Raw genomic sequence first — 52084 nt, 5'->3', positions numbered from 1 at the left:
CGCCGCGGATGCCAGTGCGGCGATCACGCCCTTGGCCCAGCTGGGGAGTGCGAGGGTGGCGCGGCCCTTGTGCGGGGTGACTTTGGCGATGGAGCAGTGTCCGGCGGGGATGCCCCAGTAGGACTCGCGCAGGACGTGGTAGGTGTAGAACTCGAGTTGTGCTCCGGTGGTGCGGACGAAGTCGTAGCGCAGGCCGGGGACTCCGTTGCGGGGGTTGAGCATCGCTTTTTTGAACCGGTCGAGTTGTGCGGTGCTGTTGGCGTTGAGCCGGTAGCGCTTGCCGACGTGGCAGAAGCCGCCGCCGGAGTAGAAGTGGTCGCCCAGGTTGACCAGGCCGGCGGCCGCGGCGGACAGCTCGGTGCTGGTTTCGGTGGTGTCGTTGGTGATTGCGGTGGTGGCGAACTGCTCGGCGGTGGTGGCGGCCTGCTGCGTGGTGGTGGAGCTGGGTGCGGGTGCGGCGGGTGCGGCCTGGGCTTGGACGGTGCCGGCCATGAGGGCCATCGCGATCGCGGTGGTGAGCATCGTGCGGCCGATGAGTCCGGCGCGTGGCCGGGTGCTGATCGACGGATCGTCTGAGTTCTTCACAAGAGTCCTCCTGGGAAAGCGGTGCCAATCCTGAACTTGTGCGCGAATTGGCTTGCTGATCATCCAGGTCGGCATGACTCGGCCGTGAGAATTCGGAGGAAGCCGGATGCCGCCGGAGGAGCGGAGGAACATTGCTCTCGGATTTCCCATCATCTGGTGCTGTTCGACAAGAGCGGAGCCCGCATCCACAGATTGTCGGGTCCTTCTTCTGTTCGGCTGAACAGGACCCGCATCCTCGACCCGGATGAGTGGAGAAACGGCGATCTCCCACGACGGTGTCAAGTCGTCGTGGGAGATCGCCGTTCGTGCGCCGGGTCGTTCACAGGCTGTGGAGCGTTTACCCCCGGATCATCTGGAGTGCGGCGGCGGTCCGCGCGACACCCACGTTGATCGCTTCCGCGTTTGCGCCGGGAGCGGTGGCGGCGATCTGCCCGGCGGCCCTAGTCCTCACCCAGTTCAGCGCGACGTTCCTGACCTGGCCGAGTCCGAGGCCGAGCGCGGCGCCGGTGAAGCAGTTCACGACCGCGGTGGCGATCAGCGCATTCTTGTCGGTGACACCGACGATGAAGTTGTAGACGAAGTTCTGCACGCTACCGGCGACACATCCCGCGACGGCCGTGGCGGCGAATGCCCCTGCCGGGAACGCGGCGATGATCGCCGCTTCGATCCCGATCACGATTGCCACGAAGATCGCCGCGGATGCCAGTGCGGCGATCACGCCCTTGGCCCAGCTGGGGAGTGCGAGGGTGGCGCGGCCCTTGTGCGGGGTGACTTTGGCGATGGAGCAGTGTCCGGCGGGGATGCCCCAGTAGGACTCGCGCAGGACGTGGTAGGTGTAGAACTCGAGTTGTGCTCCGGTGGTGCGGACGAAGTCGTAGCGCAGGCCGGGGACTCCGTTGCGGGGGTTGAGCATCGCTTTTTTGAACCGGTCGAGTTGTGCGGTGCTGTTGGCGTTGAGCCGGTAGCGCTTGCCGACGTGGCAGAAGCCGCCGCCGGAGTAGAAGTGGTCGCCCAGGTTGACCAGGCCGGCGGCCGCGGCGGACAGCTCGGTGCTGGTTTCGGTGGTGTCGTTGGTGATTGCGGTGGTGGCGAACTGCTCGGCGGTGGTGGCGGCCTGCTGCGTGGTGGTGGAGCTGGGTGCGGGTGCGGCGGGTGCGGCCTGGGCTTGGACGGTGCCGGCCATGAGGGCCATCGCGATCGCGGTGGTGAGCATCGTGCGGCCGATGAGTCCGGCGCGTGGCCGGGTGCTGATCGACGGATCGTCTGAGTTCTTCACAAGAGTCCTCCTGGCAGGGAGCGAGGTGCGTCGAGCAGGATTTCCCGTCGACAACTCGATCCGGGATTGCTGATTCAGCATGCATATTCCGGTGTTGATTTCATACGTGTCCGGATGAGTTCGGAGGTTCTCGGATTGCGGATTTCATAATTTATCGTTCGAGTCGAAATGATGAAGCCTCCAGAGGTGGTTCTGACCTGCGTCTTGTTTTCGATGAGAAGATTCGGAAACATGGGCTTTACCTTGATCAGATGGGTGGCGGAGGTGTCCAGTCGGATTCGAGGGAATGAGATGGTGTTGTGCGAGAAGTGCGCTGCCGGCGACGGTCCGCTTGCATTGAGTCTGTGAGTAGAAGTTCATCTCAACGCAGCGAAGGCTCGCGCCGCCATGTGGGCGGTGCGAGCCTTCGCTACGAGAAACCGTTGCGGCGCAGCCGGTTTCTCTCGTTGTGTTCGCCGGAGGGTGAGTCGAGCGAGCGCTGAGTGATTCTAGGAGGTTTCTGGCGGAACCGTTCGGCAACGCTCGTCTTCATGGCGATTTCCGCTGTACGCGCACCGGCGGCGTCCTTGACGCCGAGGACGGGGTCACCGACCGTGCGCGGCTGCGCTGGGACGTTGCGAATGCGGTAGTGGCGCGCGCTTCCGCCCTGACCGTGCGCTGTTCATGAGGAAAGCGGACCCCGCCGCCTTATGGGCGATGGGGTCCGCTCTGCGGGGAACTACCGTGGCGCGGTCGATTCCCCGCACTGTGCTCACCGAACGGGAGTCGTGCGAGCACGCTGCGATCGTACGATTTCCGTGCCGACCGGTGGACTCGGCGCACCATTTTACGTGGAAGTCCGCTGAAAGCGGATTTGATCGCGATCGGTTCCCGGTGGGTGTCGACGTTCCTCATGTCCATTTGAAAGGCGCTCGTGGTGCCCGTCCTGGCTGTCCGCGATCGTCCAGTTGTCCCACCGGTGGTGGCTCCCGTTCTGGCCTTGCTCGGCGGACCGGAGGTTCCTGACACTCGCCACGTCCTGCCCCGCGCTGCCGGACCGCACGGAGTGGTTGTGGGGAGTTGTGAAAGAACATCGGAAAAGCGGGGAATCACGCCTGGTGGCTTCGGAGTTCCCGGCTCCTGTGGCTAGCGTCGCGACCGCCGGGCAAGTGCGGCAGCAGGATTCCGCGCACGTCACCCTGTCGCTGACCACACCACGGAGGACGTCATGAGGGCTGTCGCACTTGTCGGTGCCGCACTGCTACTACTGGCGACCAGCGGCACAGCGCACGCTTACCCGAAGCCCGCGGCGCTCAAGGGGAACGTCGCAGCCCACGACCCGTCCATGATCCGCAGTTCCAGCGGGTACTCCGTCTTCTCGACGCACAACTCGATCGAAATCCGCCGGTCGACCGATCGGGTGGGTTTCACACGGACAGGTGCGGCCTTGCCCTCCAAGCCTTCCTGGCACTTCTGGTACAACGTCGACGGCGATGCCTGGGCTCCGGACGTGTCCTACCACGGCGGCAGGTATCTCCTGTACTACTCGGTGTCGAGTTTCGGCAGCAACAACTCCGCCATCGGCCTGGCCGTCAGCCGGACAGCCGAGCCGGGAACCTGGGTCGACCAGGGGATCGTCTACACCTCGTCCACTTGGGACAACTACAACGCGATCGATCCTTCGCTGCTGGTCGACGCGAGCGGTCGGTGGTGGTTGTCGTTCGGTTCGTTCTGGAGCGGTATCCACATGATCCGCATCGATCCGGTGACCGGCAAGCAGTCCAGAACCGACACGGCTCGCCGCCACCTTGCTCTCCGCCCGGAAGGCACGCATGCGGTCGAGGCGCCCCACATCGTGCGTCACGGGGCCTACTACTACATGTTCGTCTCCTTCGACCGCTGTTGCGCTCGTGCGGAGAGCACCTACCGCATCATGGTCGGCCGTTCGACCGATCCGACCGGTCCCTACACCGACCGTGCAGGGGTTCCGATGCTCAACGGTGGCGGGACGCAGATTCTCGGCACCCACGGCAACATCATCGGACCGGGTGGCCAGAGCGTCATGCGCGACGGCGCGGAGGACGTTCTCGTCTACCACTACTACGACGGTGCGGCCGGTGGTCGTGAAGCGCTCGGCCTCAACCGCCTGGGTTGGGATTCCCAGGGATGGCCCTACGTCAGGTAGTCCTGCTGTCGGCCTGCCCTGCCAGCTCGAACGGTGGTGGCAGCCAGGTCGCCGCGTTCTGACCCAGCGAGCCCACGGTCTCCCGCGCGAACCAGCGGGCGTGCTCGGTGTCGGCCGTCAGCAAGGAAGGGATCACCAAGTCCGCGTAGTCGTGAAGCCAAGCCTCGTCGCGCGGCATTGCTACCCAGCGTGGAATGCACCCGATGAACCTGGTGCTGGTCGCGGCTTTCGCAGGAAGCTGGGCAGGACTTCGGGTGACCACAGGTGCGCAACCTGCCTGGCCGGACTGATCGCAGTGCTGCTGGCCACCACCGCAGTGCTGAACGCGCCCGCAGTGAGGCCGAACGGGTTCACCCCGCTCTTGCCGCACGGCTGGTGCACGATCGCATCCGCGACCGTGTTGCTGTGCTCAGCCTTCACCGGACAGGAAGCGGTCGTCCATCTACGACTCCTCGTGATGGCCGGCGTCGGCGATGCCGTCAGATCCACCCTCGCTTGGTGGCGTTGATGCCCGCTTGGAAACGGTTCTCCGCACCTAGACGCGGCAGCAGTTCGGTGATCTTGCGCTGCACCGTTCGCACGCTGACGCCGAGCCGCTCAGCGACGTGATGGTCAGTTGCGCCGTCCGCGAGCATCTCCAGCATCCGCAGGTCGGCCTCCGCAGGACTGCCGTGCACCGCGGCACCCGACGACTGCAGCGGGGATGCGAGCTTCCACAGGCCCTGGTAGACGGAGTCGACAATGCTCAGCGCCTGCGACGGCCTGACGAGCAGAGCGGTCCGTACCGCCTTTTCATCCTCCTCGACGACGACCATGGCCGCCGAGTGGTCCAGGAGGACCATCGTGAAGGGTATTCCGTCGTAGAGGCGCACTTCCCGGTGGTCGACGCGGAGGTCCTGCGGCCGGACCTGCACACCCGCCTCCCGGAGCGACACCGTGTCGTAGATCCCCTCGACGCGCACGGCCGTGCCCACGCCGGGCAGGCACCGCAGTGGCCTGCTCCTGATCCGCCCGTGCTCGTCGAGCGAAAGCCTTCCGCACACCCTCAGGTCCTGCTTGCAGTTGGACCGCAAAGTGGCGAAGCACTCGGCCACGGCCTCTTCGCCCCGGATCGTCTGGACCGCGTCGAGAGCTGGTTCGCGGTCGTTGAGGACCGCTGAGAGTTGACGGGCCAGCCTGGTCGCGGCCAGAAGTAGTTCCCGCTCGCCACGGGGTGCTGACGGCCCCTGGGAGTGCTCCGGGGAACTGCTGGGCTTCTTGTGCATCTGCTGCCGTTTCGTTTCGAACCGCTGCCGTTCCAAGGGTTGTGAGCGCTGTCAGAACCACCCGAGCCTGGTTGCTTTCACGCCAGCCTGGAAGCGCGTCTCTGCTCCCAGCGTCTCCATCAGACCGTGGATCTTGCGTCGCGTCGTACGCACGCTGAGCCCGAGTTTTTCCGCGATCTGGTCCTCGGCCAGCCCCGCTACGAGGAGGGCGATGAGGTCGTGCTCCTGCTCGCTGATGGGAGACCCGTCACCGGAACCGCTCTGCAGCTCCATACGCAGTGGAGTCGCCGCTGCCCAGAACATCTCGAAGAAGGCGACCACGACGTTGAGCACGGGTGACGGACGCACCAGGAGAGCGGTGTCCAGCTCGCTGCCGTCGCTGGAGGCGATCAGTGCGGTGGACCGATCAGCGATGGCGATCTTGAACGGCGTTCCGGACAGCAGCCTGACTTCCTGACCGCTGATCCTGGCGCCCCGCAGGCGTTGCAGGCCGTTCGGTACGGTCAGAACCGCGGTGTCGAACAGCATCCGGAACCTGATGCCCTCGCTCTTCTTGCGGAGGAAGACCGCGACCTGGTCGGACACTGCCGGCCGCCGGTCCGCGTAGGGTGGCCGGTCGCAGCCCCAGAATTCGCCGCGCGCTTCGCCCATCATTTCCTCGTAGACGTTCAGGATCCCGTCCTGGCCCCGGACGACGGAGATCCCCTCGTCTTCGGCACTGTCGCCGCCCAACATCAGGTGGAGTTCGTCGGCGAGCCTGCGCATCTCCAGCAGTTGTCGCACGTGGTCCTCGTCGTCCGACCGCTCGATCACCATTCCAAAGTAGCAACAGGCAGGGTCTTCGACCTCGAGCACCGAAGGGTGTCGTCCTGCCCGAAGGAGTGAGCGGGTGGTGGGCCGGCACCGAACCCCGCTGAGGTGCAATTTCTGTGGGTGTGTCCGCCCGCGCCATCCAGTTCCGTCGTTCAGACGCAGGTGGACGCCCTGCGCGAACTGGGCCTCGTTCCGTCCGCCGCCATCGCATTTCGCTGGTTGACTGTGCACTCTTCGGAATCCCTTGAGTACTCCATTCGGGTAGGGTGTCGTGCGAGGTCGGGTGCCAACCTTGCTCTCCTTTCTTCCACGCGTTCGGAACGCCGGTGCGAGGCACGGCGAAGGGTCGACACCCGGAGGGCTTCGATGTCCACCATCAGAAAAGTCGCGGAACTCGCCCAGGTTTCCACGGCGACCGTGTCGCGTGCCCTGCGCGGCTCGCCCTCTGTGACGTCGGAAACTCGCAGACGCGTCGAAGACGCCGCGAGGCAGCTCGACTACGTGTTGCCGTTCATCCCGTCAAGCCTCGCTTCCGGGCGCACCAACACTGTTGGTGTAGTCACCCCCTATCTGGCCCGCTGGTACTTCGGTACCGCGATCTCCGCCATCGAGGAGGTTGTGCACAGGTCGAACCTGGACACCGTGCTCTACACCTTGGGCAGTCAGGACATCAGGCAGCGCTTCTTCGAGAACATGCCCCTGCGCAGGCGTGTCGACGCCGTCATCGTGGTCAGCATCCCCTTGGCCGAAGCGGAGGTTCAGGCCCTGCGCCGCCTCGACGTGCCGCTGGGACTCGTGGGCTTGGACATCGACGGCTTCAGCTCCGTGCGCATCGACGACCACCAAGGAGGCTGGATCGCGGCGAAGCACCTGCTGGAGCGCGGGCACCGCAGAATCGGCCTCGTCTCCGGTCTGCGCGGTGAGCCGTTCCACTTCGACGCGCCCACGTCCAGGAGAGCCGGTTTCCTGGACGCACTGCGGGACAGCGGGCTGGAGTTGCTCGACGGCATGGAGGCTGACGGCGCCTTCACCGTGGAGGGCGGCCAGACAGCGATGGAGACGTTGCTGAGGTTGCCCGAGCCGCCCACCGCGGTCTTCGCGATGTCGGACGAGATGGCGTTCGGCGCCCTTCGAGCTCTGCGGCTCCGCGGTCTGTCGACTCCGCGGGACATGGCCCTGATGGGGTTCGACGACCATGAACTGGCCGCCGCGGTGGATCTGACCACTGTCGCCCAGCCGACGGCCTCGCAGGGGCAAGCCGCCGCGGAGGCGGTCATCGCCCAGCTCGACGGAGCTCCACCCCGGCGGCAGGTCTTCGGTACGACGCTGGTGGTGCGCGCGAGCACCTGCGGAGATTGATGTCCGAAAACCCAGGATTGGGTCCGTACGATCCTGTGTCGCGCATCACTCTCTGATGCACCTTGGTGGCGCTAGGTCACCGCAGTGAAGGTCGCCCTGAGGGCTCCGTACTGGCCTGTTGCCCAAGTCGGGCAGGAGCTGCACGGGTCGGAGCGTGTGCTTGTGCGCTGACTTGGAATGAGCACCGCTTTCCGAAAATGGACAAGGTGACACCGTTGTTCATTTGATCCATGTAACGCTTGCATAGCCCACGACCCAGCGAAGGGAACGACATGCTGGCTGCAGCGGACTGTGTGATCGGCACCGGTGCTACCTGGAACACGAGTGGCGGGACCGGTTCCGCCGCAGACGAAATCCTCTCGGCCCCCGCCGTCGCGCGCCTGCTCCGCGTCGTGATCGATTCCCAGATGACGAGCATCCCCCTCGACGCCAGGGCCACCGCCACGACGATCATCCACACAGCGGTCGGCGTCATGGCAAGGTGCGCGGCGGGCAAGACCGGGACCGACATGTGGCCTGCGGACCTCAGCGACCGGGTGCGCGCTACAGCGGGCGAGTGGTCCCGCACCGGGTGCCCAGTCGATCCTGTCGTCGTCGCACTGGGGCAAGTGACCCGTGTCATGGTCGATGTGGTCGCCACGCGCCACCGGGAACCGGGGACCGCGTCCTCCTGCGTCCGGGAACTCACCTTGGCCAGTCGTCGGCTGCTCAGGGAACTCCTGGACGGAGTCAAGCGCGACACCGTCCAGGGCGAGTCCGAGGACTTCAGCGGACGGCGCGCCGTCCTCAGCGCGGTCCGCGAGCGGGACTTCTCCGCTCCCTCGTACCTCGTGTCGGCGTTGCGCCTGGACGACCTGCGCGGCCTGGCGCGCATCCGGTCCCTGGTGACGTCCTGTTCCGACCCAGGCATGGTGTTCACGCCAACTGCCGCGGGCTGCGTCGTCCTCATCCCCTGTGCCGTCAGCGCCAACGCGACTCCGGCGGCCCAGGAACTCTGGAACAGACTCGGAGGTCAACTCTGGATGGGGTACTGCTGGCGGGGCGCGGCCGATCTTCCCAGCGGCAAACGGGAGGCTTCCGACCTCGCTGCGCTCGCCGTCGCGACCGGACAGGGCCCTGGTCTCTTCGACGCGAAAAGCCTTGCACTGGAGTACACGGCGCTGGTCAACCCCGACGTGTCCCACTCGGTGCTGAAGGCGGTGGCCCCCTTGCTCGGCGACGACCTCCTGCTGGAGACCGTGGTGGTTCTCCTGGCGGCCAAGGGGTCGCGCAAGCGCACGGCCAGGCAACTGCTCATCCACCGCAGCACCCTCAACCGCAGGCTGGAGAAGATCGCGGAGTTGACCGGCCACGACCCGTCCTCGCAGCGCGGCTTCATGACGTTCTCCCTGGCGATGACGGCACGTTCACTGTTGCGCGCAGGTCTGCTTTCGAGCAGGTCGCCCAGGCCTCATCCCGTGTTGGCGTGAGCCGGCCGGGGATGAGTCCGGAGGACGCTTTCTGGCACTCGAAGAAGTGATCTGAGCAGTCGAAAAGCACGCCTCGACGGACCTGAGCCAAGTGGCCGATACCAGTCTTGGCGGCATTCCCGATCATCAGCTCTTCAGTCCTGTGTGGATAGATTGCTGTTGTGTGCGTGACCGCGTCTGCAGCCTTGCGGTCGAAACTCCGTGCCGTGCAGAAACGTTCCATGTGGACTGGCTGTCGAGTGAGCTCCACGGCTGTCCTCTGTCGTCGACGGAGAAGCTGAGATCCGGGCGCCCCTCGTAAAAGTGCGCGCTCTCCTCGAATCGCCTTGACCGACTTTCCTTGCGGTACAACACTCCGGCTGGCGACCGCGTCTCACGCGGCAGGCGGGAGCAGTGCTCTCGTTCGCCATTTCCCATGTCAGAAAGCCGGCTGAACGGAAACGCGCCCGCCAACCGGGCCTTCCCTCAACCGTTTGACGGACCGGCCCGCCCGTGAATGCTTGCGGGCGGTCTCGTGGCCGCAGAGCAACCGATGAGGACCGCCACACCATGACCGACCACACTCTCCGGCGGCAAGAACCGGACACCGGCAGCGCCGATGCGGGCGACGCTGGTTACAGCAAGGCGCTGAAAGCCCGTCACATCAACATGATCGCCATCGGTGGCGCCATTGGCACCGGGCTGTTCCTCGGCGCCGGAGGACGGCTCGCCCAAGCCGGTCCGGCGCTGGCCGTCGCCTACGCGGTGTGCGGACTCTTCGCGTTCTTCGTGGTGCGCGCCTTGGGTGAGTTGATCCTGCACCGACCGTCCTCCGGCGCCTTCGTCTCCTACGCCAGGGAGTTCCTGGGGGAGAAGGGCGCCTACGTGGCGGGGTGGATGCACTTCTTGAACTGGTCCACCACCGGCATCGCCGACATCACCGCGATCGCCCTGTACGCCCACTTCTGGTCGTTCTTCACCGCGATTCCGCAGTGGGTTCTGGCCCTGATCGCTCTGGCAGTCGTCCTGGCCCTCAACATGGTGTCTGTACGGCTGTTCGGCGAGATGGAGTTCTGGTTCGCGATCGTCAAGGTCACCGCGCTCGTGGCCTTCATGGTGATCGGCATCGTCCTGGTCGTGACCCAGCAGCCGATCGGAGGGACGATGCCCGGGCCGGGGCTGATCGCCGACAACGGAGGGATGTTCCCGTCGGGTCTGCTCCCCGTTGTCATCGTGATGCAGGGTGTTGTGTTCGCCTACGCCGGCATCGAACTGGTGGGCGTCGCCGCGGGGGAGACCGCCCATCCGGAGAAGGTCATGCCCAAGGCGATCAACTCCATCATGTGGCGGATCGGGACGTTCTACGTCGGTTCGGTCGTGTTGCTGGTGATGCTCATGCCGTGGAGTTCCTACTCGAAGGCTGAAAGTCCGTTCGTCACCGTTCTGTCGAACCTCGGTGTGCCCGCCGCGGCCGACGTGATGAACCTCGTGGTGCTCACCGCGGCCATGTCGAGCCTGAACTCCGGGCTCTACTCGACCGGGCGCATCCTGCGGTCGATGGCGATCGCGGGTTCCGCGCCGAAGTTCACCGGTGTCATGAACGCCAGCCAGGTGCCCTACGGTGGCATCCTGCTCACCTCTGCGGTGTGCGTGCTCGGCGTCGGACTCAACTACGCGGTGCCGGGCGAGGCGTTCGAGATCGTGCTGAACTTCGCCGCCATCGGCATCCTGGCCACCTGGGCCATCATCATGCTCTGCCACCTGGTGTACGTCAGGCAGGCGAACGCGGGACACCACACAAGGCCTTTCTTCCGGCTGCCCGGTTCACCTGTCACCGAGATCATCACCCTCGCCTTCCTCGCTGCAGTCGTGGTGCTGATGGGCTTCGACGACATCGGCAGGCTGACCCTGCTGTCGCTGCCCGCGATCGTGCTCACTCTGGTTGCCGGCTGGTACTGCGTGCGCAAGCGCATCGACATGCGTCAGTTCGACGAAGAGGTGTCGTGAGGACCGTGTGTTGCGGTGCGGTCGCACACTCGTCAGCGGGATCCGGTGGCGCCGGACTGCGCTGACGTTCTGCCGATCCTGTTTGGACCTGTGTCCGGTCCGCCAGGTCGTGCACGCCCTCGTCCTGCTGCGACGACGCGGCCAGGAGCCGGTGTGTGCGGTGGTTCTCCAGCCGTGTCGCGTCACCATCTGCCGGACAGGAATGCGCGCCCGCGACGGCATCGCCCTGGTGGACTGCACCCGATCGGGATGCTTGCCGTTGCGCGAGGACCACGGCCTCGTGCCGAGCTGAGCGACGGTGGAGCCAAGGGTTCTCTTGGCAGGCAGGAGGTCGTGCTGAGCTCACCCGCGGAGGTGCTGCGCCTGCTCCGGGTCGGGGAGCGTGCCGAGGTGGACGCCGACGACGTACTCGTCCTGTCGGTGGTGAGCTATGAGCCGCGCTGCGCACTTCCCGTGCCGTTCCAACCGCTCAAGCCCATCGGTGCCTCGGGACGACGTCAGTGCTCTCAGGCTGGCCTCGACCGACGTTCTGACGAGCGCGCTGCGGTGAACCGGCGGTGGTTGTCCGCCTGTCGCGGACAACCACCACCGCGTTGGGCGGGCCCGGTCCTCCGCACTGCCGGGACGAAGCACTACAGAGTCCCGTCCGCGTGGTCGTCTGGCCGCAGCCGAGCCGTCAGCCAGGCAATGGCGGCGGCGGTGTCGATCTGCTGCGGCGCGGCGTCCTCGGTGACCGGGAGCCCTGCACCACTGCGAAACCACGTGAGCAACCGACGCAGCGCGGACCGCTGCTCCTCGGCGGTCTCCGAGGCCGAGCACAGCTCGGCCGCTGCCCGGCGCACCAGCACGTGCATGCGGAAGTGCGATGGGCCGTGCTGTTCGAGCAGGTTGTCCTGTATCAGCAGACGCATCTCCCGCTGCGTTTCCACGGCTGTCGCGCCCAGCAGAGCCGCGACGCTCGGCGCTGTGCATGTCGCTCCGGGGTGCAGTGTGAGCATGCGCAGCACCCGTGCCGCCGACGCGGGCAGCCGGCGGATCGCAGACAGCAGTACCGCGTGCGGCGAGTTCTTCGGGTCGTCGGCCACGACCAGGCCTGACAGAAGCAGGTACTCCGACGACAGCTCCTCCCGCAGTTGGGCCGCGGTGTCCCAGCGCAGCCGCTCCGCAGCCACCCTCAGCGCCAGTGGCAGCCCTCCGCACAGCGCCGCGATTTCGCGGGCGTGCCTGTCGTCCAATCGGATTTCGCTCGGATGGGCGCGTCGTACGACCTCGGTCAGCAGGAGCGCGGCGGGTGTGCTCGACAGGGGTGCGACCACCAGGCGATCAGCACCTTCCCGCGCGGAGAGGCCGACCAGTCCTCGGCGGCTGATCACGACGGTGGCGCAACGGGATTCGGCGGGCAGCAGCGGCCGCACCTGCTCGGGGTCTTCGGCGCCGTCGATGACGATCAGCACCTTCCGGTCCGCTGTGCACGAACGCAACAGGTGGGAGAGGTCGGTGACGCTACGGGGCAGCAAGTCGCGATCCATGCCCAGCGCGCACAGCAACGAGATCAGCGTGGCTGAGGGAGAGCCCGGTACTCGGTCCTCGTCCAGGTCGACCCACAAGACGCCGTCGGGGAAGTGGCAGGTCCTCTTGTGGGCCCAGTGGGTCACCAGGGCGGTCTTGCCCACGCCGGCCATGCCGGTGACCACCACCAAACCCCCGTCCAGCACCGAGTCCAACCGTTCCACCTCCTCGTCGCGTCCCACCAGCAGGCTTGTGCCCAGGGGGAGTTGCCGCGGCACCGGCCACTCTCGGCTGACCCGCTCCTGTGAGGCGATCACGTACTCCGACGGCGGCCGTGACGCGTCCATTCCCTGCGGAACGGGCTCGCCGACGTGGTGCAGGGCGCGCCACCGCGCCGTCCAGGTCGCGAGGTCGGAGAGTTCGGCGTCTACTTGCGCGGAGATCCGACCGGCGTGAACCGTGCAGGTCCGCACGTAGTCGATCACGAACTCCAGCGAGGGGGTGGACCTGCCCGTGAGCGCGTCGAAGATGGTTGATCGGCGCAGCCTGCCGGAAAGTCGCGCGAGGGTCTCGTAGGACGGTTTGCCGCACGCCACCCGCAGTTGGGCGAGGCCTGCGGCAAAATTTTCGCGGCTGGTGTGCCCACGTCCGCCCGGAATGGACGCGTGCTCGACACTGGTCTGCTGGTTCACGAAGGCGAAACCTCCCGCCCGGTGGTTGGAATACCCGTCGGGAGTGATCATGTCGCGATGTCGGCCGCTACCGTCGAGGTGGTCACCGGTTTCTGAAACTGTGATTCTCTTTCTTGCTGAATTCCGGATTTTCACTTCGTCAGACGGCTCTCCCGGGCCGACGCACCCGCTCGGCCTCTCCGGCGCTGGACGCGGTGACCACACAGCGGTGCGCGGCAACGCAGGCGTACTGAGGAGTACAGGTGGTCGCCCCGGTTGGACAGCCGGCTTGTGCCCGCGATGCCGATCGGTCTGCCGGCCTCTGCGCTCTGCGGTCACGATGCCGAAGTGGCCGCACCACCGACGATCGCGCTCCCGTTGTTCGCACCGGTGATCAGCGCCGATCACCAGTGCGTCAATCATCGAAGATGGTTGTGCCGAGAAAATTTGTCCGCGCGGGGACGGATGGTTCCGGAACTCCTGCGAAATGTGCAACCGTTCGAGAATTCGAAGAATCCTCTCCGTTGTCTGTTCCGGTGTCACACCGCGGTCCGGCACCCCGTCCGGGTCAACCTGCCCGCTGCGTCAGCCGCGCTTCCAGTAGGCGCAGTAGTACCAGGTCGTGCCCTCGTACTTGCGCAGGTGACCGGAGTAGAGGTGCGGCAAGCAGTACGGCAGCTGCCCCTTGTAGTGCGCGGACTTGCTCGCGATGTGGGTGATGCCGTCGTTGAACGTCACCACCTCGCCGTTGGGGACGCTGGTGATCTCTCCGATCTTGGGGCCCACGGTGCAGGACCAGAATTTGGCCCGGCTGCCGCGATCGCCCGGAACGTGGCACCAACCGTCGCGGCCGGCCTTGACCTCGCCCTCGTTGACGTAGAAGTTGATCCCCTTGTCCGCCAGCAGGGTGCCCGCCGGGTACTGCTTGTGGAAGTAGTACCCGGCGGCGGACGCCGTACCTGCCCCGAACATGACGAGCGCGGCGATGCCAAGCAACACCGCAACGAACTTCTTGCGCATGCTCCAGTCCTTTCTGAGGTTCTTTGGTGTGCGGGAATCGATCTGTGGAACCCCATGACCTTAGAAGTGAAACAATGTCGATCTCCACCCGAAATTTGCGGAGTGAGTGATCACTTCTTCTGGATGGACCCGTTTTGATGTGGTCCGGTGGCCTCGCTGCCGGGATCGGAGGATTCACTCGAAGGAGGTCAGGGGCTGAATGGTGGTTTTCTGTTCATCACCCCTCCCGGTGTGGGCTGCAGTCTGGTCGCGATCTTTTCTGGGTCGAGGTTCTTCGTGGGTTTTCCCTGGCTGAGGGCGTAGGCAATCTGGCCCATAAGGACGGGAACCATCACGGAGGTCACGATTAATCCTGCTGCGGTCACAAGTTTCCACTTCGGCGATGCCCATGTCGGGGTTGGAACTAAAATTGTGGAATCGAATTGGTGGCGTTGCGGAAGTTGGATCAGCGTCGGTTATTTTTGCGAAACATTTTCGCTGATTTCGCAGGATGGGCCATTGTCCGCAGATTTCCGTCCACTACTTCCGGATTTCCGAGGCAAGGTGATGGATCGCTCCTGCCCGGCCTGGAGGAACCGCCATGGCTTCGGTGATCGCCGAAACCCCGTCGACCGCGTCATCGGCCACACCGTCATCTCTTTGCCCGGCGGCCCCAAGCGAGACCCACTGCGGGCCGTGGTCATCGGCACCGCCCAGGCGGGCGTCACCGTCAACAGGCAAGGTCCGATCGATCCGTCGCTGCCGTAGATCAACCTGGCCTGCTTCAGTGACGCCGCCGACGAAGACGCACAGTGAGCACGACGACGCGCGTGACCCGGCGCGGCTGGCGACCGGCAACCGCCCGGCTTGGGAAGTCGGGCGGCAGGATTCGCAGTAGCACGTTGTGCACAAGAGAATCCAGGACGCCGCCCCGCATCCCGCACCGCGAGCCCCGCGGCCGCGCTCGGCTACAGCTCACGAACCGCGGACCGCGACGAGTCGTCCACCGGCGGCCTGCCGTGCCCGATTGCGGCGGCCTCGACCCGGCACACGCCCGTGGCGACTCGACCCGCTTCGCACGGCGGCGGGAACCTGGGCTGGTGCACTGAGGCACGGCGCAACAGCGATGCAGGCCGCTCCCGGCAACTGCCTGGGAAGGTAGCGGCGGCGGCCTTCCTGCGAAGGTCACCGACCGGGATCCACTGCGGCCTGTGATCATGTGCCTTCCACAAGATCGCCCTCGCGTTCGGCGACCGACAGCGACTGGCTGTGCCGCACGGCGCCGGCGCCGGGAACCAGCACGTACCGGGCGCCGTTGTCACCGTCACCGTTGCGACACTCCGGCACGTTCACGAGATCCCGCCCTGTTGCGGGCGCCAGTCGATCTGGTCGTGCCCGACCGGCCACGGTCCTGATGGGCTGCGACGGCGAGACCGATGGGAGGCGCGGCGGGAACCTGCACCGACAGCGCTGCGCGGACCTCACCTGAGATCGCCGCGTCCCCGCTCCTGACGCGAGCGATCGGTCAGATCACTTCTCGCGCAGTTCCAGATAAAGCGGGTACGCGTTTCCGGACTTATTGCAGGTGTAAGCCACGACCGTGTGCGATTTGCCGTTGTAGTTCAGGGTCTGGCCGATGTAGTAATCCCCGTTTCGGGTGCAGTTGATCTTGTCGACATAAGTGGGACCGAATGGTCCGATCCACACCAAATCGCCAGTTCTTGCATGGGCGACCGTCGCAAGAAGACCTTGAGAAACACACGCAATGGCAAGTGCGAAGACGGCCAGCTTGGCGCGGCTGAAGTTCTTCAAGATTACTCCAATGTGGTGAATCGACTGAGGCGGTAAATTACCATGTGCTGTTGGCGCGGCAATGTGGATGGCGCAAATTTATTGCTCGCAGCTAATTTGTCCTCATTTTTCGGATGACGTTGCGGTGAAGATCTGCGACAGCAACGCGAGCACGCTCATCTCCAGCCCGGAAGCTGTGCGGGACACGCGGTAGTCCAGCCGTTCCGCCACGGCCACCACGCGCAACCGGGTCGACTCCGAGACGTTGGACAGGTCACGCAGGGCCCGCGATACCGTCGCCGTGGACACTCCCGCTTCGCGTGCGACATAGGCGATGCCGGCCATCAACCCTCCTGAGGACGTGAGGGGTTCATCCTGTCATCGTGAACGCCGTTCGTCGTGAGTCGACCACCGAGCCGGGTGTGAGTGTCGCGAAAAGAAAACTTCAGTTGTCTCGAACAGCGAAAACTCTGATTCCCTCCGCATTGTTCGGGTACGCGGAAGACGGCGGCCGCAGTCATCTCGGACCACGCCTGCGGTGAGATTTACGCCTGGTTTCGCATCTGGCCGTCGTGGCGCTCTGTGGCGTCGCTCGCTACAAGCCGTGAGGTGCTGGCGAAATCTTCCATTGTTCGAAGCGCGCAGAAATTTCCTTCTTCTGCGGAATCCTTAATCCAGAATTCGGGTTGATTAGGGATTTTTCGCGTTGAGTGACGGCGTTTTTGGGAGGTATTTTTCTGGCGAGGGTGTGAGCCTCATCGCGTCTAACGAGAGGTGTTGAACTGTGATCAAACGCGCTATGTTGTTCGCTTTGGCCGTGCTTTCGCTGTCCGCTTGCTTTTCGATCGGATCTGCATCGGCCGCGGGCGACCAGTACTACCTTTGGCGCACCTACACCAAGGGCTCGATCATCGACGACAAGGCCTTGGCCCTGTACGTGAACACCAAGGAGGTCCGGGCCAACCGCGACGGCTGGTGCTTCTACCCAGGCAACAAGAACAACCGCCGCGCGAACTGGTCATGCACCGTGAAGAGCACTGTGGTCGAGATCTACGCCCCTGAGCCCGACAGTTCCCACCGGCACCCGGACGGCAGGTACTACAAGGCGCACCCACGTGCCCAGTTCAACGGGCAGTTGCCGTACTGCCTGCCGAGCGACACGTCCCCGGAGGGTCGGGAGTCGCCCGGCAACTTCTACTACTGCGCCTACTGGGTGCGCTGAACGACCACTGACTGGCCGGGCGCGATTCGCTGACGGCGCCGGGCGTCGAGGGCTCCCCGGTCGGTGACCGCGGACGCGGCTGCCGCCCTGACGAAAGCAGCGCCACCTCCGAGGTGGACAAGCAGGGACAGCGCTGCAGTGCAGGCATCCTGTTGCTGTCCGGGCGGCGAGCCTGTCGTTGTGCTGGTTTGTCCGGCGGCAATCGTCAGGTGTGCGACAGTCGCGTTCCCGCCACGCTCCAGATGTGGCTCTCGTCGGAAAGCAGGGTTTACTCAAGGAGCACGAGCGGAATCGCTGCGGTGCCAACGATTTCTGGCGGGGCGGCTGGTTCATGCGGCGGCCGTCCCGCCAGAGTCCACAAAGGACAACCTTCTTCCTCGAGTGCAAGCGCACTCGGAGTGCACTCCGCCTTTGAGACCGTCCGCGAGTGGCTCCGCTCGTGATCCACCGGCCGGAGCGGCGACATCCGGGTGCCACCGTGCCCGACCCTCCGGGCAAAACAGTGTGACCGCACTGTCCTGACAAGATCATTGTGGTCCTGCCGCTGTCAGAAGGTAGTGACCGTCCTGCGAATGGCTTTCGGCGAGCGGGCATTCACGTGCCATGGCCCAGCGCCCGGAGACCTTCCTCGAGCAACACGGCTCTGGGGAGAGCCGTGAGGGCGTGGTGGAGCTCTGAGCGGTCTGAGCACGGCGCGACCGGCGTACGCGCCCTCGGCAACCAGGAGAATCGGAACCACTGGGGATCCGGAAGTTCACCTGGGACGGGTGAGGCGAGTGGCGGCATCGCCTGGAACGCTGCCGGCCGTGCTGGCGGACCGCATCACTTCTTGTCGGCAACTCACCGATGTGGTGAGGAGGAGGTGTTCCTCCCGCCGGGATGCGGCGACAAGGCGGGTGATCCCGCCTTGTCGGTTCGCGGTGAGGTGCGTATTCCACACGGCCGGGATGGAGGGGTCCACCTCTCAATCCCGAGCACGCTCAGGATGAGTCGGAGGTCCTGCAGCGCCGCCGCTTTGGCAACCCGCGGTCCGCTTGCGCCGCGGGCGTCATGCGCTCAGACCGCGGCCATACCTGTCGCCGATGTGCGGCAGCTCGGCGGACTTGGTGGTGGCGAGGGCGTGCGCCGTCATGGCGCTGCTGAGCATCAGCAGGCCACGCGTCGACGTGGGCTGGTAGCCGGTGATCTCCTCGATCCGGGCGAGCCGGTACTCCAGGGTGCTGCGGTGGATCACGAGTTGGCGCGCAGCCCTGCCCCGGTTGCCTTCGGCTGCGATGAAGCACTTGAGGGTGTGGTGCAGGATGCTGTTGCCCGCCAGGCCTTCAACCACCTTGGCGAGCAAACTCGCCGTGGCTGGGTGGCTGAGCACAGCGAAGTCGACGATGACCTGCTCCAGGCCGAACAGGCCGGGACGTCGACCACTGGCCACCGCCAGCCGGACGATGTCGGCGGCCTGCTGCTGGCCGCTGGGGATCTCGGCGAGAGGTTTCCACGACAGGCCGATCCACAGGTCGCCACCGACTCGGTCCCACAGGCTCTGCCCGAAAGAGCGCAGCGCACGGTCGTCGGACACCGGAGCGAGGACGTAGGCCCCGTTGGGTGCCAGCACCGAGAGCTTCTCCGTCTCGCGGTCCTGACGGACGGCCTTGACGACCCTGTCCATGGTCGCTGCGTCGGGTGAGCGCAGAGCGGCGATGGCGTACGCGGGGGCGAGTGCCGACGGGTCCGCGACCTGATCGACGCGACCGGAGAGCAGCTTGACGGCCAAAGGCTTCGCAGGGACCTGCTGGGTGCGCCCGTCGCGCACACCCTCGAACAACTCGCGCAGGAGCTGGGCGCTGATCGTCGTGATCTCACGCGCCATGGCGATCATCTCGACCTCTGTGGACAACCGTGGGTCGGAGGTCACCACGTCCATGGCCGTGCTGGTCAGGCTGCTCACCATCACCGCCACGCCGTCCGCGGGCCTCGACGCTGCGCTGCACTGCCGACCGGTGTTCCTGATGAGGGACAGCACCTCCTGCGTGCAGCAGCTCAGCGCGCCGGCTCCGGCGATGCAGGTGGCTACCACCTCGGCCAGGCAGCGGGCCACGGCGGCGTGAACGCAGGGGGCCTCGTCCACACTGGCGAGCAGGTGGTCGTGGATCCTGTCGACCAGTCCGGAAGCCAAGTGGCGAACCTGCGACGAGGGGTCCGACGGGGCGAACTCAAGGGAGTCCTGACGGCTGCCGATCACCAGTTCAACATTTCGCGAAGGCATGGTTCAGCGCCTTTCCACAAGCCGTGATCCAGTGTCGAGACAGCTTGGCCAGCTGCTGTCTCGCAGGGGATGTAAGCGTTACACAAATTGTCGTTCTTCTCAACTTATTCTCAAGATGTGAAAGCTTGGCGCTCTGCAGGATTAGATCTGCGAAGGCGTGGTGAGTGTTGGTCGAGTCGCCGAAGGTAGAATCCGGCTTTCACGCCATCAGCGTGCGCACCGCCAATGACAGCGTGAGCATGTTCAAACCGCCGGTCGTCACCGGTGAGTGACCGGTCAGCTTGTCGATCTGGTTCAGCCGGTAGTCGATGGTGCTGCGGTGGATGTTCAACCGCTCCGCGGCCCTGGTGCGATTGCCCTGGCTGAACACCAGGAGCTCCAGGGTGCGTCTGAGTTCCGCCTTCGCCATGACAGGCTGGATCATGGCGAGCAGCTTCTCCCGCACCGGCGCGGTGGTCGCCACGGCGAACTCCACGGGGAAGTCCGAGATCTGGTAGAGGCCGGGGCCCAGGTCGAACATGAACGCCAGGCGCAGTAGGCCCTCCACGGTTTTGAACGACTCCAGCGGACCGCCGAACACGAGCGGCTCGACGGCCATGACCGTTGCGGCCGGCAACCTCGACAACAGGCTGCGGCACATCCGTTCCGCCGCCTGGCGGTTGTTCATGCGCTGCACCGCGAAGAACCCCTCCGTGGAGATCTCGGTGATGGCTGCCCCGGCGCCGAGGTCGACGAGCTCCCGATACAGCTGATCCCCTTCGGGCAGCGCGCCCCTGGCGGCCAGGACGTACAGGCAGTTGTCCTCGTACCCGGTCGGTGTGGCCAAGTCATCGACGTCCGCGGGGTGCAGCACCAGCGGTGACAAGTCCGTCCGATCCACGAGTTCGGCGTCCTTGATCCTGCGGTGCAGGGTGACCACCAACTCAGCTGCGCTCGACATCAACTCCACCACGCGCCTGATCGCGGAGAGCCTGCTACCTCCTGGAGCCGCGATGAGTTCGTCGACCATGGTCGAGGCGATTTCGTTGACCACGCGGCCGGCTTCCTGAGGCCCCAAATCCGCTTGGAGCATCGAGTGCACAGCGTGACGCGCGGTCACGTCGTCCGTGTGCCCCAACCTGACGGTGGTCGCCAGTACTTCCTTGATCGCGTCCGACACGGTGGACGATCGCGGGTCGGTCGTCCACCGCGCCGACTCGTCCCGCTGACGTGAAACGGCGAAGCCGTCGTCCTCATCTCCGTTCCGATCGGGTTTCGAAGAGGTCCGATCCATTGGCACAGTGTCCTCGTTGTCGATGGGCATGCGGGCTGGTTCGTCGTTGCGCCCGCGGAGAAGAGAACTTGATCGTCGTTCTCATCTTTCGTCTCCGAAATCAGTGCTATCCGGGGAAGATGATGGGATTCTCGGGCGAAGTCTGGTTCAGTGGAAGGTAGCTAAGCGTGCAGTCCGGCGGGCGTGGTGAATGCGAGCGCTTGTGCGGAATTCTTCCGCACACCTATGGTGAGCACGGCGACCTTCGGTGTCTGAAAGTGTTCAGTGCTTCAGCGTGGGAACGCGGCCTTCAAGCCGTCAGGATGTACACGGCCAGCGCGGTGCTCAACATGTTCAGGCCGGCCAGGGTGAGGGGGGAGTAGCCGGTGATCGCCTTGATCCGGTCCAGCCGGTAGTCGATCGTGCTCCGGTGGATGCGGAGGTCCTCCGCGGCGCGAGTGCGGTTGCCCCCGAATCGGACGAGCGCCAGCAGAGTGCTCCTGAGGTTGTCCTTCGACATGACCGGTTCGAGCGCCGCCACCAGGTGCTCGCGTACGACGATCGTGCGGGCAGCCGCGAACTCGATCGGGAAGTCCGCCGCCCGGTGCACCTTCGGTTCGACGTTGAGAGCCAAAGCCAGGTTCAGCACGCGGTCGGAGTCGCGGAAAGGGCGGAACCAGCCCTTGGGCGTGATCGGTTCAACGGAAATTCTGGTCAGTGGTCCCAGCGCCGCTCTCATCCGTTCGCACATGTTGACCGAGCACGTCTCGCCGTCCACGGCAACCAAGGCTCGAGGCCGGCCTTCGAACAGGTCGATCATCGCCGCTGGGTCGGCCAGCTGCTCGATCACGGATGAGAGCCGGCTGCGGTCCAGGTCAGGTCCGTCCACGCTGATGGCGTAGAAGACCACCTGGTGCACAGCAGGCGAGGTGAACGCCATCTGGCTCGCTGCGCCGCGGTGGCTCCCGTGCCGGGTTTCATACGACGTCGACTGTCGCTCTCGCGCGCACGCCTCGTGGAACGTCGCTGCGATGTCGTCCGCCAGCAGGACGTCGGCCATCCCGCGGGCCGGCCGGTCGTGCACCCCCGATCGGGAGGCGTCGATCATCCTGCGGCGGATGATCGACGATGTCGCTTTGTGCACACCGTCGAGGAGGACGTCGAGGTCGCCTCCGTTTTTTTGCCACCAGTCGCAGAAACTGCGGATCTCAGATGTCAACGGTCTGCGTGAGCCGAAGGAGCGTTCGCACATGCTCGCCATGTGCGAGGTAAGTCTTTCCCGGTGTTGCTCCCACCGGGAGACGTCTTCTTGCGCTGTGTAGACGTCTGTGCTCGTTTGAAGCATTTTACCTCCGCGAGTTCTGCGGTGTTCTGCCTTCGCAGAATTCTGAATCGCCCTTCCAGGAGGTTCAGCCTCTCGGGTGCCCCTCAGAGCGTCCACGCGCCCTGATCGCTGCTGCTGTGCAGCTCCGCCGGCCGAGTCCGTAGCAAGCAAGAGTTCTTCTGCTGACAGGTCGTCACGTCTTGGTCGCTACCAGCTCACCTCGTGTGGAGAAGTGAAACGCTTGCAGGTCCGATCGGTCCAGCTTTCGACCTGGCGGATTGATGCCTGTCGCATACCGGCCACCGCTTGCTTCTCGCGTCCTGCACGGATAGTGGCTCGCTCGCTCACCGGAACGATTGCTGTTCGATCCCCGGCTTTCGTTGGCAGAGCGCAGCGACAACTCTCCCGTCAGAGTCGTGCGACTGGAAATGAGGATTCTTCATGGTTCGCTGACGAAGATGGCAAGCGTCCAGAATCAGTGCAGCCATGTCCAGCAGGCCGATCAGGCGCCGGGCCTTGCGCCGGCGGGGGCGTCGGGCGATGTGGTGCGGCAGGTGCGTCGTCGGAGTCGCCGTGCCTTCCCCTCCAAGCCGCGCAGGCCGCGCTGCGCCAGGTGCAGCGCCAGCGCGATCACGAAGAGCAGACGGTTATGGCCGACTGGCTGCCGATGTTGCCGTGACCGTCGAACGCGGTCGTGACCGTCATGACCTCGAGTCCGGCGTTGAGCAGACCCGTCGAGTCGCGTGAGTAAATCACTCGCCACACCACCGCAGTCGCGACGCAGTCGCCCGGACCGAGAGGCTGCGTTCCGACCGGAAGGCAATCTCATTCCCATCGCTCGCACTGTTTCCAGTCGGCATCGGGCGTGGCGCTGAAACGGCCTCGACGCGGCATGCGCGGCAGTACGTCATTTGATCTGGTAGCCGCCGTTGTCGGCGAACGTCCTGTCGATCTCGCGAGCCGCCTTGCTCAGCTCTTCCTTGGCGTCCGAGCCTCGGTAGATCGCGCTGAACGCGCTGGAGAACGCCTTGCTGATCACCGGGTAGCCGGGGGTGACCGGACGCGGCACAGCGACGCACTCGGGCGTCGGGGACTGGCTCCCGCACGTCCGGTTCAACTGTTCGGCGAACAGGGCAAGCGGGCCGTCCTCGCGATAGGCGGCACTCCTGATCAGGCCGCTGCGGGTGCCGGGAGGAGCGCCGTTGGCTGCCGTCATGGCCTCTACCGACTTGTCCGACAGCAGGTCGTCCAGGAAGATGCCCGCGGCCTTGGCGTTGTCACTGCTGCTGGAGATGCCCCACGCCCACGAGCCTTGGCCGGTCTTCGCACCCTTGCCGAAGTCCGGCAGTGGCAGCACGACCAGGTTCGTGCCCAGCGCCTTGGAGTACTCGGGGTAGGACCAGTGACCGGACCAACTCAGCGGCACCCGTCCCGAGGAGAACGCCTTCGCGTCGGTGTTCGCGTCCACGAACTGCCGCCACGACGCGACCCGCCTGATGGCGGCGACGGCGGTGTCGGAGTCGAGCGTCCCGGCCGCCTTGCCGTCCGTCATCAACCCGGTGCCCGCCGAAGACAGCACGGGGGAGAAGGCGTACGAACCCCATTCGTTGTCGAAGCCCACGTTCTCCGCCACGTCCAGGACCTTCTGGTCGGCATCCGCAATCGACAGCTTCGTGAGCACGGAATCGAACTGCTTGACAGTCCACGCCTCGTCGACGTTCGTCGGGTACGAGACGCCAGCCGCGTCCAGGAGCGACTTGTTGGCGTAGAGGCCCAGACCCGAGTCGAACATCGCGAGCCCGTAGATCTGACCGTCCGCGGCCGTTCCCTGGGCGATGACCGAGTTCGTGGCGTTGTTCTCCGTCCGCGGGTTGATGAAGTCGTGCAACGAGGAGAGCTTGCCGTCGTAGACCAAGCTGCTCATCGTCGGACCGTCGAACTCCAGCACGTCGGGAAGGGCGTCGAGCGAGGCCGCGGCGATGGTTCTGGCGTAGTCCGCCTCGGGGATGAGCCTCAACGAGGCGGTCACGCTCTTGGTCGCGGAGTTGAAGTCGGAGACCGCCTGCTGAAGAGCGGTCACCTCGCCGGGCTGGCCTTGATGCGCCCACACCGTGATCTCGCCGGTTCCACTGCCGGACTTGGTGCCCTGCCCCGAATCACCTCCCGTCGAACTGGAACACCCTGCCGTGATCAGGGCCGCTGTGATCACTACGGCGGGCGCAATCCTGCGCCCTGGCCTGGACCTCATCGTTCCTCCTGCTCGACCGGCGGGCGTCGGCGTTCGAATGTGGACGTTGGCCAGGCCAACCAGGTCAGAGGCGGACCACGCATGAGGACGGGGTGTGCTCCACGATCATGGAACACACTCCGTCCCGTCCGGCGGAGTCGCGTGGTGGCGCGGTCCGGGCCGGGTTCAGGCCCCTGCAGCCCGAACTGCCTCCGACTGTAAGCGGATCGCCCTTCACTGCTGCGGTTGCGCGCGAACCTGCAGTTTTTCCCTCATTCCGAGGAATCATGGGTGCCGACGACCTGCCGCTGTGCGGTCTTTGTGTGCGAATGCCGAGCTGTCGGCGACATCTTGACCTTGAGCTCGGTGCACAGCGCGTCGGATGTGGCGGAGGTGTGCGTCGCCTCAGCTCGGGCTTTCGGTCGATCTTGTAGAGGCGGGCGTCCGACGGTGTCAGGTCGATGCCGACCGTCATGACGCCATACCTGAAGTGCACGCCCGTCTGTGGGCGTGACCGCTCGGTTCTGCTGGTGATCGCCACTCGCCAGGATGACTGATCTTCTCGCCCGCGAGCGGGCTGAAGTCGGCGGTGCAACGGCTTTCCCGGCGCGTGCCGAGGCAGAGAACTGATCCTGATTCCGTTGCCGTGCCGGCCTTGTGAACTCAGTCGTGCTCTTCGACTCAAAGCGGGCGGTGTCGTGACGTCCAGGCTTGTGCCTGTGGCGGCTGGTGGCATCGGGGATGTGCGGGCGGATGGCGTCACTGACTTCGAGGTGCTCGCCGTGGTCGCGCGAAGCTGTCGCGCACTTGATCCGGCGCAGACCGATGAGTGGAAAAATCTCGGAATCTCAACGAGTGGCAGTGTCATTGGGTTCCGCCATGCTTAACCTAATTCGAGGAAGGTTGTTGTGGGTGTGAGACAGGTGGTGCGATTTGTCGAACTTGGTGAAAAGGTCTTTCCTTCTGTTGTTCGCGGCGTTGTTCGTCATGTCGTCCAGTCAGCACGTGGCCCATGCGGACGACTACTACTTGCTCGGCCGTTTCAACGTCTTGGCTGACAAGTACGTCAATGCTTACGTCAACTTCCGAGACGCTCAGGAGCACAATGGGTGGTGTTATGTGCCGAAAAATCCTGATATGCGCAAGAACTCATGGTCCTGCACCGTGGTCGAGGACCTGTCCGGTGGACCTAGAACCTTGATCAGAAGCCCTGGCGACGGGGCTCGTGCAGACTTCGCCGGTGCCACCCACATCGCACGGGTGCGCCAGCCGTCCGCGAACTTCAAACCTTTCTGTCTTCCTCGGTACGAAGAGGTGTCCAGCCGAATCCACCTGGTCTACTACTGCGCTTACTGGGTTAGGTCGTGACAACTGCTCGCGCAAGGCCTGCGGCCGAGGACAGGTAGGCACGGCGATGTGCCAGGCGACGCAGTCTGCGGTGGGTGGGCCTCATGTGAGGTCGAGTGATCGCAGGCTGCGAAGCCTTCCGGCTTGACGACAGCCGTCTGGCTGCGGGCACTGTCCCCGGTGCGGCCCGGCCGTGAGGCACCTCGATGCTCACCGTTGTCATCGCTGCCCAGACGGCTCCAGGGTGGTGGCGGCTGACACGGAGGCCCACAGCGCGTCGAGCAGCGTGGTGAACACCTGCTCGTGATCGTCCGTGTCCAATGCTGGAAGATTGCTGGCGATCCTGGGGAACCGGCGTGGAGAGATCGCGACGCGAACGCCAGGCCAGGACCGTTCCTCAAATATCCTGACGCGGGCTGGAAGTATCGCGTAAGCCGCTCGCATGCCAGCGTAAGCAAGCAACGCGTCGGTGAGCATCCTCTGATGGCGAGCTACGGCTTCACCTCGAAGGCCAGTCTCCTCCAGGCTGCCCAGGATCAGTTCGATAACAGCGAACTCGCCAGGACCGCGCGTAATGCAGGAAGCGTTCGTTGCGATGTAGGGATGAGCCACAAACACGTCTACCAGGTGCAGTGCAAGTGTTCGCACTCGTTCCTGTGGGGACAAGCCGGCCGCTACTCGGTTGACGGCCGTTTGCAACAGTCTGTCGCCGACGGCCAGCAAGAGTTCTTGATGGTTCACGAAGTACCGCCACAGCGTCGACCTGTCGACTCCGAGCTCCTCGCCGACGTTTGCGCCGGTCAATCCCTCTGGCTGTGCCCGTGCCGCGACGGTCACTGCAGCGGTGACAATCGACTCACGAGTCAACATCGGGCGTCGGCCTCTGGGCACGATCCACCTCAATCATCCATGATGTCATACGATGTAACTTGAACACTGTCTCATTGCCGTCCTTGCGGCGAGCCTGGTTGAAGATGTTCCTCGAAGTTCGGATAGCGGACGATGAAAGTGTTCTTGCTTCGTCGCTAGTGCGGGCCAGGGGAGACTTCGGCAAGTCGACGTGGACGCTCTGATCCTCTTGAGGCCACGGGATCGGTGGCGGCGACACTTCCCGCTCGAGGAACTCGTAGAACGCCCGGCGCCGGCAGAGCTGAGATGACTTCTCAGTCTGGAAGTGCAGGCAGGACGCCGTTCCGGGATGAGGTTCAGCGTCTCAATCGAGACACCCGCTCCTTGGTCTCTCGGCAAACGGCTGAGCACTGGTCGCGTGTCAGCGATCAGGTTCACTCCAGACCGTCCACATTGCTGCATTTCCGAAATTTGCTGAAATCTCTGTAATTGTATGGATTGACGCACATGACGCATCGTTTGGCGCTAAACTTTTTCCGGATCTTTCCTTTCTGCTGAACTTGTGACTGGCGGTCGAACGCCAATTCGATCCCTTCAGCGTCTTCGCTGCGGCGGCACACCTTCGCGTGCTGTTGACACCTACCGGCGTTCGAAGATGTCACGCCGTGTGCCGGCGTCCGACGAAACGCGAAACCACCACTTCTGTTGGCGAGAAGGACAGTGGCATGATTGATGAGCAGGACGACGAGACCTACGACTACGACTACGACGTCGGCATCATCGGCGGCGGTCCGGCCGGGTCGACCCTGGCCTGCTACCTGGCCAAGGCGGGGATGTCCGTCGCCGTGTTCGAAAGCGAGTTCTTCCCGCGCGAACACGTCGGTGAGTCACTGCTGCCCACGATCATCCCGGTACTGCACGACATCGGCGCCATCGACAAGATCGAGAACTGCTCTTTCGCGCGCAAGTACGGTGCGGCGTGGATCTCGTCCCACTCCAGCCCGGCAGGCACCACGGAGTTCTGCGCCAACTCCCGCGAGTTCGGTGTCGCCGAGCTCGCCTACGGGGAGCCCAACCAACCCGGAGTGGATCGCGGTTACAGCTGGCACGTCGACCGCAGCCAGTTCGACCTGATCTTGTTGAAGCACGCCGAGGACCTGGGCGCCGAGATTTGTGAGGGTGTGAGGGTCAGCCGGGTTGATTTCGCCGAATCTGACAAGCCCCTGCTCGAGGTGAAGGTCGGTGGCCTGCGGGTCGACATCCCGGTTCGGATGGTGGTCGACGCCAGCGGGCGGCAGACGCTCCTCGGCGACCAACTCGAGCTCAAGGTCAACGAGCCGGCGTTCGACCAGTGCGCGGTGCACACTTGGTTCGAGGACCTCGACCAGGTATCGCTGGAGCGACGGCCGCTGTACGCCGACTACACCCAGGTGCACTTCCTGCCGCAAGAGGAAACTTGGGTGTGGCAGATCCCGATCACCAGAACGATCACGTCGATCGGTGCGGTCACCCAGAAAAGGCGTTTCAAGGCTGACATGGACGACTCGGAAGGATTCTTCTGGAAGGCCGTGAACGGCTGCCCCGGACTTCCTGAGGCACTTGGCAAGGCGAAACGAATCCGTAAGTTCATGTCGGAAGACGACTGTAGATACAGCATGCAAGAAATTTCCGGTGATGGCAGGCTGCTCGTCGGCGACGCGGCGTCGTTCGTCGATCCGATCTTCTCCAGCGGCGTCAGCTTCGCAATGATCAGCGCCAGGCTCGCTGCGAAGACCATCGTCGCCGCTCACCATGCAGGCGACTTCGCCAAGGCACGGTTCGACGACTACGTAAGCACTCTCCAACGAGGCATGCGCATCTCGAATGACTTCTCCTCCATGTACTACCGGCTGAACGTGCTTTTCAACGTTTTTCTCGACGATCCTCGCTATCGGGACGATGTCATCCGGATGTTGCAGGGAGACGTGTTCGACATGGGCGAATCTGTCGCTCTCACTGCCATGAAGAAGTACATCGCTGCCAGGGACCCGCAGCGCAGGTGACGAGGTGGATGTAGGACTTGCCGGAGTTCGTGTTGACACTGGTGACCTCGCCAAGCTGCAACCGGTAGATCGCCTGCGAGCGCGGGCCTCTGATCGTGGCGACCGCACAGGTCCAGTTGCGTGCCAGGTCAGCTGCTCAAAGCGTCTTCGTCCTCGCGAATCGTCTTCTGGTGCGGGCCCCGTGACCGCCGGACCTTGCCAGGCGAAGGACGCCGCGACGAGCAGTACCGCGGTCACGCACCCGTGCGCGGGTCCCCCGCGGCGTGGTGACTGCTCGGTGTGGTGAAGAGGACGAGAGCCAGGTGATGTTGAACATGCTTGAACCGCGCCAGGGCCACGACGCGCCACCTAGGCGCGAAAGCCGCAGGTCCCTCAGAAGGTCGTGAAAATCGGACGCTCGTCGTGCGGGGGCGCTGACACTGTGTTTTACGAAATTTTCCTGAATTCTCCCGTGGACGGCGCAAAAGGTGAGAAATAAGGTTCCCTGGGCTGCAGTACGTGAAGTCCGGAGTAGTTCGTGCTCCGTCACCGGGAAGGTCTTGACAATGGTCTCAATGAAACGTGTGGCGCTTCTTTCTCTCGTTCTGGCGTCCCTGTTCGTCATGAACGGTACCGCTTCGGCCGCTACCTACTACCTGGAGAAGGTGTACAACGCGAACTCCGGCGGCGGGACGCTCGGCGACAAGCACCTGCGCCTCTACGACAACGCTCAGGACGCGAAGAACCACGAAGGGTGGTGCTACGTGCCTGGGGACCGGGCGCATCGCAGCAACAGCTGGTCGTGCACCGTTATCGGGCGCAGCGGGACCTACAACGGCAGCTTCAACGGCGTCATTCTCAAGACCTATTCCAACGGTCAGTACGTGACGACGAACGGCAAGATCAACCGCGCCTACAAGAAGGCTCAGTACAACGGGCAGCGGCCGTACTGCCTTCCGCAGGGCGTTGTGCCGGTAGGCGCCGACGACAATTACCGCTCGTACCTGTGTGCCTACTGGGCTTAGCACTGCAACGGCGCTCAAGTGAGTAGAGGGCCGCTTCGTTCGTAGTGGCCGAGTCTGGCCTGGTCGTACCGGCGTCGTCTGCCCCGGCACGACCAGGCCGGACATGTTCGGTGTTGCGGTGATGTGCATGACCAGTTTGGACAGCAGCCGGCGGAACTCGGGGGACGTCAGGTCGATCATGCCCTGTTCGCCCACACTGATTCCCCTTCAGGACAACGGATCTAGTGTCCACGCGCCGAGCGCGCGAGCGTCGACTGCGCACTTGGTGGTGATCTCGTGGCTGACGGTGCAGAGGATGCTGGCTGTTCCGAGAAATCTCCATGGCGCACCTCATCTGATTCGGTGTCACCCGCGGCCAGATGACGCCGGGTCGATCCGCGGACGATCAGCCGCGTGGGCAGCTTGATGTCCGCGCTGGTGTCGGCGGTGCCCGCGATCATGTTCATGAGCAGGTCAGCAGCCACCGCTCCCTGCTCGCGAGCGGGTTGCGCAATCGTGGTCAGGTCAAGAGCCGGGGCGAGCTCGTGGTCGTCGAATCCGATCAGCGACACGTCCTCCGGCACGCGGACACCTGTACGTCGCAGTGACCGAAGTGCGCCGAAAGCCATCTCATCGGATTCTGTGAAGATCGCAGAAGGCAAGGTCGAGCGTGTCAGCAAGCGGTCCATGCCCTGGATGCCGCCCTCGGCTCCCCACCGATCTACGACGATCACGTCGGTGTCGTGTCCCAGAGCGGCCACTGCGGCTTCGAATCCGGCGCGGCGCGGCGTGACGGTGCCGACGAGAGCGTCGGTGTTGCCCGAGATCATGGCGATGTCAGTGTGGCCTAGAAGGGCCAGGTGCTTCACCGCTGCCGCCGCGCCGGCCTCGTCGTCGATCCCTACCCGAGGCAGGAGCGTTCGTATCCCGTTCACGGCGACGACGGGAACGTCCAGCTTGCGCAGCACGGCCTGCTCTTCACCTGTCAGCACAGCGGCTACCGCGAGAACCCCGTCGACCCGCCGTCGCATCGGCGAGCTGGAGAAGAAGTGGTCGCGCGCTTCTGCGTCGCCGACGTTGTACATCAGCAGGTCATATCCGGCGGCTCGAAGCGCGCTGTCGACGCCTTCGAGCACGGAGGTCAGGAACCAGCGGTAGTCGAAAGACGCCAGCACCCCGATGCTGCTGGTGCGACCCGTCGCCAGGCCGGCGGCCGCGGGAGAGGGCACGTAGGCGAGTTCGTCCACTGCGCGGCGCACTCGTTCATGCGTGGCAGCGGCGACGTTGGTCTCCCCGCGCAGTGATCTGGACACCGTCGACACCGACACGCCGGCGCGGCGCGCGACGTCGACGATGCTCACGGTGCTTCGGGTGCGTCGTCGTTCAACCATGGTGCTCCTGACCGTCCGCATTTCTATGAAAGCGTTCTCATTTTGAGCATGGCACAGGCCACATTTCCCTGACAGAGTGTCGCTCGGATCGACCGCGAACCCGATCTGCGGGAATCATAATCGCAGGTCCGACCCCTCATCGTGGAGGAAAAGTGAAGTTTCGGTTGCTTGCCAGATGTGCCACAGCCGGGCTGGTAGCGCTAGTCACCACTGGCTGTTTGTCGACTCAGGACGGAAGTGGCGGCACCAGCTCGGGCAGTGCCGGAGACCGGAAGGTCGAGATCCTGGGCGCGTTCTCCGGAGCGGAGGAGCAGGCGTTCCTGGCTTCGATCGCCGGGTTCGAGCAGTCATCCGGTATCGACATCACCTACGTGCCGTCGACCAGTCTCGGCGAGCTCATCCGCAGCAGGGTGGCGGGCAACAACCTGCCTGACATCACGATGTTCCCGTCGCCCGGCAACCTGCTGGACATCGCCGAGTTGGGTGGCATGGTGCCCCTGGACGGCATGCTGGACCTGCCTGCGTTGAAGAGCACGTTGGTGCCGGGGCTCATGGAGGCGACCGAGAACGCGGAAGGCAAGACCTTCGGCGTCCCGATCCGCATGGCCGTCAAGAGCGTTGTCTGGACTGCGAAGCCGCAATTCCAGGCGGCTGGCTACACCGTTCCGACGGACGCTGCGGGACTGCGCGCTCTCACGGAGAAGATCAAGTCCACCGGTGTAACGCCTTGGTGCCTCGGCATGGAGTCCGGCCCGGCGACCGGATGGGTCGCGACCGACTGGATCGAGGAGTACGTGCTGCGCATCGGTGGCCCCGAGGTCTACGACCAGTGGGTCACCCACAAGATCCCCTTCAACTCACCGGTGGTGAAGCAGGCCGCCGAGGCGTTCGCCGAGATCGCCTTCCCGAAGGGCAACGTCCTCGGCGGACGCGAAGCGATCACCAGCACTCCGTTCGGCACGGCAGGCAACTCGATGTTCGATTCGAAGCCTGGCTGCTACCTGATGCGTCAGGGCAACTTCATCGCCAGTGGTGACTTCTTCCCGAAGAACATCACCAGCAGCCTCGACACCAGCACCACCACCTTCCAACTCCCGCCGACCGACCCTTCCGGACCCGCCGGCGCGAATCCGGTGCTTCTCGGCGGCGACCTCGCTGCGGCGTTCAAGGGCGATGACCCGGACGTCAAGGCCGTCATGGAGTTCCTGTCCTCCGACAAGTTCGGCGCGGAGTGGGCCAAGATCGGCGGGTGGCTCTCGCCGCACAAGACCTTCGACGCGAGCAATTACCCCGACCAGACGACGCGTGACATCGCGAAGATCGCAGTCAATGCGACTTCGTCCGTGTTCGACGGATCGGACCGCATGCCGGCCGCCGTCGGATCTGGCAGCTTCTGGCGTGGCATGACTGCCTGGGTGAGCGGTCAGAAGGATCTCGACACCGTGCTGAACGAGATCGAAGCCAGCTGGCCCGAGAAGTAGCCAATTCCGGGCAGCGGCTGGCTCTCGTCCTCCGCCGTCCTGTGATCCTGACAGTGGGTTAACCGCGATGATCAAGATTCTCAACGCAGTCCTGGCCATCGCCGGCGGCGTGGCAGGTGCGATGGTCTTCTACTACGTTCTCAACAGGTTGGTGCAGCTTCTGCCCGGCAAATGGGAACAGCGCGTCAAGCCTTGGGTGTTCGCTGGACCTGCCCTGCTGTTCATCGGGCTGTTCCTGATCTACCCCGCGCTGCGGACGATCCTCGTGAGCTTCGCCAACGCGCGCACAACGGCTTACGTCGGCTTCGACAACTACATCGACCTGCTTTCTTCGGGCGAGTTCCGGGCCGCGCTGGGCAACACCCTGTTGTGGATCGTCGTCGTGCCGGCGGTGGTCATCGTGTTCGGTCTGGCCGTCGCGGTGCTGGCGGATCGGCTCGGCTCTCGTGGAGAGAAGACCGTCAAGACGCTGATCTTCATGCCGATGGCGATCAGCATGGTCGGTGCCGGGACCATCTGGGGTTTCATCTACACCTTCCGTCCCGAGGGACGGCCGCAGATCGGCGTGCTCAACGCCATCGTCACAGGACTGGGCGGCAGTCCCGTGTCGTGGCTTCAAATCGACACCGGCAAGCTCAACAGCGTCCTTCTAATGATCATCCTGGTCTGGATCCAGACCGGGTTCGCGATGGTGTTGCTGTCCGCGGCGATCAAGGGTGTTCCAGAGGAAACGATCGAAGCAGCGCGGATCGACGGTGCCACCGAGGTGCAGACTTTCCTCCGCATCGTCGTCCCGCAGATCTGGCCGACCGTCGTCACGGTGTTCGTCACCGTGCTGATCACAGTGCTGAAGATCTTCGACATCGTGTACGTCACGACGGGCGGCAACTTCGGCACCGACATCATCGCCAACGCGTTTTTCAGGGAGCTGTTCACCAATGGGAACAACGGCAGGGCTGGCGCCATCGTGGTGATGTTGATGATCGCGATCGTCCCGGTGATGGTGTACCAGGTGCGCCACTTCCGCATGCAGGAGGCCAGGTCGTGAGCACCGGGGTGAGCACCGCGCCCAGAGCCCGCACCTCGAAGTCCGAACCAGCGGTCGTGCCTGTGGTCCGCAGACTGCGGTTGAGGCCTGGCCGTGCAGGTGCTCTGGTCAAGGTCATCCTCGTCGTGCTCTGCCTGATATGGGTGGCTCCCACGTTCGGCTTGCTAGTCACGTCGTTCAGGTCGAAGGACGCGATCGACTCGTCGGGCTGGTGGACTGCCCTCGCGAACCCCTTGGACTTCACCCAATGGTCGCTCGACAACTACGGCGAGGTGTTGTTCGGACGAGGAATGGGAGAGGCGTTCGTCAACAGCCTGGTCGTCGCGGTCCCCGCCACGGTGATCCCGATCCTCATCGCGGCGTTCGCCGCGTATGCGTTCACGTTCATGCGCTTCGCAGGCAGGGAAACCCTCTTCGTGGTGGTCGTCGCGCTACTGGTCGTGCCCAACCAGGTGGCGCTGGTGCCCGTGCTGCAGCTCTACGGACAACTCGGCATCAACGGCACCTTCCTGGCCGTGTGGCTGGTCCACACCGGTTTCGGGATGCCGCTGGCGATCTTCATCCTGCGCACCTACATGCAGACGTTGCCGAAGTCGATCATCGAGTCCGCCGCTGTGGACGGGGCCAGCCACTTCACCACGTTCTGGCGTCTTGTGGTTCCGATGTCAACGCCTGCGTTGGCGTCCTTCGCGATCTTCCAGTTCCTGTGGGTGTGGAACGACCTGCTCGTCGCGTTGCTGTTCATCGGCTCCGGCCCGAACCAGGTCGTCACCGTCAAACTGGCGAGTCTGGTCAGCTCCATGGGGCAGGGCTGGCAACTGCTCACCGCCGGCGCGTTCATCAGCATCTCCGTTCCGCTACTGATTTTTGTGACGCTGCAACGCTTTTTCGTTCGCGGTCTCGCCGCGGGCGCTGTGAAGGGATGAACACGTGCTCGACTGCAGTAGTTTCGCTGTGGCAGCTCGACCAAGGCTGCATCTGAGCACTGCTCGCGGCTGGATCAACGACCCGCACGGCGTCACGTGGTACGAGGGGCGCTACCACGTGTTCTTCCAGCACGTGCCGGACACCCCCACGTGGGCGACGCACTGCCACTGGGGACACATGAGCGGTTCCGACCTCGTGAACTGGAACGACGACACCGCAATCGCACTGAAACCAGACGACGGCGAAGCCGGTTGCTGGTCGGGCACGCTGGTGCTCGACGACGACCGCCCGACGATCCTCTACACGAGTGTGGGGAGTGTCGATCGCAACGACAGCCGGATCGTCATGGCCCTGGGCGACAACGAGATGCGCAACTGGGAGAAGCTGCCAACCCCTGTACTGGAGGCACCTCCCGGAGTGACCGAATTTCGTGATCCTTCGGTACACCGCGACGGCGCAGGGTGGCGAATGGTGGTCGGCTGCCGTTACCAGGGCGCGGCTACGGCGTTGATGTTCCGCTCACTCGACCTGCGCCAGTGGTCAGAGCCCACCATCCTCTGCCAGCGGAAGTCCGATCCCGCCGACCCGCTGTTCACCGGCGACGGGTGGGAGTGCGTGCAGTTCATCGAGATCGACGGCGTGTGGGTGTTGATCGCGTGCGCTTGGACGAACAAACCGGACGACCGGATGGTGTACGCCGTCGGGGACTTCGACGGCGCTGTGTTCGAACCCCGATCCTGGCATCGCCTCGACCACGGCGGAACGCTCTACGCCACCACCACGTTCCGCGATGCCGACGGTCGGTGGTGTGCCTTGTCGTGGATCCGCGAGCTCGAACCGCCGCGGTCTGGACGAGTCAGGGCGGGAGCCTTGTCCCTGCCGCACCGTCTTTCGGTAGTGGACGACCGATTGGTGATCGCCCCTCATCCCGACGTCGACCGCCTGCTCGGGCCCGACCTGCCGCTCGACGAACCCCTCCCACCTCAGTTCGACCTGCAATTGACGCTGGTGGCACCTGTGCGGATCGGCTGTCTCGAGCTCGAGCACGACGGCGAGAACATCCTGCTCGCGGTCGGATCGGCACCGGTGCGCCGGATACCGGCCCCTGCGGGATCTGTTGTCCGCGTCGTGGTGGACGAGGACATCGCAGAGGTCTTCGCCGGCGGTGAGGTCGCTGTGGTACGCGTACCCGATCAAACCGACCGCATCGTCGGCTTAGGAGCGAATATGCGGCTGCGGACTCTTGATTGCCGCGAAACGACAGAGGTCGCGGAGTTCGGCAAATGATCTGACGTGCGCACATCGTCGCGATTGCGTTCGGGCTGGAGAAGAAGGACTGGTCGGAGATGGCCATCTGAGCTGTGGCGGCGATCGAGGGTGCACGGCGAGAATCCGTAGTACCTTCGCCGTCGGCGTAACCGCGCCTGGTGAGCTGAGTCGTGCACGACCTGACCGCGGCACGTGAACATGGACTGTGTCCCCTCTGTCGTGGTAATTCGGTTTCGACAGGGTTGGCGTCTGCCGGCCTGGCCGAGGATCTCAAGGTCGAGTTCTGCTTGATCACGGGTTATTCTGGAGTTTTTCCGTTTTTTTCTAGTGGATCCGCGAAGTCGGCATCGCTACTGTTTTTTTATTGCCACTGTGAAAATTCTCGACAACAGTTATCGATCACGTGGCATGTCGACTTGTTTCGAAGGCAGCGTCGTCGTTCAGGTCGCCTTGATTGCTCAGCTTGACTTAATTTTGTTTTTCGCAGGGTTCGGTCGATTTATCGTACGGATTGCTGCGCAGTTTTGTTTCTGTGTCAATATCCTTTAGGTGCCGCTCCATGCTGGTGCCTATCTGGGCGCCGGGGGCGTAGTCATTTCATGTAGTCACTGCTTGCTCACGCCCTGACGTGCGTACGAGCAGCCCACCGGCGCGTCCCATCAGGGCAGTAAACCTGCACTCCAGGAGGTTGTAGTGAACAACGATGTTGCTGCACCACTTCACCGCCGCACGACCAGGAACTGGGCCGGGACCGCACGCCGGGCAGCTGTCGTGCTGGTGACCGCCGCAGCGGTCGGCTCCGGGCTCGTCCAAGGCACCACCGCCAACGCGGCGCCACCGCACTCAGTGCCCTACAAGACCGTCGAGTCGATCCAGGCGGTGAGCGGAAAGGGGTGCCGGGTAAGCCACCACTACAAGGTCGACGCGAGTAGCGCCAAAGAGGCGTTCAACATCCACTCCTACGTCGTCCGCTCCAGCAACGGCCAGAACAACGGCACGCCCATGACCGTTCAGTCCAGCTGGAAGCAGGGGCAAACTCAGTTCACCATCACTGCGTACACCGATGTTCGCGGTGTGGCGACCCAGGACTGCATCGCGAGCAAGGTCGCTCCGCATCGCGGCCGCGACCTGAGGCAGATTCCGTCCTGGGCCAGGGGAGTCCTCGCCGGGCTGGCGTCGACCGCCGTCTACATCGCGGTCACGGTCTTCGCCACGGCCGCGGCTGCAGTGGTGACCGGCGGCACCGGATCAGTGGCCGCCGCCGTCATCGGTGGTTGCGTCGGTGGTGCGCTGTCCGCATATGTGGGCAACGCGCTCCTCGGGATCACCAACAAGGGAACGTTGATCGGCAGTTCACTCTTCAACTGCCTGGCCGGCGCCTCCGGGGCCACGGTGTTCGCGCGAGGCATCGCCAGGATGGAAACCTGGATCGTCGAGAGCGCGACGGTGAACGCCTTGCGCCAGCGTGCAGTGGGCTGGGCGGATGCCACGCTGTATGGCGCGACTATGGAGACTCGAGCAGCTATTCGCGCCGCCCGCGCGCGTTTCGGAGTCTGAGTCAGGACTACGTGATGCATTCTGATTAGCGGACTGTAGGATCCCTCCGCGCCAAACGGCGCGGGGGGATCACTCATCTGAAGAGAACTCGTTCAAGGTCGCCCCGACACTTCAGCGCCTACGGGCCGCACAAACGGAAATGATGCGGGGCAGGCGGTTGATCCGGCAGCGGCTCAGCATGGCGTCCACGGTCGCGACAGCCAAGTCCAGCGGTCGGCGCTCTGGACTCATCTGCTTTCACGGAGCCTTTGATCCTGGATCACATGCTTTGGTGCGCAAGGGATGTAGGCCACAACCGGGGATTGTCGGTGTGACAACAGAGGAAGCCATCGGTGGTAGGGGCTGTCGACCAAGATCAGTGCTGTCGCACCGAGGGCTTCGGATGCTGTTCTACCGTGCCGCACTGCCGTCGTCACACCAGACCCTGACCTTCGTGTCGCTTGATCCGTGCTGGGGTTGACGGCGCCGGAGATGACGTTCCGAGCAGCTCGTATTGCGCCGACGTGGAGTCGGACGTGAGGGTTCCGTGCGGGCGTGGACCGTCGTGTTACCGCCCCCAGCGGACTGGTCGTCGCCGCGACTGACATGGGTGTCGCTGGCCGGCAGCGGTTCGGTCGGGCAGCGCCTAGTCAAGGACCACCACGTTGTCGATGAGCACGCAGCAGGTCGGCTGATCTCACACCGGATGCGCGGATTCCTGGAAACCTTCCGATATCCGCGAAAGACCATTCTTGCGCCTCGAGTGCGAGAGATGGCGATGATTAACTTCTCATCAACGACGGAGTGTGTCCTCAAGGCATTGACCTGCGCGTCCTGCCGAAGTCATGGGAGAGCAGGTTCGTTCCCGTGGCAACGCACACCATGGGATGGAGACGGCATGAGCCAGACCGCGAGGTCATCCGCACCGATGCCGGAAGGCGCCTCCACCCGGACGCCAGTAGCGCCGGGCGGCTTGCCACTGCTGGGACACATCGTGCCGCTCGCGCGGAACCCGCTGAAATTCCTGGATTCCCTGCGCGACCACGGTCCGGTCGTCCGCATCCAGATCGGCACCAAATCGGCTTACGTGGTGACCGATGCGGACACCACTCACACGGTGCTGGTCACCGGAGCCAAGACGTTCGCGAAGGGCGGGCGCTTCATCGAGGCCCTGCGCGGATTCGCGGGCGATGGATTGGCCACGATGGACGACGGAAGCCCGCACCGCAGGCAGCGCAAGCTGATCCAGCCCATGTTCACCCGCGCCTACATCGCCGCACGCGGAGATGCGCTGATCAAACTGGTGCACAGCACCGTGGCGACCTGGGCCGAGGGCCGTCCGCGCGATGTGACCCTGGATCTCGAGGACCTGACCCGCTCCGCATTCGTGACCGCCCTTTTCGGCGCCGAACTGTCCCCGGCTACTCGCCAGAAGCTGCATGAACTGCTACCCGACGTCATGGCGGGCGCGATTCGCGCGACGGTGCTGCCCGCAGCGCTGGCGAGGCTCCCACTGCCCGCGCAGCGGCGCAACCAGTCGAGCCTGCGGCGACTGCACCAGGTCATCGGGGACGTCATCGACCAGCACCAGGCGCGCCGCAGCGCTGGCGATGTCGAACAGGACGAGGACAGCGGACTGCTGACCAAGTTCCTGGACGCGCGTGACCCGAACACCGGTGAAGGCATGAGCCGGAAGCAGATCGAGGACGAGGTCAGCACGTTTCTGTCGACCAGCAGCGCCAGCACCACCGCCGTCCTGGCGATCGCGCTGAAGGAACTCGCCGAAAACCCCGCTGCAGCCCGGTTGCTGGAAGCCGAGATCGCCAGGGTCGCCGGCGGACGGCAACTCACCTACTCCGATCTTCCTGACCTGGTGTACGCCCGGCAGGTGATTCAAGAAACCATGCGGATGCACGGACCGGTATGGGTCTTGACGCGTCGAGTGGTCGAGGACACGACGCTCGCAGGCTGCTCCGTACCGAAGGGCGCTGACCTGATCTTCAGCCCTTACGTGGTCCAACGAGATCCAGAGGTGTTCCGCGACCCCGACCGCTTCGACCCCGACCGCTGGTCACCAGAGCGCGCATCAGAAGTACCGCGGAACTCCTTCATCGCATTCGGCACCGGCTCTCGGGGTTGCGTTGCCGAGTCCTACGCCTGGGTGCAGATGATCCTCATCCTCTCGGGCATCGTCGCCCGTTGGCGGTTGGTCCCCGACGAGGGCCAACCGTCGCGCATGGTCACGGGCGTCACCGTGCACTTGGACAAGTTGGTCGTGACCCCTCGTGCACGATAAGACAGCGACCCCGCTCGACTCCTCCGACTCGATCGCCACGCCCCCGCTGTACTGCCCTCTTCCCACGGCTCGCCATCCAGCGGGTGAGCAGATCGCTCGCGGCAGTCTCGACTTCTTGGTCCGCTTCGGCTTGTGCCGCGACGAAGAAGAGCGAGTGGCCATCGCAGCCAACCGCGCAGGCGATTGGTGCTGCCGCATCGCGCCCCATGCCGCGCAAGAACAGTTGCAGCTGATCTCGGACTGGGTCCATCTCGGCTTCCTGGTCGATGACCGGCGTTTCGATGGCGGACCGCTGGTCAGATCGCCGGAGCGACTCATCCCGATGATGATGCACCTGCTGTTCACGTTGGAGCACCCGGAGACCACCCGAAGCGACGACCCGTTCGTCGAAGCATGGCGCGACATCTCCAACCGTGCCAGAGCAAGTGCGGATCCGGTCGCGGTACGGCGCTGGGCTGACGGCAACATGGAGTGGTTCTTCGCGGTGTCGTGCCTGCTCAGCCACCGAGTGGCAGGAACAATGCCGTCCTTGGACGAGTACGCGAACTTGGGGCCGCGGGATCGGGGTATGAGGCTGGTCGGCTCCTTGGTGGAGCTGGCAGAGGGAACGACGCTGCCTGACAGCGTCCGGGAAAGCGGGGAGGTCCGCGCAATCACCCAGGCGGCCTACCTGCTCGTCACGATCGCAAGTGACATCTTCTCCTTCGCCAAGGAAGCCAAGCACGACGTCCTGGAGTCCAATACGGTCGGTGTGATCCGCTACGCGCGAAAATGCTCGAACCACGAGGCGATGGCCAGGACAGTTGCGCTGCACGACCGGATGATGTGCCTGTACTTGGGCTTGAGAAGGAAGATCCAGCTGACGGGCGATACCCGCTTACGACAGCACGTCCGTCAGATGGACCACCTCGTCCGCGGCAACTTGGAGTGGAGCGCGCAAGTCCCTCGCTACAGAAACCGGACCGAGCGCCCTGTTTCAGCAGTGTCGGACGCACCGCGCGACGCTCACCTGACAGCGCCACCGGACATGCCTTCGATCTCTTGGTGGTGGAACCACCTGGGCGATGACGCGGGCACCAGCGCGGCACAGATCGACACCGGGACGTAGGGCGTATCCGGTGCGGACCTGGCGGCTGATGCGGCTCCCGCCACGGGTGCTCGTCCAGCCGTCCAGTCCGGTCTCAGGCTTCGATTCCCCGGACGTTCTCCACGCCGGACGTCATGTCGGTGATCGGGTGCACTTCAGTCCACTGACCGGGACTCAGTGGACTGACGGAGAACGTCGTTCTACCTGAGGCGATCTCGTGTCCTGCGGATGCCCACGGTTCGTCTGCGGCGAGCACGGCCAGCACGGTGAGCTGCGTTGCCGCGGCGGCTGCGTCCATGATCGATGGCAGCGGAACCTCTACCGTCTGTCGTGCCCGTAGAACAGGCACGCTCAGATCGCCGCCGGCGATGGTGACATCCAGTTCTCGCATCGACCAGGTGAAGGCCAAGTGCTCAGTGGAACGATGGTCGTGCCTGTTCTCGATCGTGATCAGTCCGGCGCTGACGTCGATCGAAATACGAACTGGCTCAAAGAACTTCTTGTACTGCAACAGGATGGCGCTGCGTGTTCGGCCGGGCGACAGCGGTCCGGCCGATCCGAGGTGGACCGCTCCCGCCGAGGGTGACCGCATGACGTTCTCATCGCTCCAATCCAGCAGAAAGCCTCCTGCCAGCCGTTCGTAGCGGTCGAAGAGAGCTTGGCACTCGCTCAAGCCGACGACGTCATCACCCGTTTCATGAGCGCACCTCTTGAGGATGAAGGGCAACGCGCGGCGGTGGGCATCGTTGCGGGGATCGGCGGCCGCCTCCTCCACGCGTCGACCTAGGAGTTCAAGCTCGGCGAGTGTTACGTGCCCCTGCGAGTAGATGTCGACGTAGGAGCACTCTTGGTCGCTCTCGTGGTGCACCAGACGCCTGGGGTCTCGAACGTGGGCCCAGGCGGCCATCTCCTCGATGTTGCGGCCCCCACCCGATCCGCCGCCCAATGACCACATGATCACACTCGGGTGGTTCTTGTCACGTTCCACGGTGCGCTGGACGCGGTCCAGGAACGCTTCGCTCCATTTCGGATCGTCTGACAGGCTCTGCGCGCTTCCGAACGCTCCGAGGTCGTGCGCCTCCAAGTCGCACTCGTCGACCACCCACAAGCCATAGGTGTCGCAGAGGTCGAGGAACGTCGCATGGGGAGGGTGGTGGCTCGTGTGAACGGCGTTGATGTTGTGCCGCTTCATCATCAGAACATCCTCGAGCATCGACTCCCGAGACACTGCGCGACCTGTTTCCGGATGCCACTCGGCACGCTTGACACCACGCAGGGACAACGGCTCGCCATTAGCTGTGAGCACACCGTTGACCACAGCTACCACGCGGAACCCCACTCTCAACGGAATCCGTTCCGTGTCGGTGCACAGCGTGCCCTCGTAGATCCGGGGCTGTTCGGCCGACCAGGGCGACACCCGCGGCAAGGTGTGAGTGATGTTCGTGGCCGCGTCGACCAGGTCCAGGTCTGGGATGGTCAGCATCGCCGGCGACGCGGTCTCGACGCACAAGGTTCCGCGTCCGGAGACGTGGTCGTAATCGGCGTGGACGAAGAAGTCGTTGATGCCGCCTGACGGACGCCACAGCAGCACGACATCGCGGAAGATCCCCGACAGGCGCCACGGCCACAGGTGTTCGAGGTAGCTGCCCGCGGACCACTGTCGCACCCGGACGGCGATGATGTTGCGACCCGGCCGCAGCAGGTGGCCGACATAGAACTCGTGGGTGAGCCCACTGCCCTCGGCGCTACCGACGAGCACACCGTTGGCCCACACCGTGAAGCACGAGTCGACGCCGTCGAACCTCAGCACCGCGCCGCCGTTTCCGGCGATCCAGTCGTGGCTCAGGTCGAACCGGCGGCGGTACTGCCCGGTGGGGTTCTTCTCAGGGGTGTGCGGCGGGTCGACGGTGAACGGCAAACCCGATCCGGTGTGGATCAGGCTCCCGTGACCGTGCAACTGCCAGTGGGCAGGAACCGGCAACTCGTCCCAGCTGCTGTCGTCGAAATCATCAGTGTGAAAATCCGCTGTGTCTTCGGCTGTTCCAGAAACCAGACGAAAGCGCCACGGCCCGTTGAGGGACAGGGCGGGTGCGTCAGAGGTGAAAGCTGCTCGCGGTGTGAGCCGGCCCCGGCCGGGATCGCGGTTCTCATGCGACGGGATCACTTCGAGCTCCCAGAGTGGATCGGGCCATCACACACCCTCGCAGCGTTCGGACGAGGTCGGCGTCAGGTACTGACCGCCGTCACCGTTGTGTGTTCACACTGCCAGCAGTGGTTCCGCGAGCACACGTGATCACGAGTACAGCGGCTAGATCCATGAACTGGTTCCGTACATTTCCCACATTGGTGCCGGAGGGTTTGCTCCGAGACCCGAATTCGCCCAGGCTTTATCCGCTATCTCAGGAAGATTTCATAGAAATCATAATTTTCCGGTAAGCGTTTTCCCGTCGTTGGTAGCTTGGTGATCCGCTTCTCACGTGCCATCGCCGCATGGTTCAGGGTGTGCGACGGCTCTCCAGCCTGTTCACTCGCGGAGGGGACCCATCGATGACAGATATCGATCAGGGCAGCCGGAAACCTGCTGACGTCGTCATTATCGGTGCCGGAATCATCGGTCTTGCCAACGCGTTGCAGCTGGCCAAACGCGGACTGACAGTGACTTTGATCGACAACGTGCGCAACCAGCGACGGAGTTTCAAGGTCGGTGAGTCCTTCCTGGTCTTCACCAGTGCCTTCCTGCGCACCATTGGTGAACTGGACGACTTCATCAGCGAAGAATCCTTCATCAAGGAGGGCGTCTGGTTCACCAGTGGCGCCGAACATCGCAAGGACTTCAGCGGATCCACTGAGTGGGCTGTCAACGCGGACCCGCACCCACCGCACTACCTCTTCGATGCGGCGGAGGACAAGAAGTGGTTCCGGTGCATGTTCCTTGACATGCAGATCGTCCGCCCGGAAGCCGAGGACGTCATGCGCGCCGCCGCGCACGCGCACCCGCGGATCACCTTCCTCGACTCGGCTCGGGTCCGTGAGGTGGACCTCGCGGAATCCGACGAACCGCATCAGGTGCACTGGAGCGAGGGCACAGAGCCGGGTGTGACACCGGCTCGGTGGGTGATCGACTGCTCCGGACGCAACCGTCTCCTCGCCCGCCACCTGGACCACACGGCGGAGAAGCGGGAGAACGACGAGGGTTTTCAGACCACCGCTGTGTGGGCTCAGTTCAGCGGCGTGACGGACGACAACTTCGACGAGCGATGGAAGCACCTGCTGGAGAACGGCCGAACCACGAGGCGTGACCTCTACACCGTTCACCTGTGGGGAGATGGTTACTGGATCTGGGTGATCCGCCTGTCCCAGGGCCGAGTGAGCGTCGGAGCCACGTTCGACAAGCGCAAACCTCCACCCGGCGCCAACCCGAGGGAGCAGTTCTGGAACTTGATGAAGCGCCATCCGGTTCTCGACGACGTGGTGAGAGACCACGAGCTTCTCGAGTTCAGGACTTTCCGCAACGCCCAGCACTGGACGGACACCTTCGCGAGCGAACGGCGCTACGCGATGGTGGGCGATGCGGGAAGCATCATCGACGCCTATTACAGCCAGGGAATCGCGCTGGCGCTGGTGACGAGTTGGCACCTGGCGAACGTGGTGCAACGCGATGTCCACCAGGGCTTGCTGGACCGGCCGTACATCGCTCGCATCAACCGCAACACGCGCCAAGACTGGCACATGTTGCGCAACATGGTTCGGGAGAAGTACACCTCGGCGGTCGAGGACCCGCGCTTCTTCCTGTTGTCGCACATCCTCGACATGGCTGTGTTTTGGTGCCTCGGCAGCACTCGGGCGAAGCTCACCCGGTGGCTGGTGGACACCGAGGGCGACACATCTCGAGAAACACCGGGCCTCGCTGCGGTGCGCAAGCGGCTGGAGTCACGTCTGTTCTACTCCCAGTCGATCTATTGGAGACTGCTTCCCCCCGAGCTCGTCCAACGCGCACAACGCCGCCTGCAGGCCGGTATCGCCGAACGGGCGCGGTGGCGCGTGTCCCACGGCGTGCGCACGCCGGCGATCACCAGCGTGCTGACCGTCACCGGGCCGCTCCCGAAGGTGTGGCGACTTCCTTTCGCTTCTGGCCAGACGTCTGTGAACGTGAGCTCGCACGACTTCGTCGAGCCCGCCGAGCTGCGTCCAGCCGGCACAGCGACCTGGTTCGACCGGCTCCCCATCTCTGTCAACACCCGGCTCGAGTGGGTGATCCGGCTGCGTCCTGTCGGCCTTCTTGCGACCTTCGCCGCGGGGTACCTCTGGGACGCCGCCGACACGGCCGTGCGCAGGAGCAGACACCGGCGACGGACACCAGCAGCGTCCGGTTCCGCTCGGGCCGAGGACCAGACCTCCGTGCGAAGGTGGGGCACGCCATGACCGAGCGCCGTCGGGTGGTCTACCTGAACCTGGGAGCGCCACATCTGGAGTACGCCGGCGTTGAGGTAGCCCTGCAACAGCGGGACGTCGACGCCGTACTGGTCCACCTCGACGCGGTCGACGACGTGGACTGGGACGCGGTGAACCTGGTCAGCATGCGAATGTGCCGCGGCTACCCCGCGCGGCCCGACTTCATCGACCGGGTGAACAGGTTGCACGACAGGCTTGTCAGCCGGGCAAATGGCCCCGTGCAGATGGTGAACTCGATCGAACTGGCTCGCGAGGCCATCGACAAGGGCGTGTACCTGCCCAGGTTGGAAAAGACGGGGATCGACCTGGTACCCACCCGGTGGATTCCCCGCGGATCCGACGTGCGGATGACCGACATCATGCAGGACACGGGGTGGAGCGACATCGTCATCAAGCCGACGGTGTCAGCCGGTTCTTGGCGCACGTTCCGGGTGTCCCGATCCGGTGTCAGCACCTCTGAAAGCCACATCGTCATCGGCGACGAGCCGCGTTCGCCCGAGCACCACCTGCGGCAACTGACCGCCACTCACGACGTCTCTGTGCAGTTGTTCCTCCCCGCCATCCTCGATGAAGGTGAACTGTCGTTCGTGTTCCTCGGAGGGGCGTTGAGCCACGTCGTCCGCAAAACCGTCGGCGACGGTGGTGGCTGGTGGGCTCATGAACGGCTCGGTGGAGTGAACCACCGGGTCGAGCCCTCCGCTGTCGACATCGCGTGGGCTTCGGAGGTGTACCAAGCCATCGAGCGCCTGTATGGCCCGGTGACGTTCGGTCGGGTGGACGGCATCCGGGGCCCTGACGGGAAGTTGCGACTGCTGGAGTGTGAACTTGCGATTCCTCGCCTGCTGCTTCCAGAGGGAGAAGCCTTCCAACGCTACGCGGAAGTGATCGTCTCAGTTCTTGACCGAAGTGCTTCGTTCGGCCGGCGTTGACTTGAACTGTGTCGCGCACGTCGGGTCCACTCTTGCCTGGCGCGTTGGTACCCGCTCGAAACCGGGGCCGGGCGCCAATCCACACCATCAGTTCGCAGACTTTCTGCTGCACAGTCCGCGCGCTCACGCGGATTCCTCCGCGAGGTCGTGATCGGTCGCACCGGCGAGTCGGCAGCGCCAGCACTCGGTCGCCTGCGGAGGTGATGCCGCTGTGCGCGTTGACCTGGGCACAGCTGGCCTTGCAGCGCCCGACCAGCCTGTGCGGCGGGCTGAGCCGACGACCTCCGCTGAGGAGCGCACTTTTCAGCTTGGTTGCTGCGCGTTCTCCGGGCGCCTTACTCGTCCGCAAGCACTACTGGACGAGTAAGTACTAAGCCCGAGCTGTGTCTGAAGACGGACCGAGGGTGTTCAAGATCCGTTTGTGACGAGAGAGCTGAACACCCTTTCACCGCCCCCACGTCAACATCGATGACCACCCGGGCAGCCCGTCCGGACCGGACCCACCCACCACGGCTGGCCGACGCCGAGCTGCTCACCCTCGCCGTCACCCGAGCCTTGCACGCCATCCGCTCTGAGGCCTGCCGGCTGCGTACCGAGGTCCCGTCGCTCAAGCAGGTAATCCGACTGCTCGCTGTCGGCACCGACCGCGGTTCTGCGTCTGGCCCGTGCGCCGACCTTGGAGTGCCGCGCCGGCAGGCCCGTAAGGTATGCCGCGCCTGCGAGCCTCGTGATCGTGACCACCAGCACCTCGGCTACCAGCAACAGCCAGTCCTGCACGGATCCGCCGGCTGCGGCGATGGCCGTGCTCGATCCGATGCTGGCGAAAAGAGGGAAGCAGCATCACCTGAGCAAAACCATGGAAACGCTCTCACGACTAGAAATCACCTGCTGGTGACCGAGCTGCCGTGAGAGCGCGACCGTTCTCTGAGAGGATCTTTCAGGCTCAACGCGATCAATGATCGAGTTGAGCCTTTTCTCTGGCGAGAGTGTGCTTGAAGGAATTCGTCAGCTAGTAGTCGTGCTCATCCCGCGCTGGATGGTGGTCAGTCGAATCAGTTTTCGCGCGAGACCTTCATCTAACCCGACCTTGTCGGTCCGGCGAAAGTCAGTTGTCGTCATTGGCGATGAATGTCCACCGTGCAAGGCCGACTCTTGGACAGAGTGACGAAAACGTACCTCGCGTCAGTGGGGATGTTGAAGTTGCAAAAGCTCGTGTTGATCGGGAATGAAAGGCAGTCGCTGTACCGAGAACCGTACACGGCGGTGGGGCCGGTTTGAACGCGAGTCATGATCGTGCTCGATCGTCCCGGGTCGGAACCGTGCTGAGGGTTCGTCACGCAGTCAAAACCGCCGCCGTTTTCCAGCCCGTAGGCCTTGGAGACACGGACGCTATTCGTGTCGTACTTGTTCTCCGTCACATACATCGTGAGTTCGCAGCGCTTCAACTTGCTAGGCCACTCGATGTAGCAGGTAGCGGCATCTGCGGCGGGCGCGGCAATGAACCCGGCACCCATGAATCCTCCTAGGGAAACCGCGATCGCCAGCGCAGATTGGAAAATTTTCCGCATGAATCCTCCGAATTTTCTCGCAATTTTCATAGTTAGGCGCCTTAGGCTAACGCAAGGTGGCCTGCCTGAAGTCAGCTCTTCATTATGTTTACGGATTCTTTCCGGAAATCTCGGTGGTACGAGCGGTTCCCATTGACACGGGTCTCTGCTGATGTTAGATACTGAGCTCGGGTCGAGTTTTTATCGAGACAACTCAATCAGGAGCATCGCTGATCAAACTGATTCCTGCGCTGTGGATGGTTGAATCAACGTGAAAGTTGCAATCAAATGACTGATAGATCGCTCTCTTTGAAGATGTTGTCGGTTCGCGTGCTTGCCGTTGGCTTGTCGCTCGGCGCATTGTTGTTCAATCCTGCGCCGCAGGCGGTTGCTGCAGTTGAGGACCGACACCACGTTGTGGTTGGTACAGATTCTCATATCGTCGATCACAGTGTTGAGATCTGGAATTACAATACCGGTAAGCGCGTCTGGAGGTCCGACGGTAAGCAGCTGAGCGTTTTTCGTCAAATCTTCACTTATAACTATACTTACTTACCGCGGAGGAAATGAGTACCTGAGGATTCAGGTGCACGCCAAGGCGGGTGCAAAAAATGACTACAATTATCTCGACATCAGGTGTGACTACTACATTAAAGCTGGTTGGACCAATACTCTCAACAGAGGTTCATGTAAGTGAACTCTGCTTGGAGGCATCCTGGTGGAGATCATTGTGAGGAGCTGAGCTGGCTCGATAGTGAATTTATGAGGTTGGGCCAGCCTGAGAGCGGATAGTCGACAGAAAATGTCGCTGTAGCGTGTAGTTAGTATAGTTTTTTTATTCGGTTTCTCGCCTGTCGCATGTGGTCTCCACGACTACGCGAACTCGGGCTGGCAAGACTCCCAGCTAAGCGGCAGGCCAGACTTTTCCAACGCCTAATCGTGCTCAATTGCGTAAAGGGCTGCTGATGCCTCCGTGCCATCAGCAGCCCTTCACGGCCTGCAGATCAGGCCGGTTTCACACCCAGTACGCGCAGTAGTATGCCGGTCGCACGCCACCCGGGTTTTCGTAGTAGCTTGGGTAGCAGTAGGGGAGATAACCCGCAGATGGCTGCTTCAGCTCTGCTCGGTGCCACTTACCGCCGAACTGCATCCATTCGCCGGATCTCGGGGCCATGATCAAGGGGTCTGGTGCGTTCTTGGTCTTCTTGACGGTGCAGGACCACGACGTCTTGCGGTGAGCAGAATTGCCAGGGACGTAGCACCAACCGTTGTGCTGCTTGGCGTCCTCCTCATTGACGTACGCCCGAATCACCCTGTCCTTCAGTACGTCGTCATAGACCCCGTACTGGTAATAGGTGGCCGCTGAGGCCGCTGGTTGTACACTGGAAAACAATGACAGGGTGGCAAACAGCGCAACAAGAATTTTCTTGATCATTCCGCCTCTTCTTCGTTGTCTGTCCAAGTGCTTGTGACGACGGCAATATCTGACCTCGGTGCAATTTCTGCGGTGATGACAGATGATGCCCAGTCGGATAGTAGTAGTACGCGGGCGGTTAAAGTAATTTAGGATCAGGCTTTAGTGAGATTTGAGACTCTAATCCGCCATCAATTTTCGGAGAAGTAAATTGCAACGCCACCGTGAACTGTCTGAACAACGTTGACCGTTACGCGGTTTGAGATCGTTCGCGGAACGACATAGTGGTTGTAGTGAATCAAAGTCCCTCGAACATCAAACACCTCCACCAGTGCGTTGTCTCCCGTGTTCGTCATACCGATATTGGCTCGCGTGCTAGCGGCATTCACCCTTGCTGGGGCTTGATTCTGAATTCCAACGTAAAGTGCGCTCGGGGTGCTATTCCGCGCGTTGACGGTGAGGCGCATGACCGGGCACACCTGTGGGCTGGAAGGAATGCAACCCTGCGCACGCGCGGTCTCTGGAGCCGTTAGGTTCACTGAAACAGGAACAAGCAGGGCGATTGCAAAAAATACGGAAAAGCGAGCCAAGCTTTTGCTGCACTTGATAACTTGTGGCAACATGACAATGACCTCTCGTCTAGGCGGCACAGCCGCGCCAAGGCTTCTCGCAGCGTAGAACTCCACTCGCCTGAAGTCACCAACTTTCCTCGTACTTCGGAGGGATCGCACGCAATTCCTGCAATGCGGGTTCAAGACGTTCAGTGTCGCAACAAATCCCGCCGTTCTGGGGCAATGCCGATATTGATAGCGCGAGTGCGCCGCTTCGGTATGACGAGAGAGTCTCATCGGTTTGGTGTACCGCCAACTTTGACTGAGTGAACATGCTGTCCGGAGTCCAAAGCATCAGTGAAAGAGAATCGGCCTCCATTCCGAAATATTCGGAATACGGCAGTAAAGTGGCGAACAAGATCGGCGAGGAGGCGCAGCCGATAACCGGTTGTGATGAAATATGAAGGTGGTCACCTCAGCGGCAGCAGCTCGGGTCCTCGTGGTCGACAACGAGGAGAACATCCTGTCTTTGTTGACGACGCCGCTGCGGTTCTTGGAACAACCGGGTGAACCGAGCCGGTACCCAACCGGGAGACCGCTGACCACCATTGCCGACATCACAAGTACACGTCGTGCGCTCGGCCCGAGGTTGCGACAAGTCGTCGCCGCAGCTGCCGTGGCAGCCACCGCCTCTGTCGCGACCAACGCGCTACTCGCGCTGATCGGCGTCACCGTGTTCCCCGTGCCTGCTGACTACCAAGCCTTCCGGCCACAGGCATACGCCTTCCGCACCGTGATTGGAGTCATCGCTGCGGCGTTCATCTGGATGATCGTTGCTCGCAAGCCGGGCAACCCGGCGGTTCTGCTGCGCCGGCTGTCCGTGGTCGTCGTGGGCGTCTCACTGCGGCCCGACATCGCAATGCTTGTCACAAGGGACTCGGTGATTGGCGCGCTAACACTCATGATCATGCTCGTCGTGGTCGGCGTGATCACGCACCACGCCCTGCTCCGGAACGCCCGTCCCACGCGTCCCAGTTCTGAGCCTGCGTCACCTCGGCCAGTTCAGCATCTGATCGGAGTGGTGCCATGCAATCGAGTTCACCAACCGAGATCGCCGCGGTCGCGCTGGCCGGTACCTCCACCAGCGACGATCCTGTCGTGCGCTTCCTGGTAGCGATCGCGGTCGTCATCATCGTGTGCCACGCCCTGGCATGGGTTTTCGGCAAGCTCGGACAACCACCCGTGGTCGGGGAGATCCTCGGTGGCCTGCTGCTGGGGCCGACCGGCCTGACGTTGTTGTGGCCGGCCGGCTCGGCGTGGCTGCTCACGCCCTCGGTGATGGCGACGTTGTCCGCAGTGGCCCAATTGGGTTTGGTGACCTTCATGTTCCTGCTGGGGAGCGAACTGCAGGTGGTGAAGGGGGCCACCGGAACCCGCGTGCTCGCTGCAGTGGTCGCCGGCAGCCTGGTATTGCCTTTCGCCGGCGGCGTCGTGTTGGCCGTCATGGGCAGGTCGGTGATCGCGGGACCCGCGGCGCACCCGGTCACTTACACCCTGGTGTTCGGCTTGGCGATGTCGATCACGGCTCTGCCCGTGCTGGCAAGGATCCTGGTGGATGAGGGAATGCAGGAGGGGCGGGTCGGCCAAGTCGCACTCGCCTGTGCGGCCATCGGGGACGGCGCGGCCTGGATGGCGCTCACCGTCATCCTGACCTTGTCCGGGCTGGTTGGGTCAGGTGGGCTCGGACTGACCATCGGCATGGTCGCGGCGTTGACGCTGACCACGTTCCTCCTGGTCCGTCCAGCGCTGGCCCGACTGGTCGAGCGGGCCCCGGCCGGGGCGATGCTCGGGCCGGTTCTGGTGGCAGGCGCGCTGGCGTACGCCGCCACAACCCAGTTGATCGGCTTGCACGCCGCCGTAGGCGCGTTCCTCTTCGGCACTGCACTTCCCCGCGGTGCGGAGGTGGTGATGACGGTGCGCAAGCAGTTGCACGGATTCACGCAAGTGGTGCTGCTGCCCCTGTTCTTCGCCGGCGTCGGGTTGAGCACGGCCATCTCCGCAGTCGGCGGATCTTTGCGGAACTGGCTGTTGCTGGTGGCCGTGGTGCTGGTGGCCACGATCACGAAGTTCGTCGGCGCCGGGGGCGCGGCGTACCTGGCGGGCATGTCGGCGCGACACTCCCTCCAGCTCGGCGCGCTCATGAACTGTCGAGGTGTCACGGAACTGGTCATCGCCACCATCTGCCTGCAGTACGAGATCGTCAACTCTTCGGGCTTCACGATCCTGGTCTTGATGGCCTTGACCACCACGGCACTCACCGGCCCCCTGGTGAGGTCGTGCCGGACCGGGCGAATGGGACTGGTCGTACACAGGCGAATGGCTCCGAAAACCAAGCCGTAGTAGCCGGGTCTGGACCGTTGTCGAGAGCGCGACTTCACTCGATGGTGTGGCCCCTCCGTGCTTGGAGTCCGTGTGCGGAACCTCGTAAGGTCACGTCTTCCCACTGCTCTTCGACGCGCGATGCGGGTCACCTCTCGGTAGCCCTCATCGGTGTGGCGTGCGCCCTGTCGATCCTGCTGGGCGGCGGCCCCGAAATGAAGTCGGGCAGGCCGAGACTGAGGAGTCCTGTGCTGGAACGAGATCAGCCGCGATCGGTTGTCTCCCTCGAAACCGAAGATCCCGTTGTGACGGCAAGCGCTGACGAACTGCTGCTGTGGGTGGCACGCGGTGATGAGGCCGCGTTCGGGCAGTTGTACGACGCGG

Annotated in this window: 44 protein-coding genes (1 of these 44 only partly in view); 23 read left to right on the top strand and 21 right to left on the bottom strand. The window is 63.7% G+C overall.

Features of this window, described 5'->3' with window-relative positions; genetic code table 11:
• Together DFR72_RS46035 and DFR72_RS38835 are read right to left on the bottom strand one after the other, a co-directional pair.
• A partial coding sequence (locus DFR72_RS46035) for a hypothetical protein (protein WP_170176605.1) occupies nucleotides 1-585 on the bottom strand: 585 nt, incomplete at its 3' end.
• Nucleotides 586-922: 337 nt separating this feature from the next.
• Nucleotides 923-1861: a hypothetical protein gene (locus DFR72_RS38835; protein ID WP_114773933.1), complete on the bottom strand. Its 939-nt coding sequence runs from the start codon at nucleotides 1859-1861 to the stop codon at nucleotides 923-925.
• A gap of 1207 nt (nucleotides 1862-3068) precedes the next feature.
• On the opposite strand from DFR72_RS38835, the gene DFR72_RS38830 reads away from it, so the two are divergent.
• Nucleotides 3069-4025 (top strand): arabinan endo-1,5-alpha-L-arabinosidase, encoded by a 957-nt coding sequence (locus DFR72_RS38830; RefSeq protein ID WP_090071564.1) that lies wholly within the window; start codon nucleotides 3069-3071, stop codon nucleotides 4023-4025.
• Here the strand turns inward: DFR72_RS38830 and DFR72_RS38825 are convergent.
• The 3 genes from DFR72_RS38825 to DFR72_RS38815 all read right to left on the bottom strand — a co-directional run bounded on the left by DFR72_RS38825 (nucleotide 4018) and on the right by DFR72_RS38815 (nucleotide 6103).
• Nucleotides 4018-4161 carry a hypothetical protein gene (locus DFR72_RS38825; protein ID WP_170176604.1) on the bottom strand — a complete coding sequence of 48 codons (144 nt, stop codon included), beginning with the start codon at nucleotides 4159-4161 and terminating at the stop codon, nucleotides 4018-4020. The genes DFR72_RS38830 and DFR72_RS38825 overlap by 8 nt on opposite strands.
• Nucleotides 4162-4504: 343 nt before the next feature.
• Complete coding sequence (locus DFR72_RS38820) at nucleotides 4505-5290, bottom strand: helix-turn-helix transcriptional regulator (protein WP_143086948.1); 786 nt, start codon at nucleotides 5288-5290, stop codon at nucleotides 4505-4507.
• Between the two features lie 51 nt (nucleotides 5291-5341).
• The gene (locus DFR72_RS38815; protein ID WP_170176603.1) at nucleotides 5342-6103 is read right to left on the bottom strand and encodes a helix-turn-helix transcriptional regulator; all 762 of its coding nucleotides are present in this window, start codon (nucleotides 6101-6103) and stop codon (nucleotides 5342-5344) included.
• 366 nt (nucleotides 6104-6469) lie between these two features.
• Between DFR72_RS38815 and DFR72_RS38810 the strand changes: the two genes are divergently transcribed.
• The 3 genes from DFR72_RS38810 to DFR72_RS38800 all read left to right on the top strand — a co-directional run bounded on the left by DFR72_RS38810 (nucleotide 6470) and on the right by DFR72_RS38800 (nucleotide 10917).
• Nucleotides 6470-7462, top strand: coding sequence for a LacI family DNA-binding transcriptional regulator (locus DFR72_RS38810; RefSeq protein ID WP_090071572.1), 993 nt, complete (start codon nucleotides 6470-6472; stop codon nucleotides 7460-7462).
• Nucleotides 7463-7869: 407 nt separating this feature from the next.
• Entirely contained in the window at nucleotides 7870-8931 is a 1062-nt protein-coding gene (locus tag DFR72_RS38805; RefSeq protein ID WP_170176602.1) for a helix-turn-helix domain-containing protein, read from the top strand.
• Nucleotides 8932-9480: 549 nt separating this feature from the next.
• On the top strand, nucleotides 9481-10917 hold the full coding sequence (locus DFR72_RS38800) for an amino acid permease (protein WP_090071576.1): 1437 nt from the start codon (nucleotides 9481-9483) through the stop codon (nucleotides 10915-10917).
• A gap of 632 nt (nucleotides 10918-11549) precedes the next feature.
• On the opposite strand, the gene DFR72_RS38790 is transcribed toward DFR72_RS38800, so the two are convergent.
• The gene (locus DFR72_RS38790) at nucleotides 11550-13169 is read right to left on the bottom strand and encodes an AAA family ATPase (RefSeq protein WP_170176601.1); all 1620 of its coding nucleotides are present in this window, start codon (nucleotides 13167-13169) and stop codon (nucleotides 11550-11552) included.
• A gap of 513 nt (nucleotides 13170-13682) precedes the next feature.
• Entirely contained in the window at nucleotides 13683-14117 is a 435-nt protein-coding gene (locus DFR72_RS38785) for a hypothetical protein (RefSeq protein ID WP_090071580.1), read from the bottom strand.
• Between the two features lie 498 nt (nucleotides 14118-14615).
• Between DFR72_RS38785 and DFR72_RS38780 the strand changes: the two genes are divergently transcribed.
• Nucleotides 14616-14864, top strand: coding sequence for a hypothetical protein (locus DFR72_RS38780; RefSeq protein WP_143086951.1), 249 nt, complete (start codon nucleotides 14616-14618; stop codon nucleotides 14862-14864).
• A gap of 447 nt (nucleotides 14865-15311) precedes the next feature.
• On the opposite strand, the gene DFR72_RS46030 is transcribed toward DFR72_RS38780, so the two are convergent.
• The 3 genes from DFR72_RS46030 to DFR72_RS38775 all read right to left on the bottom strand — a co-directional run bounded on the left by DFR72_RS46030 (nucleotide 15312) and on the right by DFR72_RS38775 (nucleotide 16232).
• A complete protein-coding gene (locus DFR72_RS46030) occupies nucleotides 15312-15449 on the bottom strand; it encodes a hypothetical protein (RefSeq protein ID WP_170176600.1) in 138 nt (45 codons plus the stop codon).
• Nucleotides 15450-15626: 177 nt separating this feature from the next.
• Nucleotides 15627-15908, bottom strand: a complete 282-nt coding sequence (locus DFR72_RS45175; protein ID WP_143086952.1) for a hypothetical protein — start codon at nucleotides 15906-15908, stop codon at nucleotides 15627-15629.
• Between the two features lie 102 nt (nucleotides 15909-16010).
• A complete protein-coding gene (locus DFR72_RS38775) occupies nucleotides 16011-16232 on the bottom strand; it encodes a LacI family DNA-binding transcriptional regulator (protein ID WP_090071584.1) in 222 nt (73 codons plus the stop codon).
• A 439-nt stretch (nucleotides 16233-16671) separates the two neighbouring features.
• On the opposite strand from DFR72_RS38775, the gene DFR72_RS38770 reads away from it, so the two are divergent.
• Nucleotides 16672-17109: a hypothetical protein gene (locus tag DFR72_RS38770; RefSeq protein ID WP_143086953.1), complete on the top strand. Its 438-nt coding sequence runs from the start codon at nucleotides 16672-16674 to the stop codon at nucleotides 17107-17109.
• Between the two features lie 1048 nt (nucleotides 17110-18157).
• Here DFR72_RS38770 and DFR72_RS38765 read toward each other — a convergent pair.
• From DFR72_RS38765 to DFR72_RS38740, 6 genes are all read right to left on the bottom strand, one after another.
• Nucleotides 18158-19279 (bottom strand): PucR family transcriptional regulator, encoded by a 1122-nt coding sequence (locus DFR72_RS38765; protein ID WP_170176599.1) that lies wholly within the window; start codon nucleotides 19277-19279, stop codon nucleotides 18158-18160.
• Between the two features lie 289 nt (nucleotides 19280-19568).
• Nucleotides 19569-20402: a helix-turn-helix domain-containing protein gene (locus DFR72_RS38760; protein WP_170176598.1), complete on the bottom strand. Its 834-nt coding sequence runs from the start codon at nucleotides 20400-20402 to the stop codon at nucleotides 19569-19571.
• Nucleotides 20403-20931: 529 nt separating this feature from the next.
• Nucleotides 20932-21765, bottom strand: coding sequence for a PucR family transcriptional regulator (locus DFR72_RS38755; RefSeq protein WP_170176597.1), 834 nt, complete (start codon nucleotides 21763-21765; stop codon nucleotides 20932-20934).
• Between the two features lie 810 nt (nucleotides 21766-22575).
• On the bottom strand, nucleotides 22576-22701 hold the full coding sequence (locus tag DFR72_RS47615; RefSeq protein ID WP_256239966.1) for a hypothetical protein: 126 nt from the start codon (nucleotides 22699-22701) through the stop codon (nucleotides 22576-22578).
• 151 nt (nucleotides 22702-22852) lie between these two features.
• On the bottom strand, nucleotides 22853-24025 hold the full coding sequence (locus DFR72_RS38750) for a type 2 periplasmic-binding domain-containing protein (protein ID WP_211335684.1): 1173 nt from the start codon (nucleotides 24023-24025) through the stop codon (nucleotides 22853-22855).
• A 1713-nt stretch (nucleotides 24026-25738) separates the two neighbouring features.
• Entirely contained in the window at nucleotides 25739-26422 is a 684-nt protein-coding gene (locus tag DFR72_RS38740; protein WP_143086954.1) for a TetR/AcrR family transcriptional regulator, read from the bottom strand.
• A 671-nt stretch (nucleotides 26423-27093) separates the two neighbouring features.
• On the opposite strand from DFR72_RS38740, the gene DFR72_RS38735 reads away from it, so the two are divergent.
• A complete protein-coding gene (locus tag DFR72_RS38735) occupies nucleotides 27094-28410 on the top strand; it encodes an NAD(P)/FAD-dependent oxidoreductase (protein WP_090071600.1) in 1317 nt (438 codons plus the stop codon).
• A gap of 554 nt (nucleotides 28411-28964) precedes the next feature.
• A complete protein-coding gene (locus DFR72_RS38730) occupies nucleotides 28965-29414 on the top strand; it encodes a hypothetical protein (RefSeq protein ID WP_114773929.1) in 450 nt (149 codons plus the stop codon).
• A 221-nt stretch (nucleotides 29415-29635) separates the two neighbouring features.
• Here DFR72_RS38730 and DFR72_RS38725 read toward each other — a convergent pair whose 3' ends face one another.
• Nucleotides 29636-30784: a LacI family DNA-binding transcriptional regulator gene (locus DFR72_RS38725; protein WP_281273463.1), complete on the bottom strand. Its 1149-nt coding sequence runs from the start codon at nucleotides 30782-30784 to the stop codon at nucleotides 29636-29638.
• A 410-nt stretch (nucleotides 30785-31194) separates the two neighbouring features.
• On the opposite strand from DFR72_RS38725, the gene DFR72_RS38720 reads away from it, so the two are divergent.
• From DFR72_RS38720 to DFR72_RS38690, 7 genes are all read left to right on the top strand, one after another.
• On the top strand, nucleotides 31195-32265 hold the full coding sequence (locus tag DFR72_RS38720) for an ABC transporter substrate-binding protein (RefSeq protein ID WP_211335683.1): 1071 nt from the start codon (nucleotides 31195-31197) through the stop codon (nucleotides 32263-32265).
• A 67-nt stretch (nucleotides 32266-32332) separates the two neighbouring features.
• A complete protein-coding gene (locus tag DFR72_RS38715) occupies nucleotides 32333-33313 on the top strand; it encodes a carbohydrate ABC transporter permease (RefSeq protein WP_090071606.1) in 981 nt (326 codons plus the stop codon).
• The gene (locus tag DFR72_RS38710) at nucleotides 33310-34239 is read left to right on the top strand and encodes a carbohydrate ABC transporter permease (protein ID WP_211335682.1); all 930 of its coding nucleotides are present in this window, start codon (nucleotides 33310-33312) and stop codon (nucleotides 34237-34239) included. The genes DFR72_RS38715 and DFR72_RS38710 overlap by 4 nt, the downstream gene beginning before the upstream one ends.
• A 4-nt stretch (nucleotides 34240-34243) precedes the next feature.
• Nucleotides 34244-35527 carry a glycoside hydrolase family 32 protein gene (locus tag DFR72_RS38705; RefSeq protein WP_090071608.1) on the top strand — a complete coding sequence of 428 codons (1284 nt, stop codon included), beginning with the start codon at nucleotides 34244-34246 and terminating at the stop codon, nucleotides 35525-35527.
• Nucleotides 35528-36280: 753 nt separating this feature from the next.
• Complete coding sequence (locus DFR72_RS38700) at nucleotides 36281-37066, top strand: hypothetical protein (protein ID WP_090071610.1); 786 nt, start codon at nucleotides 36281-36283, stop codon at nucleotides 37064-37066.
• An 877-nt stretch (nucleotides 37067-37943) separates the two neighbouring features.
• Nucleotides 37944-39341, top strand: a complete 1398-nt coding sequence (locus DFR72_RS38695) for a cytochrome P450 (protein ID WP_170176594.1) — start codon at nucleotides 37944-37946, stop codon at nucleotides 39339-39341.
• Between the two features lie 154 nt (nucleotides 39342-39495).
• A complete protein-coding gene (locus DFR72_RS38690) occupies nucleotides 39496-40449 on the top strand; it encodes a terpene synthase family protein (protein ID WP_143086956.1) in 954 nt (317 codons plus the stop codon).
• Between the two features lie 73 nt (nucleotides 40450-40522).
• Here the strand turns inward: DFR72_RS38690 and DFR72_RS38685 are convergent, their stop codons facing one another.
• Complete coding sequence (locus tag DFR72_RS38685; RefSeq protein ID WP_090071616.1) at nucleotides 40523-42592, bottom strand: glycoside hydrolase family 2 TIM barrel-domain containing protein; 2070 nt, start codon at nucleotides 42590-42592, stop codon at nucleotides 40523-40525.
• A 326-nt stretch (nucleotides 42593-42918) separates the two neighbouring features.
• On the opposite strand from DFR72_RS38685, the gene DFR72_RS38680 reads away from it, so the two are divergent.
• The 3 genes from DFR72_RS38680 to DFR72_RS46025 all read left to right on the top strand — a co-directional run bounded on the left by DFR72_RS38680 (nucleotide 42919) and on the right by DFR72_RS46025 (nucleotide 46704).
• Nucleotides 42919-44850: an NAD(P)/FAD-dependent oxidoreductase gene (locus DFR72_RS38680; RefSeq protein ID WP_211335681.1), complete on the top strand. Its 1932-nt coding sequence runs from the start codon at nucleotides 42919-42921 to the stop codon at nucleotides 44848-44850.
• Entirely contained in the window at nucleotides 44847-45809 is a 963-nt protein-coding gene (locus tag DFR72_RS38675) for an ATP-grasp domain-containing protein (protein ID WP_090071869.1), read from the top strand. Before DFR72_RS38680 ends, DFR72_RS38675 begins: the two co-directional genes overlap by 4 nt.
• Before the next feature lie 733 nt (nucleotides 45810-46542).
• Nucleotides 46543-46704: a hypothetical protein gene (locus DFR72_RS46025; RefSeq protein WP_170176593.1), complete on the top strand. Its 162-nt coding sequence runs from the start codon at nucleotides 46543-46545 to the stop codon at nucleotides 46702-46704.
• A 220-nt stretch (nucleotides 46705-46924) separates the two neighbouring features.
• Here the strand turns inward: DFR72_RS46025 and DFR72_RS38665 are convergent, their stop codons facing one another.
• Nucleotides 46925-47377, bottom strand: a complete 453-nt coding sequence (locus DFR72_RS38665; protein ID WP_090071622.1) for a hypothetical protein — start codon at nucleotides 47375-47377, stop codon at nucleotides 46925-46927.
• Nucleotides 47378-47644: 267 nt separating this feature from the next.
• Between DFR72_RS38665 and DFR72_RS46550 the strand changes: the two genes are divergently transcribed.
• Entirely contained in the window at nucleotides 47645-47926 is a 282-nt protein-coding gene (locus DFR72_RS46550) for a hypothetical protein (protein WP_143086957.1), read from the top strand.
• Nucleotides 47927-48371: 445 nt separating this feature from the next.
• Here the strand turns inward: DFR72_RS46550 and DFR72_RS38660 are convergent, their stop codons facing one another.
• Both DFR72_RS38660 and DFR72_RS45170 read right to left on the bottom strand, forming a co-directional pair.
• The gene (locus DFR72_RS38660) at nucleotides 48372-48791 is read right to left on the bottom strand and encodes a hypothetical protein (RefSeq protein WP_090071623.1); all 420 of its coding nucleotides are present in this window, start codon (nucleotides 48789-48791) and stop codon (nucleotides 48372-48374) included.
• A 170-nt stretch (nucleotides 48792-48961) separates the two neighbouring features.
• Nucleotides 48962-49393 (bottom strand): hypothetical protein, encoded by a 432-nt coding sequence (locus DFR72_RS45170; protein ID WP_143086958.1) that lies wholly within the window; start codon nucleotides 49391-49393, stop codon nucleotides 48962-48964.
• Between the two features lie 254 nt (nucleotides 49394-49647).
• Here DFR72_RS45170 and DFR72_RS46020 point away from each other — a divergent pair, with 254 nt between their 5' ends.
• From DFR72_RS46020 to DFR72_RS38645, 4 genes are all read left to right on the top strand, one after another.
• The gene (locus tag DFR72_RS46020; protein ID WP_170176592.1) at nucleotides 49648-49785 is read left to right on the top strand and encodes a hypothetical protein; all 138 of its coding nucleotides are present in this window, start codon (nucleotides 49648-49650) and stop codon (nucleotides 49783-49785) included.
• Nucleotides 49782-50495 carry a hypothetical protein gene (locus DFR72_RS45165; RefSeq protein ID WP_143086959.1) on the top strand — a complete coding sequence of 238 codons (714 nt, stop codon included), beginning with the start codon at nucleotides 49782-49784 and terminating at the stop codon, nucleotides 50493-50495. The genes DFR72_RS46020 and DFR72_RS45165 overlap by 4 nt, the downstream gene beginning before the upstream one ends.
• Nucleotides 50480-51721: a cation:proton antiporter domain-containing protein gene (locus tag DFR72_RS38650; RefSeq protein WP_211335680.1), complete on the top strand. Its 1242-nt coding sequence runs from the start codon at nucleotides 50480-50482 to the stop codon at nucleotides 51719-51721. The genes DFR72_RS45165 and DFR72_RS38650 overlap by 16 nt, the downstream gene beginning before the upstream one ends.
• A 227-nt stretch (nucleotides 51722-51948) precedes the next feature.
• Nucleotides 51949-52084, top strand: the 5' portion of a protein-coding gene (locus DFR72_RS38645) for a sigma-70 family RNA polymerase sigma factor (RefSeq protein WP_425459937.1). It continues 470 nt past the right edge of the window; 136 of the gene's 606 nt are visible here — the first part of the coding sequence; its start codon is at nucleotides 51949-51951; its stop codon lies beyond the right edge, outside the window.

Source organism: Lentzea flaviverrucosa (assembly GCF_003350445.1).
Taxonomy (GTDB): Bacteria; Actinomycetota; Actinomycetes; order Mycobacteriales; family Pseudonocardiaceae; genus Lentzea; species Lentzea californiensis.
The sequence above is the reverse complement of the archived record's forward strand: the minus strand, read 5'-3'. Positions and strand labels throughout refer to the sequence as shown.

Coding starts and splice junctions, on each gene's coding strand:
- DFR72_RS38830 (WP_090071564.1), top strand. CDS start 3,069: ATGAGGGCTGTCGCACTTGTCGGTGCCGCACTGCTACTACTGGCGACC.
- DFR72_RS38820 (WP_143086948.1), bottom strand. CDS start 5,290: ATGCACAAGAAGCCCAGCAGTTCCCCGGAGCACTCCCAGGGGCCGTCA.
- DFR72_RS38810 (WP_090071572.1), top strand. CDS start 6,470: ATGTCCACCATCAGAAAAGTCGCGGAACTCGCCCAGGTTTCCACGGCG.
- DFR72_RS38805 (WP_170176602.1), top strand. CDS start 7,870: ATGACGAGCATCCCCCTCGACGCCAGGGCCACCGCCACGACGATCATC.
- DFR72_RS38800 (WP_090071576.1), top strand. CDS start 9,481: ATGACCGACCACACTCTCCGGCGGCAAGAACCGGACACCGGCAGCGCC.
- DFR72_RS38790 (WP_170176601.1), bottom strand. CDS start 13,169: ATGATCACTCCCGACGGGTATTCCAACCACCGGGCGGGAGGTTTCGCC.
- DFR72_RS38785 (WP_090071580.1), bottom strand. CDS start 14,117: ATGCGCAAGAAGTTCGTTGCGGTGTTGCTTGGCATCGCCGCGCTCGTC.
- DFR72_RS38775 (WP_090071584.1), bottom strand. CDS start 16,232: ATGGCCGGCATCGCCTATGTCGCACGCGAAGCGGGAGTGTCCACGGCG.
- DFR72_RS38735 (WP_090071600.1), top strand. CDS start 27,094: ATGATTGATGAGCAGGACGACGAGACCTACGACTACGACTACGACGTC.
- DFR72_RS38730 (WP_114773929.1), top strand. CDS start 28,965: ATGAAACGTGTGGCGCTTCTTTCTCTCGTTCTGGCGTCCCTGTTCGTC.
- DFR72_RS38725 (WP_281273463.1), bottom strand. CDS start 30,784: ATGGTTGAACGACGACGCACCCGAAGCACCGTGAGCATCGTCGACGTC.
- DFR72_RS38715 (WP_090071606.1), top strand. CDS start 32,333: ATGATCAAGATTCTCAACGCAGTCCTGGCCATCGCCGGCGGCGTGGCA.
- DFR72_RS38695 (WP_170176594.1), top strand. CDS start 37,944: ATGAGCCAGACCGCGAGGTCATCCGCACCGATGCCGGAAGGCGCCTCC.
- DFR72_RS38680 (WP_211335681.1), top strand. CDS start 42,919: ATGGTTCAGGGTGTGCGACGGCTCTCCAGCCTGTTCACTCGCGGAGGG.
- DFR72_RS38675 (WP_090071869.1), top strand. CDS start 44,847: ATGACCGAGCGCCGTCGGGTGGTCTACCTGAACCTGGGAGCGCCACAT.
- DFR72_RS38665 (WP_090071622.1), bottom strand. CDS start 47,377: ATGCGGAAAATTTTCCAATCTGCGCTGGCGATCGCGGTTTCCCTAGGA.
- DFR72_RS46550 (WP_143086957.1), top strand. CDS start 47,645: ATGACTGATAGATCGCTCTCTTTGAAGATGTTGTCGGTTCGCGTGCTT.
- DFR72_RS38660 (WP_090071623.1), bottom strand. CDS start 48,791: ATGATCAAGAAAATTCTTGTTGCGCTGTTTGCCACCCTGTCATTGTTT.
- DFR72_RS45170 (WP_143086958.1), bottom strand. CDS start 49,393: ATGTTGCCACAAGTTATCAAGTGCAGCAAAAGCTTGGCTCGCTTTTCC.
- DFR72_RS45165 (WP_143086959.1), top strand. CDS start 49,782: ATGAAGGTGGTCACCTCAGCGGCAGCAGCTCGGGTCCTCGTGGTCGAC.